Genomic DNA, 47,361 nt, shown 5'->3' with positions numbered 1-47,361 from the left:
CCACCCCTCTATGCTTTTCATGGACTAAAACACGCCCTATTGCACAAGTACGTATGCCCTTACGGTAGGTACGGGCATACGCGGTTATCACGTCATCCTGCTGAGCATAAATATGATACGTATCTAAATGGTGGTCAATGTCATCTAATTCAGGATAAGGGCATGCTTGTTCAACAACAAACACATCCACCCTTGCTTTCATTATCTGAAACAGCGTTATCGTATCAAGTTCACTAAATCGTTTAATATGCCACTGCATCGTTCATTCCCTAAGAAAAAAGCCCAGCATATTAGCTGGGCTCAAATTTATTTTATTAGCCCATATTATGCAAACAATCGCTCTAACTGATCGCAAATTGTGCTGAGATTAACTTGATCATGTTCGATAGTTAAATCCACATAACCATCTGAGCGAAACGCTCTATCTAATTCAATCAAAACATGTGTTTTATGTGCTTCTGGCACAAAAGAAAGCTCAATTTCTTGTATCCCAAATATAGATTGGTTGTTCGGTCTATACTCTAACTCTTGATAACAACCAGAAAGAGACTGAAAATCGGACGCTTTCAAGTAACCTTGTTCAACATCGGCTTTAATTAAAGAAAAACCCAGCTTCTCCATTGCTGCCATGCAAGTTTTAACGGCTTCGTTAGGGTAAATATGTAAAGTGTCTTTATCCGATGGATCCAATGCTAAATCAATGTCAAGCCCAGTTTCTAACCATACAAAACTATAGTTATAGCCAGCGTTGATTTCTGTGATTGGGGTTTCAGAGTGCAAACGTGCTTCAAATGGGATCACAACTTGCTCTTCTGGGCCTATAGTAAACCGTTCACCGATATGCCACTTTTCAATAACATGATTAGTAAAATACTCTCCATCATCACTTTCATGTTTTATCCGCGTCATTAAAGCTAATTCTAGCCCTGAGACTTCTTGTACAACATCACCGCCATTCACAATAATTTGAGCTTGGAATTTTTGTCCAGGATTCAAATGCTCAGTTTCTAAAACAGTATCGACTTTCGCGGCACCGATACCCACTGATGCAAGGATTTTTTTAAACATTAAGTCTCCTGTTCGAGATTGCTCCTTTATTGGCATCTTAACCATAAATATTCACTCTTGTCAGCGAAAATTTACCTCATTAGACAGAATATCTTATTCTTAACCCAGTTAACCGCAATTACGTTCTCCCTAGTTTTAAAAAAATTAATTTATAAATCAGTGAGTTTTGATACACTTTAATTACTCATTATCGACTGTTGGTTACCAAATGGAATTACTGTTTTTCGCCATAGCGTTTGTTTGTGGTTTTGCTGTATATCAGTTGAAATTGCCGCCACTTATTGGCTTTTTAATGGCTGGTTTCGTGCTCAATTTACTTGGCTACCATACTACAGCGTTATTAACCTCCCTTGCTGATTTAGGCGTAACATTATTATTATTTTCGATAGGCCTGAAACTTAAGCTCTCAAACTTAATCAAACCACAAGTATGGGCCCCAGCAACATTACATATCGTCGTTTGTACTGCATTTTTCACTAGCCTTTTACTTTTATTAGCCTATGCATCACTGCCGCTCTTTACAGAATTATCGTTGACAAGTGCTATGCTGGTCGGCTTCGCATTCAGCTTTTCAAGTACTGTTTTTGCTGTCAAAGTATTAGAAGAGCGTGGAGAAATGGCAACACTTCACGGCAAGATTTCTATCGGTATTCTCGTTATGCAAGATATTTTTGCTGTGGCCTTTTTGGCTATAAGTACCGGTAAAGTACCCAACATGTGGGCTTTGGTATTACTTGTCAGTCTATTCGTATTCAAACCTATTATGTTTTGGGTCTTAAATCGCTCTAAGCATGGTGAATTACTGCCCCTGTTTGGCTTTTTCTTTGCCCTCATCATTGGATATCATGCATTTGAATTTGCTGGTCTTAAGGGTGACCTAGGAGCGCTTATTATCGGCATGATGTTTGCTCCACATAAGAAAGCAGGTGAACTATCCAAATCATTACTTAATTTAAAAGATATCATGCTTGTTGGGTTCTTTTTAAACATCGGATTAAATGCGAACATATCAGCCTATGCGCTGTTCATAGCCTTGCTACTTGTCATTATTTTACCTTTAAAGGTTGGGTTGTACTACGCTTTTACTAATCTCTTTAGATTACGCGCAAGAACGTCTCTACTCAGTGCATTTACACTCTCTAATTACAGCGAATTTGGCTTAATTGTTTGTGCTGTCGCGGCGTCTAGCGGTGCAATTACCTCTGATTGGTTAGCCGTTGTCGCTATTGCGGTCTCACTCACATTTGTTCTCGCATCGCCGCTAAACAAAAGAGCAAATGAAATATATGTCAAACTCGAGCCTTTATTACTCAAGTTCGAAAGCGCCACACGCTTAGAAGAAGAGCTTCCGGTGAATTTAACCAATACACAAATCGTCATTTTTGGCATGGGCAGAATAGGAACGGGTGCATATGAAACCATCGAAACCTCCAACTCAGGTGTTATCGCTGGGATAGATATAAAACCTGAAGTCGTTGAACGACATGTTAAGCGTGGCCGAAGAGTATTGCTCGCCGATGCAACAGACCCTGACTTTTGGCAACGAGTTAATCATTCTAATGTCGAAATGGTGATGCTTGCTATGCCTAAACATATGCAAAATATATATGCACTAGAGCAGCTCAATGCATCTGGCTTCAGCGGACAAGTAACTGCAATAGCAAACTACCCAGATCAGCAAAAAGAACTCGAAGATATGGGCGTTGATTACACCTATAACTTCTATTTAGAAGCCGGTAGTGGTTTCGCAGAACACGTAAAGCAAAAATTGTTTTCTTAAATTCATTTAGTTTTCTCAGTACTATAAAAGGTACTGAGAACTATTTTTATTTTCGCATCAATATCTTACTTCTAGACGTCTAGATTATCGATACAAATTCTCCCCGATTATCCCCCCCTGCGATTTACAAAACTTTACATCTAAGTTAGTAATCTCAGCATAAAACAGAGTACACTGGCTTTATTCGAAAATACGTAAGTATCTATTTTTAACACAAAAATTATTTAATTCTTGGAGTATCTATGAATATCTCCCGCAGTGTTAAAGTATTCCTAAGAGGGTAAAAAAATGCTTAAAACCAAACCAGTAAATCAATTCTCTGCTGTTGTTGATGATATCAAAGCCGGCCCTTTTTCTGATTTGCAAAACCGTTTAGATGCGCTTCAAGACAACGGAATGACAGCGTTGACAATACGCAGTATTTTATTTCATAAAATGTTAGATCTACACTCAGTTCCCGCTGAACATTTCTTAAGGGAGCAAGCAACCCCACAGCGCCTTGACGATCCTGCCTTAATTGAGAAATTGAATGCGCTTGGGTTTTATCGGAAGCAGCGTTGCGTCATGCACTAGACAGAATTATGGGAGCCTACATACTCCCGTATAGGCTGGCAATGCCCGTCGCCAGCCTATTTTTTATTATCTAAAAAATGAAAACCATTAAAGGTTTTCTAAAAAGTCCTCATCAAAGTCAGTTGGTTCTTCATTAACAGGTGGGTTTCCATCATGCAGCTCGTATAATTGACGTTGAAAGTATATGTCTTTCATAAATACATATGGGTCTAAAGACTCCTTTAGTAAACTCTCTTGCGCCATAAGCGACGCTCTCGCCTCCACTGCGCGTAACGCAAAAATTAGGAGAGTTTGCGGTGTAGTTAATGCAATTTCAGGTAAAACGACTTTATCGACCACATCGCCAACGACATTTCGTACCGTTGAAGGCCCCATTGCAGGTAACATCACGTACGCACCATCACCAACTCCCCAAACCCCTAACGTTTGACCAAAGTCCTCATCTTTATGCTCTAATCCAAAGTTACTGGCAACATCAAATATACCTAGCACGCCAACTGTTGAATTAATTAAAAACCTCGCAACATTAATCCCCATATCACCGGGCTTACCTTGTAAACCCGCATTGACTGCATCGATAGGCGCTGCAATATTAGTCGTAAAATTAACAAGGCCCGCTCTTACGGGTGTGGGTGTTACTGCTAAATACCCTTGCGCTGCTGGGCGAAGAATATATGTGTCTAGTACATCCATGTTAAAGTCATAAATTGGACGGTTTATAGACTGCAATGGATCTCGTTCGTCTTTCTTCTCTTCAGGAACGCTCGTACAGCCTGAAAGAATCGTTAGTGCGATCAGTGCACTATAAATAGGTTTAAACATTTAGCTTCCTGTACTCGTAATTACACGACTAATCTCTACGGTATGTTTTTGATTGCCTTCTGTAAGCCTTATGACTGGGGATTCTCCCTCAAGTTCACCAGGGCTTATCATAACGGAACCATCTACGGACACACGTGCCGTAATGATCACATTTTCAAAACTCGAAAGTTTTAATTCTGGCATCATTGCCATACTATCATCTAGAGTGACAGTTAAAGGCAAGTTAAAATCTGTAAGTTTTTCTACCGCAAGCGGCATTTTTGGCCCATCAGCAGCCTTTACAAACACAAATAAAGTTGCATTATTTGGCAATGAAGAACGTAACTCTTCCGCCAACGTGACTGTCACCGAAAGTATAGGAGTCCCTAACATTGGCTGCGGTTCAATCTCAATCAGTCGCGCTGTGATCTCTTCAATACGTTGAGAAATCATGCTATACCGTGGGTCTGACTCGTTTATTGTAGAGAGCAACACTTCAAATGCACTTTTAGCTTCATGCCAGTCCTGACGTTCATAAGCTATCAATGCGAGTAATGAAATTGCATCAATATTTTTCGGATCCGACTGTAGCACTTGAGATAACATTTGAGCAGCACGGTTCATTCCTGTCTCGGAGCCTTCCACTAGCAATACTTGGCTATAATTGACCAAAATATTATTATTTTTTGGGTTCATGCTCAGTGCTTTTTCAAACGCTTGTTTTGCCATTTCATAGTCGTTAAGTGACATTGCAACACGGCCAAGTAGCATCCACGCAACAGCATCATCACCACTATTGGCTAACTTGGTACGAAGCCCTAATGCAAAAGCTTGCAATTCATTCTGAGTAAGAGGTTCACCTTGTTGCATGACGGCTCTCTCTCCGTACTCAGGCAGTTTTTCAATCGCATGATACCAGTTCTCTATTTGCGTCTGACTACCTGTAAAACTATAAAAAACACTGCTAACAGCTAATGTAAATGCCACCCCAGTCAGGGCGAAAATTCGATTATTACCTCGGCTATTGAGTTGTTTCTCTGGAGACAACTCATGATAGAGCCTTTGTTTCAATTCAAGCACAGATTCATCATGAATAATTTGCTCTATTCGTTGACTAGTTAAGTCTTGTTTTAATTCATCAAGACGTTGATGGTAAATCACTATCCGCTCAGCGTTCGCATCATGGTCTAACGTTAGTACATTCTCTTTTCGTAAAAAAGGCACTGCAACAAATAACAGCGCTAACACAGTGAGTAGCGCAAACATACCCCACATTTGCATCATTTCATTCATTATTGCTGCTCCTTACGCTGATACTGAGCAATCAATTTAGTCAACTTAGCTTCATCATTTGCATCCCACACTTGCTTCCTCGACGCCTTTTTTTGCCGAAATACGATAAAACCAAAACCAACTACCACTATAAAAATGGGCAATACCCACAAAATAATTGTCGCAGGCGTGACCGGTGGCTGATAATGTACAAAGTAACCATAACGATCGATCATATAATCAATCACTTCTTCCTTTGTTTTCCCTTCATGGACCAAAGTGACGACTTTATCTCGCAAATCTTTCGCTACAATTGCATCAGAATCAGCAATATTCTGGTTCTGACATTTCGGACAACGAAGTTCATGAGTCAACTCCTTAAAGGTTGCCGCACGCTCTTGCGATGAAAATTCATACTTATCTTCTACCGTATGTCCTGCGAAGCTCATTAGCATCGTCAATATCATCAATACATATTTCATTGTGACAGCTCCTGAATAGCTGGTGCAAACTTCGCTCTCCACACTCGAGGATTGATATCACCTGTATGATGTAGCAATATTTTCCCTTCTTTATTAACTAAAAATGTCTCTGGTGCGCCAGATACACCTAAATCTAGTGCCAATGTTCGTTCTAAATCTAAAATATTAAATTGATACGGATCTCCCGCTCTGTCTAACATTGACTTCACTTCTACTCTAAGCGCATTCATATCAAACTGGTCGCCAAAATCTGGGTCATAAGCTTGTTCATAATACAAACCAATAATACGAACACCTTGACTTCGAAGCTGCGCTAAGTAGCCTAACTCAGCAATACATGTTGGGCACCAAGTGCCCCACACATTCAGTAAATACACTTCACCGAGTAAGTCTGTATTTTGCCACTGTTTTTCATCGACCATTAAATCAGGCAACGTAAAGCTCGGCATTACCTGCCCTATACGGCCTGTTTGCAACTCACGAGGATTACCAAATAACCCTTGGTACAAAAACACACATAAAAACATGAATATCAAAAATGGTATGATTGCTATCAATTTCTTATTCATATTTTAGCCTCTGCCGTCTCTGTGTATTTAGGTCGTCTACGATAACGCTTATCTGCCACAACCAAGAAACCAGCTATAGAGATCAATAATCCGCCTAACCACATCCAACGTACATATGGCTTGTGATAAATCCGCAATGACCAGTTGCCATTACTTAATTGCTCACCCAGAGCTAGGTATAAATCGCGGAAAAAGCCATCATCGATTGCCGCCTCAGTCATAAATTGCATACCGACATCATACAAACGCTTTTCTGCATACAATTCAGTCACTATACTCCCTTCTTTTAGCACATTGACGACGCCTGCATGGCCACTGTAATTAGGGCCTCGAATTTCCTTCACGCCTTCAAACCGGTATGTGTATTCATTAAGGACCGCGGTATCACCAGCTTTCATACTCACTGAGCGCTCCACTGAATACGCAGATGTTAGTGCTACACCTGCAACCACAAACGCGATCCCTACATGACCTAAGATCATTGCCCAATAGCTCATGCTTTGTCGCTTAAAACCATTCAGGATATGTTTTTCTACCGTCACCTTCTCAAAAATATCTAACAGAGCACCCAATACAATCCAAACCCCTAGTGCCGTTGCCACAAAGGTAAGTATTGAGACGGTATCGTAACTACTATATAACCAAGAAGCTGTTAACAGTAATGCTGCCGCGACTAAACCTAGCGCTTTCTTCGCCAGTGGTGTCAATTTATTCTGCTTCCATCTTAATAAAGGTGCAATTCCAAGTAATAGTGCAAAAGGCACAATTAGCACTGAAAACATTTGATTGAAAAATGGCACACCAATAGAAATAGAACCAAGCCCCAGTTCTTTATGGATCATGGGTAACAATGTCCCCAACAACACAATTAGCGTCGCAACCACCAAAAATATATTATTGGCCCATAGTGAGACTTCCCTAGACAATAGTTTGTACCGCCCTTCACTTTTTACTTCAGACACTCGCATAGCATATAAAGCTAAACTGCCGCCGACAACCACGAGTAAAAAAGTCAAAATAAACAGTCCTCTATCTGGATCTGTTGCAAACGCATGAACTGATACAATAATGCCAGAACGAACTATAAAGGTACCAAGTAAACATAAACTAAACGCTGTAATGGCCAACAACACAGTCCAAGACTTGAAGATCCCGCGCTTTTCTGTGCTCGCTAAAGAGTGCAGTAATGCTGTTGCGACTAACCATGGCATCAGCGATGCGTTTTCCACTGGGTCCCAAAACCACCACCCTCCCCAGCCAAGCTCTGAGTAAGCCCACCAGCTACCGATAGTGATGCCTAACGTCAAAAAGCCCCATGCAACCATCGTCCAAGGTCGTGACCATTTAGCCCAAGTGTTATCCAACTTACCTGTTAATAGTGCCGCTATCGCAAACGCAAAAGACACAGATAAACCAACATACCCCATATAGAGTAAAGGTGGATGAATGATCATTCCAGGGTCTTGTAGTAATGGGTTTAAGTCGCGTCCCTCTACCGGAAAGTAGGGCAGTAAGCGCTCAAACGGACTCGACATCCAGAGGGTATACAGCATAAAACCTACACCAAGAAAGCCCAGTACCCCCAAGACCCTGGCTCTAAGCACCCAAGGAAGTGACTTAGACATCAGTGCCACAAGCGCCGTCCAACTTGACTGCATCACTAACCACAGTAAGATTGCGCCTTCATGGCCTCCCCATGTCGAAGTGACTTTATAGTACCAAGGCAAGCTTGTACTTGAATGGTGTGCAACGTACGCAACTGTGAAATCATCTATCAATGTTACATAAATCAAAATAGCAAACGACACTAACACAAACAAACACTGACCAACAGCCAATGATGGTGCAGCTCGCATCAGCCTTAAATTTCCAGTATAAGCCCCCCACATCGGAAATATGCACAACAACAGACTCAATGCCATCGCTAGCACAAGCGAAAAATAGCCAATCTCTGGGATCATATTAATTCTCGCTATTTAAATTGTAGGTAGGTTTAACGTGCTTAATTCCTTTAACCGCCTCCGCCACCTCTGGGGGCATATATTCCTCGTCATGCTTTGCCAGTACTTCAAATGCTTCAATAACATCTGGCTCAATTAACGTACCTTGCGCAACTATTCCCTGACCTTCTCTAAATAAGTCGGGCAAAATACCACGGTATTTAATGGTCACAAGAGGACCTTTATCAGCGAGTTTAAACGTCACATCCAAACTTGTTTCATCTCGTACTACGGAGCCTGGAACAACCATACCGCCAATTCGTAATTTTTGACCAACAAATGGTTTTTCTTTGTTTTCGCCTTTACCATCAATTAACTCACTTGGCGTATAAAATAAGTTTATATTTTCTTGCAGCGCATATAAGGTTAAGCCTATCGCGGAGCCGACACCAAACACAACCGCCAGTACTGCAAGCATGCGCTTTTTACGTCTAGGATTCATACTGCTTGCTCCTGCTGAGCTTTTTTAATTCGAGCTTCTCTTTCAATCTGCAACCTAACTTGCTGCTTAAGCCGCTTCCCATCAAATAAAGAACTTATCAAAACCGATGATAATACCAATGCACAACTACCAAACGACAACCAGACATAAAAACCATATCCACCCATCGAAATAAAATCACTAAATGACTCAAACTGCATACTTAACCTCGACTTACTAAATCTCGCACCCACGGGCGATGCTTTTCACATTGTAAGATCTCATTTTTCAAACGAATTAGCGTAATTACGCCAACAAAGCCTGCAAATGCCGCAATATTTATTAATAGCGGCCACAACATTGAGGCATCAATAGCAGATGTATCAAACTTAGTAATTGTTGCACCTTGATGTAACGTATTCCACCATTCAACTGAAAAGTGGATTATAGGTAAATTAATAACACCAACAATTGCTAAAATACAAGCCGCCCGTCCAGCTGATTTTTTATCCTCAAAGGCGTGATATAGAGACAGCACCCCAAAATATAAAAACAATAATATTAATTCAGATGTAAGCCGTGCATCCCATACCCACCAAGCTCCCCACATTGGCTTGCCCCAAGCGGCCCCTGTAATTAATGCAATTGCCGTCATTGCCGCCCCTACTGGAGCTATGGCAATAACCGCCAATTCGGCATTCCTTATTTGCCAAACCAGCGCTATGATGGCCGCAATGGCCATTGATGAATATGCTCCCATGGATAAAATAGCAGAAGGCACATGAATGAAGATAATACGATAACTGTCTTTTTGCTGATAATCGGCTGGAGCATAAGCGAGCCCCCAAACCCAACCAACAACTAAACACACGACGGTAATAACTGTAAAATAAGGCAGTAGCGTATTACATAATTGATATGCACGCTCTGCTTTTGCATAGGGATGTAACCATTTCCACATGTTAACTTACACTCACTTTTAAAGCTGACGATATTGCTAAAGGGGCCATAACAGCTGCTACTGCTAACATAGCCCCGAGGATCGCGAGTTGTCCACCATAAGCCAATGACATGCTACTTGTATCAATGGCGGACGTCGCAAAAATTAGTACTGGTATATACAAAGGTAACACCAAAAGGCTCATTAATATCCCGCCTTTTTGTAACCCAACAGTCAATGCCGCGCCGATAGCACCAATAAAACTCAAAAGTGGTGTCCCGATCAGTAATGTTAATAACATCGCGCTGAGTAATTGACTGTCTAAATTCATGAGTAATGCAAAAACAGGTGCCATCAATACCATTGGTAACCCAGTCGTTGTCCAATGGGCCAGTACTTTTGCTAACACTGATAATGGTAACGGGTATGCTGAAGCAATTAATTGTTCTAAGGAACCATCATTAAAATCATCGCGAAAGACTTTATCTAGCCCAAGCATGGTAGAAAGTAAAGCTGCGACCCAAATTATGCCTGGAGCCATTCTTGCTAACAGCGCAGGTTCCGGACCTATCGCCAGCGGGAATAATGTAATAACAATTAAAAAGAACAGCAATGGATTAACAATTTCTGCACGTTGACGAAATGCTAACGTAAGGTCTTTTTTATAGACTGCATAAAATAACTGCCAATATGAATGAGATATTTTCATTAATGACGGTACTCCAAAACAAGCGTTTTTAAATCGTCAAAATGTGTGGTTAAATCCTGATGGGTTGTCAATAATATCGACCCACCTAGGCTTAATTGCTGAGCGAATTGTTGTTGCAGTAATATCACGCCTTTTTTATCCAAGGCAGTGAAAGGTTCATCTAGTATCCATAGTTTAGCGTTATTCATCCATAGCCTCGCAAGCGCGACTCGTCGTTGCTGTCCTGCCGATAGTGTCCGTACAGGCACGTCCTCAAGGCCAACCAGACCAAGTTTGGCTAACACCTCATAAATATTGGTTGGACGTTCATAGCCATGTACATCAAGCCAATGACAGACATTTTCATAGGCTGTCAATTGCCCATTCACGCCCGTTTTATGACCTATGAATAACAATTGAGTAGCGAACTCATCATAATGGTCAGTAATTGATTGGCCGTTAAAAATTACATTACCTTCATCCGCATTTGCAAACCCTGCAACAATGCGCAATAAAGATGTTTTACCCGCACCATTTGGGCCCTCAACTTGCATGATTTTACCTGACTCTAAAGCAAAGCTTAAAGATTCGAACAAACAACGCTCTTGTTTGACACAAGTGACCGACTTTATCTCTAGCAAATTGGTGATTCTCGCTACTCAAAATTGGGCGTTAGTCTACCATAATGGTATGGTAATACGAATAATCCAACACCAACGATTACTGAAAATTTGATTTAAAATAATGAATAAACAACCAATTCACATTCAAACTTCGAGTACATCTGACACTCGCACAGTTTTAAGCGATGCTAGTACAAATAGCGTTCAGCATTCTCCACCAAAAACGTTTATGGCTAAGAATGTGGTGATTAAGTCTGATAGCCTGCAAATGGATGTAGAATTAAACGGCCGGTGGCAACCAATGCGACTGGCTATTAAAAACGGGAGCGCGGCGCCTTCACGAATTGAACTTGCACATGTTACTGTCGCAAACAATGGGCAAACATTAACACTTAACACGCCAGAACAAAGCATTCAGGTTAAAGCAGCAAATGAACTGATGGCGCTCGTTAACCTGCTCAAAGGACTTCACCCTTCAACGAGCCTTCAACAAAACGTCAGCGTCACCCACACCCCAAACCCACAACTTCAATTCAAAAAACTTGGTATTAACTTAGCAATTAATCCTGCTTTATCAGAAATACTCAAAAACGAGTCTAAGCTTGTAGCTAATATTCAAGCTGCACCACAAAAAGTTACTTTTACTTTACTCAATCAGTTTAAAGACCCGTTATTAACTGGTGCTATTAGCAAACAAAAGTTCACAGAGCTGTTAGCATCAAATAAAGTCACGCCTTTTATACTGGTGGATAAGCAGGATATTCAGGTGAAATTTTCGCAATCTCAGCAATCATTCACACTGACTAATACCAAAGTGGAAACAAGTAATATTACGAGCACCGCTAAATGGCAACAAGCATCGATTACAAAGCATAGTCAAGGTATCAACATCACAGCAATCCCTCAAAAACACGCTCTGACATTAGCGCAACCTATTAAAAGTCAATTCTCTGACATTCAACCTTTAGCAAACAACAGCTCAATATCAAACACCCACAAACCAATGTCTGATAATACGCTTGGCTACAATAAACCGCTTGTAAATATCACCTTCCAAGACATCAAAGATGCGGTTAAAAGCGCACTAAACAACTTGATTGCTAAGCCGTTTGAATCCCTTAACCAAAAGAATCAAACTACAACGACAATGAACACCGAGTCTACTATTGCAAAAAATAGTCAGCATCACCAAAAGCTACCAACGACACTCGATACAACCTTAGTATTACGTTCAGCAAGCCGAACTGAACAAGCCCCTCTTGTGCATTTACTTTCAAGGTTAAGCACGGTAATACAATCGCTATCAATGCAAAGTCCTTTGATGGCTACCGAAAAGCTATCAAGCCAAGTTTTGTCTACAAACAATGCATATGACTCACGCACTGATTGGAGTGCACTCAAGCGCAGCATAGTAAAACCCACGGCCGCACCGCTGTTAAACTTTCCAAATGAGTTGCCGCCTTCACGTATACACTATGAACAGCTTTCCTACACGCCTAAGTTGCCTATCGAACGCGCATTACTTAAAACAATACTTGGTCTAGAAAAACAGCCATCACCTGCATATAAAGACTTACCAACAACCCAAATCCTCACCCAAATCCTCACCCAAAAAATAGACGCAATTAGTCATTTTAAAAGTAGCGACTCTGTTGATCTAACTAGGCTAGTACACAATGCTTTCAACCGAATGATCGATGAAAAGAATATATCTGCACCTAAAATACTTCATGAGTTACAACCGCATTTTACGCAATTTTCAAGAACCCCTATCAGGGAAACACACGGCCAAAGTAGTAATAACTATACTCAGGCATTAGACAAACTACTGGTAACACTCCTTGCCGCCCCCAAAGCCACACAAGGGTTTAGTGAAGATATACAGCTTGAAAGACTGCATTCTTTGCTTAAAACACTCTCCCCGGAATTTAAAGGGGTGCAATCAAAACAGTTATTACAAAATTTGCCGCAACTAAACTCTCAATTATTAGATGATTTAATACAAATAAATAACGCACACCAAACAAATCTGGTACCCAGTCCAAATGCCACAAAATTTGATTCTGACGCCCAGTTACTATTGAGTTTATTTATGCCGATGAAACTCCCTCCAGAATGTAAACAAACCGAGCTACAAATTGGCCAATATAAGAAAAAAGCCAAAGAGAATATGCCAGAAAAAACGGTTTGGTTCATTCGCTTAAATTTTGACTACGCACAACAAGGTAAAATCAGTGCACATGCGGAACTTATGGATAAGGCATTAGAATGTGAGTTGTTAGGTACCACGGCACAAGTTTGTAACTTAGCTGCACCCCATATAGATGGTCTGCGAAGAAAACTTTCAGCACACGGGTTACAAGTAAGTGAGATAGTTTTAAATGAAAACGCAGAGCAAGTAGATGCTTTTTTTGACAGTCATGCTATTGTCAATATACAAGTATAGGGGAATTTAAAATGGGACAAAAAACAGCGATAGGCTTACTTTATGAAGCCGGCCAATCTCCACATGTCGCGTGTAAAGGCTTTGGTGAACTGGCTGACGAAATAATTACGCTCGCAAAGGATAAAGGAATAATGCTTCATCAAGATGCGAGTCTTGCCAGTACATTAAGCCAGCTCGATTTAAATCAAGAGATCCCTAAAGAGCTCTATTATGTTATCGCAGAGCTTATCGCATTTTCTTATGTACTAAGAGGGCAGTTCCCACCTGGGTGGAAAGGCTTTAATAGCAAGCTAGATATTAAAGCCTAATTATCATGATTTATTATGCAACGACATAAGAAGCTCAGCTTCGGCACGTGGCAATTCACATTCACGCATAACTTCTTCGATATCAGCGCCTAGCTCAACCATTTTTACGGCCCGAGAGTAAATTCTTGCATCTGGATCATCATACTTTTGTGCCGCCTGTTGCTGCGCCAAATCTTTGGCATAATTCTCACAAGCAATCAGACGTTGGCCTATGCTCAGCAAACCAGAACGAACTTCCGCAATTTCACTGCGCAAAATTGCGGTTTGATTTTCAGTATCTTGTATATGAGCGTGTAACTTATTATGTTTGATATGGCTCTGCTGTGCCTTTTTCAATAATACAAAAACAAACCCCAAGCACACCAATGAAAGTACACCTGAGGCCATTGCAACAAACAGTAAAACCAAATTATTATTTACTACATCCACTATTTATATATGACTCAGTTCATCCCACTCATCATCATTGAGCAGCTTATTAAGGTCAACTAAGATCAGCAACTCACCTTCTCTATTCGATACACCTTGAATGAACTTAGCACTCTCTTCAGTACCTATATTGGGTGCACTATCAATTTCAGAGCTTCGCAAGTATACAACCTCTGCAACACTGTCTACCAAAATCCCAATTACTTGTTTTTCGGCTTCAATAATTACAATACGAGAGTTATCTGTTACCTCTGCACTCATTAATCCAAAGCGAGCGCGAGTATCAATAACCGTAACAACATTACCACGAAGATTAATAATACCTAATACATAGCTTGGTGCACCAGGCACTGGTGCTATCTCTGTGTAACGCAATACCTCTTGCACTTGCATTACATTAATACCATACGTTTCGTCTTCGAGTTTATAAGTTACCCATTGAAGAACTTCATCGTTACTATCAGCATTCTTGTCTGCAGAAAGTAGTCTATCTTGGCTCATGGTTTTACTCCATAAAGATCTTAGTTACTGCTCTCGACTATCGAGGCCTTGCTCAAGCAAGCGGTTTAAATTATCGACATCAATTAAGGCACACATTTTCTTTTTTATAACACCTGCCAACCAAGGTCGTTTGCTGTCACTCGTGCGCCACTTTACATCATCTGGTTGTAACGTAATATTATTAACTAGGCTCTCAGCCAATAAGCCCCATGGGCTATCGCCCAGAGTTATCAAATACTGATAATCTAAACGCTCCTCAAGTCCAGGTGTAAACTTTTCCGGCATAACCCACCGAGCGGTGTCTACAACATTTAGCTTTTCTTCGCGGTTTAACATCACCCCTTTAAACCATTTAGGTTTTCCGAAAAGTTGATTTATTTCACCTAATTGGTGAATTCCACCTAAAGATTTCAACGGTACAGCGAGTGTTAATCCAGCAACTTCAAAAAATAGTGCCTGAAACTCATCTTCTCCATAAGCATCTCGAGCACTCACGGCGTGATTTACTGTGTCAGCTGCTTCTTTGATAATAGTATTATTTTCTGGTATCTCAAGATTTTTTGCTTGTAGCTCAACGATTTCTTGAGGTTCAACCTTTACTTCAACTGACCTTAACTCTTCAACTTCTGCCGTTGTCTGTGTTGCAACTTTCGTTGAGGTCGGTTCAATTTCAGTAACAACTTCATCTACACTTTGTACTTGCTCTAATAATTTAGCTACAGGCGCAAGCTCTTCTTCTTGAAGAGGTTCTTCCGTTAGTAAAGCCCCTAAATATTGCTTCATGACTTTTTCATTAGCAAATAAATGCTTACTCATTTATACCTCTATTTTGCCTGATGCAGATACTCTAGCAACGCTTGATATGCAAACACACCTCTGGATTTAGGACAGTACTCCACTGGTACTTGCTGCGCCAAACTAGCATCGCGAAACTTAGTATCTACGGGGATAACCCCTGGCCATACATATTCTTTGTAATTGGCTAATAGTGATTTATAAGCTTCTAATGATGCTTTAGTCCTTTTATCATACATTGTAGGCACAATAGTATATTGATAATCTTTGGATTGCGAACTTTGCATCAATTCCATGGTACGCATCATACGATCTAAGCCTTTTAATGCTAAAAACTCTGTTTGTACTGGGATAAGTATACGCTCACTTGCGGCAAGGGCATTAACCATTAAAACCCCCAATACAGGGGGGCAATCTAAAATAGCATAATCATAATGCTCGCTAATTTTTGCCAGCGTTTTTTTTAACACCAAGCCCATCCCCGTACGATTGCCCATACTTCTATCTAATGTCGCGATTGCCATTGTTGCAGGCAAAATATCCAGACTATCAATTGTAGAAGGGCACAACGCTTGCAAAATTTCCTCACTTTGCATCGCTGAGCCTCGCGCAAAAATATCATAAACGCTCACCTCTAACTCTTCTGAGTCGATCCCAAAATAATAAGTCAGTGACGCGTGCGGATCTGTGTCTATTAATAATACACGCTTTCCTTGCAATGCGAGTATACCACCTAAGCTCACTGCGGTAGTGGTTTTCCCTACCCCACCTTTTTGATTTGCGACTGTCCAGATCTTCACAATATATGTCTATTCCTAAACGCGATGCCTATTCACAATAAATTAATTGCCCATTACGTACGCTGTTTCTCGCACATTATTAGCACCCTACCTCTTTTGCAACTCTCATCGCAACATCTTGGAGTGCTAAACTCTCAGTTGATAAACCAGCATTAGTAACCGCTTGAGGCATACCGTAAACAACACATGTTTTTTCATCTTGTGCCCAAATAGTAGAACCTGCTTGTTTTAACATTCTTGCCCCATCCCGACCATCGGCCCCCATACCTGTTAAAACTACGGCCAATACATCCCCTTGGTATGCCTTAGCTGCACTAGCAAAAGTAATGTCTACACTCGGTTTATAAGTAATCCTAGGACTCTCATCCTCAAATACTTTCAATGTTTTAGAGCCGCCTCTGGCTTCCACCATCATCTGCTGTCCACCAGGCGCTAAATAAGCGACACCAGGAACGAGTCTATCGCCATTTTTAGCCTCTTGTACTTTTATCTTGCAAAGACTATCAAGACGCCCAGCAAAAGCTGGGGTAAACGCTGCAGGCATATGTTGAATCAGCAGAATTGGATGTGGGAAATTAGCAGGGAGTTGAGTTAAAATAGTTTGTAAAGCAACAGGTCCTCCTGTTGAAGTACCAATAGCAACTAACTGGTAGCGTTTTCCTGATGCTTTTACACTTGTCGAAGTCGTCGTTGGCGAAGAGCTTCGACTAAAGCTCCTATCTGGCTGTGCTATTACTGGTTTAGCTGATGTCGTAGGCCTCGAATTTAATCGACTACTCCCCTCAGTCGCAGGCGCTCTTGTTGTTGGTGCCACACGATGAACCCGCCTACGGCCAATCTCTTTAACTTTTGACTGTAAAGATTTAATCGCCTCTTCGCTATTACGTGCTATGTCTTCAAATTTTTTCGGTAAAAAATCTAGTGCACCTGCATCCAAAGCGTCTAACGTTGCACTAGCACCTTCTCTTGTTAAAGATGAAAACATCAATATTGGTGTCGGGCTCGCTTTCATAATCGCTTTAACTGCGGTTATCCCATCCATTACTGGCATTTCAACATCCATTGTGATGACGTCAGGTCGAAGCTTTGCAGCTTTTTCTACTGCTTCTTGTCCATTAACAGCAAAATCAATAACCTTGATATCACTGTCTTTTTCTAATATTTCACTGACACGACGACGAAAAAAGCTCGAATCGTCTACTACTAATACTTTAACTGCCATTGGCACGCTCATTCTTCTCTGCGGATCTGAAAAGTGGTGCACTAGCACCACTTCAATCAATTTAACTGTAATCTACAAACTCGGTTACTGACCAGCGTAATGTTTCAGCATATTTGGTACATCTAAGATCAACGCTATACCACCATCAGAGGTTATTGTCGCGCCAGCCATACCTGGAGTACCTTGCAGCAATTGGTCGAGAGGCTTAATTACCACCTCTTCTTGGCCAATCAAAGAGTCAACAACAAATCCAACTTGCTGCGTACCTATTTGCACTATAACGACATGACCTTCCGCTTTTCTGGTCGTTGTATCTGCGCCTTTTACTAACCAATGCTCCAAATAAAACAGTGGAATAGCTTTTTGTCTCACGATGATAGTCAGCTGTCCATCGACAATATTCGTTTTTGTTAAATCTAAATGGAAAATCTCGCTAACACCAGCAAGAGGTAATGCAAAAGTTTGCTCACCTACAACAACCATTAAGGTTGGTAGTATCGCTAGCGTCAGTGGTACTTTGATTTCTAAAATAGTGCCAACACGAAGCTCCGATTGAATATTCACGGAACCATTGAGCTGAGTAATTTTAGTTTTTACAACATCCATTCCAACGCCACGGCCAGATATATCAGATATTTCTTCTTTCGTTGAAAACCCTGGTGCAAAAATTAAATTATACGCTTCGGTATCAGATAAACGGCTAGCCTGATCAGAATCAATAACCCCTTTCCCAATCGCTATTTTCTTAAGCTTTTCTGGATCCATACCTGCACCATCATCTCTGATGGTTAACAATATATGATCTCCTTCTTGGGAGGCTGATAACGTAACCGTACCCGTTCTTGGCTTGTTTGCTGCTTCACGAACATCTGGCATTTCAATACCATGATCGACTGAGTTTCTCACTAAGTGAACGAGTGGGTCAGCTAACGCTTCAACCAAGTTTTTATCTAAGTCAGTCTCTTCACCTTCCAAAATCAAATTAATATCTTTTTTCAGGCTTCTCGCTAAATCCCTAACAACGCGAGGAAAACGGCCAAACACTTTTTTAATTGGCTGCATCCGAGTTTTCATTACCGCGCCTTGTAAATCAGCAGTAACAACATCTAAGTTAGAAATAGCTTTACCCATAGTTTCACTATTTGTATTGTTAGCTAAACTCACTAACCTATTTCTAACCAAAACTAATTCACCAACCATATTCATGATTTGATCTAAACGTTTTGTATCCACTCGTACCGTTGTTTCTGCTTGCGCAGCAGCTGGTTTTTTAGCCACTGGCGCTTTCGCTGGCGCAGCCTTAGCTTCAGGTTTAACAACTGGTTTCGGTGCTGGTTTTGGTTTTGCCGTTGGTGCTGGCGTAGCCGCTTTTGGAGGCTCAGGTTTTTGTATAGATTCATTCTGTTTAGAAGGTGCTTCTAACTCTGTTGAACGTGGAGCCCCCCCCTTGCCATGAAGTTCATCTAATAATGCTTCAAAATCATCATCATTGATTTCATCGTCAGCGTTATCACCTCCGACAGCCGCACTTGGCGGTGACGAATTTCCTGTAGTTGATGATTCCGCCTCTATATTACCAAAACTACCAACGCCATGTAATTCATCTAGTAGACTATCAAATTCATCATCACTTATATCACCATCACTGCTGCTCGCAGCTGGCGCTGGAGTAGGAGCTGGTCCTTGCCCTGATCCATGAAGTTCATCCAATAAATTTTCAAATTCATCTTCTGATATCTCATCAATACCACCATCATTTTCTGTAGCAGGCCCTAAGTCCGCCTCAAATAACACATCTTCGACAGGTGGTGTACTAACCGGCTCGGGCTCGGTTGCAACAATTGGCGCTTCATCTTCTGATTCTGGTCGACTTAATTGATGTAACGTCTCTAATAATTGAGGGTCTGCAGGCTCTGGTTTTTCACGATTTTGAATATGCCCAAACATCTCATTAATGGTATCTAATGACTGTAGAATCACATCCATCAATTCGGAGCTAACGCCTCTTTGCCCTTGCCTTAATACATCAAACACATTTTCAGCACCATGACATGCATCAACGAGTTCGGTCATACTTAAGAAGCCGGCTCCGCCTTTGACAGTATGGAAACCTCGGAATATGGCGTTCAATAACTCCTTATCTTCAGGATTGTTCTCCAGTTCTACCAGTTGTTCTGATAATAGCTCTAGAATTTCTCCTGCTTCAACAAGAAAGTCTTGTAAGATATCTTCATCGACTTCAAAGCTCATGTACCTACTCTCCTATTAGAAGCCTAAACTAGACAATAAATCATCTACTTCATCTTGCCCAGAAACCACATCATCGCGAGTATCCGCATCCAATATGGGGCCTTCGGGACCTGATATAGCATCTATGTCTACTTCAGTTGCTTGAACTACCGCTTGCTCAGCGATTACGTCACTTTCTTGGGCTGGTAGTTCATCAGTCGTACCAAAAACGGTAAGCATATGGATAAGGTTATCTTCAACTTCCCTGACAAGTTCAATAACACGGCGAATAACTTGACCGGTTAAATCTTGATAATCTTGTGCCATTAGCACGTTAGTCATCAGGCCCTGTAACTCGTCAGTACGAGTTTGAGAGCCCTGCATAAAACGATCTAGGTCATGACAAAGCGTTTTAAATTCACCGAGTTGGATATCTCGGCTCATTAAACGATCCCACGTAGGCTTTATCTCTGAGATCTCGTCACCTAACTGTTGCGCTAAAGGTAAGCTAGCCTCTATTGCATCCATTGTTTTGTTAGCTGCATTCTCAGTCATTTCCATGACATAATTTAAACGTTGTTTAGCGTCAGGAATGGCTTCAGTCGTCAAATCAGCAAGGCGAGTATCGAGTTCGAAACTTTTTAGAGACTCATGCAATTGACGGGTTAATTTACCCACCTCCGCAAACAACTCGGACTGTTCTTTATTCGCAGCATCCAGTATAAGTTGGTCTGCTTTATCTTGCTCACCTTGTTCCAAATAAACAACAAGTTGTTTAGCTTGCTCAAGGGTGATTTGAGGCACAGAAGGCGTTGACATAAGCCTCTCCTTCTTATTGTTAACCTAAACGTTCAAACACTTTTTCTAACTTAGTTTTTAGCGTTCCTGCAGTAAACGGTTTAACTATATATCCATTTACACCAGCTTGCGCAGCAGCTACTATCTGCTCTTTTTTCGCTTCTGCTGTTACCATCAGAACAGGTATGTGCTTTAAACTATCGTCAGCCCTAATTGCACGCAATAAATCTATTCCTTGCATACCTGGCATATTCCAGTCTGTTACAACAAAATCAAACTCTTGATTTTGAAGCATAGGAAGCGCCGTACTTCCATCATCAGCTTCTTGTACATTTGTAAAGCCTAAGTCTCTAAGTAAGTTTTTGATTATTCTCCTCATTGTAGAAAAATCATCAACCACGAGAATTTTCATGTTTTTATCCAAAACATCCTCCAGTGAGGTTTCAACCTATTATTTTTACTCTAATTGACCCAGTCATTGATTTTAGCTTTGAGCTTTATCATTGCCTGCCCATGGATTTGGCTAACACGAGATTCACTAACATCAAGTATCTGGCCTATTTCTTTTAAATTCATTTCGTCGTTATAGTAAAGAGAGAGTACTAAACTATCCCTTTCTGGTAGCGATTGTATCGCTGTCAGCAACGATTCATTAAAACGTTCATTTTTAACGTTATTAAAAGGTTTGTCTAGCGATAAATCACGGTTTGCAGGAGTAATCACGTCTTCATCAACGCCTAAATCCTCGATACCGATAATTTTACTCGCATTTACATCATGTAGAATATGATGGTACTCATCTAACGTAATATCAAGTTTTTCAGCAATTTCAGTATCTTTTGGTTCTCTTCCCAACGCAGATTCAAGGAAAGATATCGCTTCAGCCACCGTCCTGCTGTTTTTATGAACAGAACGTGGAGCCCAATCACCTCGGCGGATTTCATCCAACATCGCGCCCCGGATCCGAATACCCGCGAATGTTTCAAAACTTGCCCCTTTACTGGCGTCAAAGTTTTTTGACGCCTCGATGAGACCAATCATACCTGATTGAATTAAATCATCTAATTGAATATTTGCAGGTAGCCTTGCCAATAAATGGCATGCCACCTTTTTTACAAGTGATGCATGACGTTCAACCACCATGCTCAAGTGTTCTGTTGTTTGATACCCCATCGCTTTACTCACCGATGATGCCATAGTTACCCATTGACAAGTTGTTCAATAAAAAACTCTAAATGCCCTGATGGCTGATGTGGTATAGGCCATTTAGCGGCCTTGCTTGCCAGCCCACGAAATGCAACCGCGGCTGGAGACTTAGGAAATAGCTCAACAATTGTTTTTTGACGCCGCGAAGACTTTCGCATGTTTTCGTCATACGGAACTGTTGCAACAAGCTCAAGTGCCACATCTAAGAATCTATCCGTCACTTTAGACAGTTTAGCAAATAACTCTTGGCCTTCTCTTAAACTACGCACCATATTCGCAACTATTTTAAATTTGTAAACGCCATGCTCTCTGCTTAAAACTTTAATCAATGCATAAGCATCTGTAATGGACGTTGGCTCATCACATACAACGACCATTACGTCCTGTGCTGCTCTAGAGAAGCTTAGCACCATATCCGAGATACCGGCGGCAGTATCTACAATTAAAATGTCAAATTCAGTATTTAACTCACTAAATGCCCGGATCAACCCAGCATGCTCTGCCGGTGTAAGCTCAACCATATTCTGTGAGCCGGATGTCGCAGGCACTATTTTTATGCCTGCTGGCCCTTCAACTAAAATCTCATCTAGCTCACATTCGCCCGATAAAACATGAGATAAATTCTTTTCGACACGCAGACCCAACATGACATCACAATTTGCCAAACCTAAATCGGCGTCTAAAACTAATACTCTGTTACCTTGTTGACCTAACGCTATAGCCGTGTTCAAAGACACATTGGTTTTACCCACGCCACCCTTACCACCAGTAACGGCTATGACTTTAACACCATGGTTATTATTTTGATTCATCCTACGCAGGCCACTTGCTTGATCTAAAACTGTGTTAATCATACATTCCTACTGTCTGAGACGCCACTGCTTCGCGCCTCGAATGTTGTGCTTTTATTCTCTTTAAATACAATTGCTCAGCTTTTTTGACTAACTTTTGAGCATTTGCCACTCGAATGTCTTCTGGCACCCGTTGACCATTAGTAAGATACCCTATTGGCAAGCGATTTTGAATCGCAATACTGATAATCTCACCTAAACTTAGACATTCATCAAGTTTTGTGAAAATACAGCCACTTAAATTTACTTTTTGAAAGTGACGTACCGACTCTTGTAAAACATGCATCTGTGAAGTCGCACTTAATACTAAATAACTTCTAATATCAACTCTTGCGCTACGCATTAAAGTATTTAATTGTTCTGTTAATCGCAAATCTCTTTGACTCATTCCTGCTGTGTCTATTAATACTAGACGCTTATTGCGTAAATGATACAAAACTTCTGCTAATTCATTAGCATCTTTTACTTGCTTTACTGGACAACCTATAATTCGGCCATATGTCGCTAACTGCTCATAAGCACCTATTCTATACGTATCTGTCGTAATTAACGCTACTTTGTCAGCACCATATTTTTGTGCACCTAATGCAGCAAGTTTTGCCACAGTTGTTGTTTTACCCACACCAGTTGGGCCAACTAACGCATAAACACCACCTTGGCGTAAAATATCATTATTGGTTGTATGCATTTGGTTTACGACCATATTAAGTAATGCATTCCATGCTTCTTTGCGCGAAACATCATCTGGAATAAAACACGCCATTTGTTCAGCAACCTCTGAATCAATCCCCATGCCTTGCAGGCGATCAATTAAACAGGCTCTAGTAGGATCTCTGCGTGCCATATCTTGTTGCATCAACCCGGAAACTTGGTGCTCTAGCAACTGACGAATTGCATTCATTTCTTCGCGCATCGACGTCATTTCGTCTGGCTGGACTTCATCTGACTGTTTAGCTATATCATCACCAAACCCAGACTCTAATTCATCCTCAAACTGCCAATCAGCGTTGCTCCCTGTGTGACGAGCTGAAATATCTATAGGTTTTGATTTCGTTGGTCTAACATGACTTTGTTGAGTCGGTGTGCTTTGACGTTGTCTCGCTGAACCATATTGAGCTCCGGCTTCTGCATGCTTATTGAATACTTGGTCCGTATCTATACCAGATTGTGAAAACATCGATGCCAACTCAGGAGAACGGGGACGAGGTGCTTGACGCTCTAACAGAGCTTGTAAGCTATCTGCAACCTGGGCTTGTGGCTCAGGCCGTGCTCTTTGAGGCTCTGGACGTACAAATCTAGGCGGTTGTGATTGCGGCTGTGGTTTTGGTTGCGCAACCGTCTCTGTTATATTTTCTGAAACCTGAGGTTGTTTCACTAATTCTCGGTCATTATCTACCGCTGCAACGATCTCAACACCATCTGCCAACTTTTTATTTGACATGATTACAGCATCAACGCCAAGTTCTTCTTTGACTTCCTTTAATGCTGTTCGCATATCTTTAGCAAAAAAACGTTTAATTTTCATGTTACAACCCCTTGAGTCCTATTATTGTCCAACTGAGCTCACAATCTTGATTTGCCTTTCATCTGGTACTTCTTGGTATGACATCACCCGAAGTCCAGGTATTGTATATTTAACAAATCTTGAGAGCACACTTCTCAACATACCTGAGGTTAATAAAATAGACGGGTCACCTAACATTTCTTGCGTTTGATGCGCTTCTCGTAACGATTCTTGAAGCCGCTCCGCAAGACCTGGTTCGATACCTGCCCCTTCATCACCTGCGTTCTGAAGTGACTGATGCAACATCTGTTCCAACTCAGGCGCCAATGTTATGACAGGGATTTCTTCCGCAGCTCCTACTGCATCTTGGATAATCAATCGTCGTAACGAGATTCGCACAGCAGCGGTGAGTACATCTGGGTCTTGACTACGAGGACCATACTCTACAAGCGTTTGAATTATTGACCGCATATCTCTAATTGCGACTCCTTCATTGAGTAGGTTTTGCAATACTTTAACGATAGTAGTGAGAGGTAATACATCTGGCACCAAACCTTCAACAAGTCTCGGATGACTTTTCGCCAAAATATCTAGTAGGTTCTGAACTTCCTCATGACCTAATAGTAGTGATGCATTATTAGTCAACAGTTGGCTTATATGTGTTGCAACGACAGTCGCTGCATCAACGACTGTATAACCAAGGGAATGCGCTTCATCTTTTTGTTCAGGTTTAATCCATACAGCCTCTAATCCAAACGCTGGATCGGTTGTAGCAACACCATTTATTGGACCAAATACTTGGCCTGGGTTAATTGCAAGCTCATCACCATGCTTTAATTCTCCATCTCCGGACCCCACTCCCATTAAAGTAATATTGTATGCATTGGGGTCTAACTCTAAGTTATCTCTAATATGTACTGGTGGAACCAAAAACCCCAGTTCTTGGGAAAGCTTTTTACGAACACCTTTAATTCTACTTAATAATTCACCACCTTGTGCTTGATCTACCAACGGTATTAGTCGGTAACCAACTTCAAGCCCAATAACATCCACAGGCTGAACGTCGTCCCAACCAAGCTCTTTTTGATCTTGTTTTCGAGCTGCGATGTCACCACCTTTAGCTTCTTCCGCTTGCTTAACTTCCTCTGCTTTTGTTTTTTGGGACTGAGTGTAATACGCCAAATATCCGAGTAATGCACCTAAACTCAAAAATGCAACATGAGGCATCCCTGGTACAAGTCCCATAACAATCAAAATTGCGGCAGCTATTGATAATGACTTTTCATTACCAAGTTGGGCCTTAAATTGGTCTCCCATATTGTGAGATTCATTTTGTCTAGTAACAACAATTGCAGTGCCGATAGACAGAAGCAACGACGGTAATTGCGCCACAAGTCCGTCTCCAATGGTGAGTAGAGTATAAACTTCCATTGCTTTACCAAACCCGAGATTATGTTGGATCATACCAACAAATAAACCGCCAATAATATTAATAGCTAAAATAACAATACCCGCAATAGCGTCCCCTTTTACAAACTTACTGGCACCATCCATTGAGCCGTAAAAGTCAGCTTCACGGGTTACTTCTTCTCGCCTAGCCCGGGCATCGTCTGCACTAATAAACCCTGCATTTAAATCAGCATCTATCGCCATTTGTTTTCCTGGCATCGCATCTAATGTAAATCGTGCTGATACTTCGGAAATACGCCCTGCACCTTTCGTGATTACAACAAAGTTAATAATAATTAGAATTAAAAAGACCACTAAGCCAACTGCGTAATTTCCGCCGATTACCACCGAACCAAATGCTTCAATGACTTTACCAGCCGCATCACCACCATTGTGCCCTTCAAGCAAAACAACTCGTGTACTCGCAACATTTAATGCCAATCGCATAATTGTTGCAATAAGTAACACTGCTGGAAACATACCAAACTCTAACGGTTTCATGGTGTAAACTGTTACCAATAAAACGACTAGTGCTAGCGCGATATTAAAAGAAAATAAAATATCTAGTAAGAAAGGAGGTAGCGGTAAGATAACCATGCCTAGCGCAGCCAGAACCATTAGAGGGGTACCTACACCCTTTGCATATTCTTTCTTATCTCTATTGATTTGCTGTAAAACTGCTTTAAAATCCATAACTTACTAACTACAAAATATTGACACTGACTAGTACAAAGCAAGTTATGCGCCATAAAGTTACTAACCCTCAATTTATAAGGTCGCAATGAAAAATGCAGAACATATATAAATGTTACCCTTGTCTAAAAAAGCTGGGAAGTTTAGTGTTTCAACTCATTAGGAATAGGTAGATCCTCATTAAGCGCTGTCGGTCGCTTGCCTCTGCCCTTTTGAAAGCGCTTTAACTGAAATACAAAAGCGAGTACTTGTGCTACGGCTGTAAACAATTGATCTGGTATTTGATGACCAACTTCAGTGGTGTGGTATAAAGAACGTGTTAAAGCTGGTGATTCAACAATAGGCACTTCATTACCTATTGCCACCTTTCTTATTTGCATAGCTAATTCATCAACACCTTTCGCTAGTACAATGGGCGCACCAGCTTTTTCCGTATCGTATTTTAACGCAACTGAATAGTGCGTTGGGTTAGTAACAATCACATCTGCGTCAGGCACATCTTGTATCATGCGACGTTGGGACATCTCTCTTTGGGTGCGACGGATACGTGCCTTAATTTGCGGATCACCTTCCGAGTTTTTATATTCATCTTTGACTTCTTGCATCGTCATTTTAAGCTGTTTATGGTGATTATAGCTTTGATAAGGAGCATCAATGGCTGAAATAATAATTAAAGTACAACTTAACGCTAAAAACATCCATGCCAAAATTTCTAATGCGTGAATAATACTACTGGGAATTTGCTCGACACTTAAATGCAAAATTTCATAAAAAAAAGTGTTTATCAAGTAAATAGCAAAACCTGCTACCAATCCAAATTTAAGTACCGCTTTTACTAGTTCAACGCCTGCCTGTGGGCCTAGCATTCTTTTAATACCTTTTGCCGGAGACATTTTACTGGCTTTAGGTGCCGCAGCCTGCCAACTAAAGTTAAAACCTCCGAGTAAAGTATTACCAACAATAGCGGCTATAACAATGATAAAAACAAACATAGACATTGGGAAAATAAGCTCGGAAAACATCTCCCCCCATATAGAAAACATCTTGGTTGTATCGTATGTTTCATTACGGTTTAGGCTCAATGCTCGGCCCATTATATTATACAGCCCCTTTCCTATATCAGGTCCATATAATAGCAATGATATTGAGGAAAAAATGAGTACAAATGTGGTCCCTAACTCTTTCGAACGTGCAACTTGTCCTTTCTTACGAGACTCATCTATTTTTTTCCCCGTGGGTTCTTCCGTTTTTTCTTGACCCGAATCTTCTGCCATATGCTACACCGTACAACCAATTAAATTGCACATTAGTTCAATTGTCTTAAGCCATTGAAATTCATATTGCACTAAAAAATTTCCTAACGTAGCCCAAATAATAGTAAGACCTGCAACAAGGGTAAATGCAAAACCAACTGCAAATATATTCATTTGCGGCGCAGCACGGGTCATAATGCCAAATGAAATATTAATCACCAACATGGCTGTTAACGGTGCAAGGGATAACGCCATTGCCGTTGAAAACATCCACCCTCCCCAATTCACTATTTGCCAATAATTATCGACAATCCACCATTGCCCATTAATTGGAAAAGTTTGAAAACTAAACACTACCATTTGAATCATCATTAAATGACCATTCAAAACAAAAAACAATAATGTAGCTAAAATCAAGTAAAACTGACCAACCGCAGGGACACTCAAGCCATTAGCGGGGTCAACCACAGAAGCAAAACCAAGGCCCGTTTGCATAGCCAAAATCTGCCCTGCAATAATAAATGTATTAAGTAGCAATAAAGATGCAAATCCAATGGCTATGCCAATGATCATTTGTTGAATAACAACGAAAATCATAGAAAATGAGAAGAGGTCACTAAATTGCGAAGTAGGTAAAACAGGCATCACGGCAAAAGTAACCGTTACAGACAGTCCAAGTTTTATTCTCGTTGGTACACTCTGTGCCCCCAGCCCAGCCATCACCATAATCATCGAGCTAATACGTACTAAAGGAAGTAAAAAATCGCTTAACCACTGGACTATAATCGCAAAAGGAAACTCCACGACTAACCTGCAATTTCAGGAATTGATAAAACTAAACCAGTGAAAAAATCCATCAGCTCTTGTGTGAGCCAATGCCCCCCAGCAATCAATGCTAAAATTGTAACAATTAGGCGTGGTAAAAAACTCAACGTTTGTTCATTAATTGACGTAGCTGCCTGGAAAACAGCAACAACGAGTCCGATAGATAAGCCAGGAAGTACAATTGCTGCAACGAGTTTTATTACTAAAAACAATGCATTGCTTAATATATCAACAAATACTTCTGGATTCATACTATGCCCCTAGCCCAAAACTCCGAGCGAGTGTGCCCATAACAAGACCCCAACCATCAACTAAAACAAAAAGCATAATCTTAAATGGAAGAGAAACAATCATAGGCGATAGCATCATCATACCCATTGCCATCAAGACACTAGCAACCACTAAATCAACAATCAAAAAGGGAATAAAAAACATAAAGCCAATAATAAATGCCGTTTGCAATTCGCTTGTCACAAAGGCGGGGATTAGCACAATAAATGGTGTATCTTCAGGCTGCTCTAATTTGTCATAGCCTGCAATTTGCACAAAGGTTTCCAAATCTTTTAATCGGGTTTGTGACAACATAAACGCCTTAATCGGCTCCTTCGCTTCAGTTAATGCCTGAATCGATGTCATCTCTTCATTCAAATATGGCGTGACGGCTTTTTCATTTATATCCTGCAAAATTGGCGCCATTATAAAAAAAGTCAAAAACAATGACATGCCCAACAGTATTTGATTGGACGGCGACTGCTGAAGACCTATAGCCTGACGTAATATAGCCAGTACGATAATTATTCTCGTAAATGAAGTCATCATTATGACTGCCGCTGGAATAAAACTCAGTGCCGTCATAATTGCAAGTACTTGCAATGTCACTGAGTATTCTTGAGAACCATCGGGATTGGTTGTAATACTCAAAGCATCAATGCCCTCTGCGCTTACATAGGGTGTAAAAAACAGGAACAGTACTACAGCGAATAATCTAATCATTTGGTGTGTTCTTATTGTGCTTATTGTGCTTATTATCAGGCGTAAAGAAGCGGCTTAGCTCCTTTGCAAATACAGGCGAGTTTTGCACATCGAGAGGTGTATCTAGCTGATATAAAAAATTAATATTTTGTGGCGTTACACCTAGTAAAAGTTGCTTATCGTCAACCTCAATAACTAATAAACGCTCTTTAGTCCCTAAAGGAAGACTCCTGATCACTTTAAAATCATTGTTATTGCCAATATTAGGATTTAACTTTTTGAGAAAAAACCCTAACCCAATGATCAACAACAACACCATCAAAAGAGACAAACCAACTGACACTAGCTCTGAACTGAAGCCCGAGGGCTGTACAGCTGTGTAAGCTACACTTGGGTATAAACTAATTGCAAATAAAAAATGTTTCATCGTAATTTTTTTATGCGTTCAACTTGGCTGATAACATCCGTTAGACGAATACCAAACTTATCATTTACTACTACAACCTCTCCATGTGCAATAAGAGTACCATTAACAAGTACATCTAGAGGCTCACCAGCGACTCTGTCGAGCTCTACAACAGAGCCTTGGTTTAATTGTAATAAATTACGGATATTAATTTTAGACCGACCCACTTCCATAGAAATAGTCACTGGTATGTCTAAAATGGTATCTAGTTTTCGGGCTTCATCGGCTGACAAGTTACCTGATGCATCTGTTAACTCATCAAGCTCTGCTAACTCAGGCTCTCCACCTTGATCCGCATCATCAGCCTCTGCTAATGCCGCAGCCCACTCATCCATTGTATCTTGGTCATCACTCATACTATTAAAACCTTTATCAAATCAATTATCACCAATCTAAATCTACGCCATCAGATAAGTGCAAATCTTCTTCTAACTCAGCCAGCTCAGCATCAGAGTCAAGTTTCTTTCCACCTTTAGTAAAGACATGCAACTCTGATTTCACAGATTCTGGACGTTTAATTTTCTCGCTGATCTGCAGCGCTATGTTGTCTCTTGAACGACCCATTTTTGCTCGATATGTTGGTAACTCTTCAACAAATACCGTTATATGCTCTGGCATTTCAACCGGGATCACATCCCCCGTTTTCAGCCCCATAATTTGTTCAAGGGATAAATCAACCTCAAGAAGTTGTGTTGATAACTCAACCTCAACGTCCATAATCTCATCTCTGAGCGCTTTACTCCATCGTAAGTCGGTATCTTCAGTGTCTGATTGCACACCCGCATCAAGTAGTTCACGAATCGGCTCTAACATAGAGTAAGGTAGGGATATATGGAAATCGCCACCACCACCATCGAGCTCAATGTGAAAAGAGCTAATAACAACCACTTCCGTAGGGCTCACAATATTTGCCATTGCTGGGTTTACTTCTGAATCTAAATACTCAAACGAAACATCCATCACAGGTGCCCACGCTTCTTTATAATCTTCAAAAATAATCTTTAGCAGCATCTGAACGATACGTCTTTCGGTTGGGGTAAATTCTCGACCTTCAATTTTAGCGTGATAGCGACCATCACCACCAAAAAAATTATCCACTAAAATAAAAACAAGTCGTGCTTCCATGGTGATAAGACCAGTACCCTTCAAAGGTCGAAAACGCACCATATTCAAGCTGGTTGGTACAAATAAGGTATGTATATATTCACCAAATTTGAGCATTTGCACACCGTTTATCGATACTTCTGCTGTACGGCGCATCATATTAAACAAGCTAATACGCATATGGCGAGCAAAACGTTCGTTCACAATCTCAAGGGTTGGCATACGCCCACGAACAATACGATCTTGCGATGAGAAATCGTACTGTAGCGCATGAGAGGACTCACCTTCTTCACCTTCAACAACTTCTTCTTCTTCAACTTCATCGACACCGTGCAATAGTGCATCAATTTCGTCTTGAGATAATAAATCACTCACCGTAGGACTCCATTACTGCATCACAAAGCCAGTAAATAATACACGCTCAACAACTTTGCTACCCTCGACACCTTCCATTGCAGCCTGTACTTTATCTAAAGCAGTTAAGCGTAACGTTTCTTTTCCAGCACTAGTACTCAATTCATCTGCCGTCGTAGTTGAAAATACACTTAGCAGGGTCCCTTCTATCAAGGGGATATGCTTTTTAGCAATTTCTTCATTCCCATCACCACGAACCAATAACTGCACTTTTATCTGCACTATACGATCTCGGCTTGCGCCCGGTACATTAAAAACAAAAGGTCTCGGCATTGCAACGTATAACGCACTGCCGGTTTCAGCCGCTGCACTTGGCTCAGGCGCTTCAACAATTGCTGTTTCTTCCTCGAGTGTTTCCGCTGGTTCATCCGAGCCAGACATTAAGAAAAATCCAGCTACGCCACCTAAGATAACCACAACTGCGGCTATAATAATAATCAGCTTTTTTTTACCGCCACCAGCTTCTTCTATCTCTAAATCTGTTTCTTCTGCCATACCAATCCTTAAAAGTGATATAAAGTCACAAGGTTTCTTTATATATCATAGCAGTTGTTAGGCATAGTAATCTATTCCTGACCCTTCATCTGCTTTACTATTCATCAATTGAGCAGTATTTTGCGCCTCGTCATTGTTATTGGCAAGTCTAGAATTCCCTTCTTGTTGATTATTCTCGCTTTGTTCATCCCGTTGACCTTGATCCTCTTGCTGAATATTACTCTCACCCAATTCTATGCCTTGTTCAGCCAACATCTCTTTTAGTTTTGGCATTGACTGCTCAAGAGCTTCCTTAGCCTGCTGATTTTGAACGACAAAATTGACTTGAGCTTGTTCAGCATCACTTCTAATACGAATTTGCATACTGCCTAACTCTGGTGGATCTAATCGAACTTCAGCTTCTTTATTATTCAAGTTCAACATCATCGATACTTTCTCTTGAAGCACTTTTGCAGCATCATTTCGAGCAACATTTATCGCTTGCTGTATCTCTGGATCCATCACCACTCGGCCTGATAAGAGTGATGTTTGATTTTGATTTGACACTTGTTGCCCCTGTGTAGAATCTAATACTTGCACGGGGCTGTTATAATCAACAAAGTCTGTATTGTTCACGCTTTGTGGTACAACAGGTTGAACAATAGCTTTAAATAACTGCTCGACTTGAATATTAGATACGGGTTTTCTAAGTGCATTTATTTCTGCAGTGTCTACATTATCATCAGCGGCTGCTTGACCTTTAATTACAGCCTCTTTCACTGCTTCTTCTTGCAAGGCTTTCAATTCACCACTTCGGTATCCATCGCTTTCAGATTGAGGAACCCGAGAGGTGATGCTTTCAAGTACTGTGCTTAATTTAGGCTGATTCTCATACCTTACAGCATTAAGTGGGTTATCCGGATCCACCACGTCATCTTCACCTATTTGTATTTCTATCTGCGGTGCTTTTCCATTGCGCTCATTGTTCATAAATTGAAGAGCACGCTGTGCATTTTCTTTCGCATCAGGCGATAAAGTGTTGCTATTTATGGCCTGCTGTAAAGCAAGCTGAAGTGACTTTTTCTCATTGCTATTAAGTTGTTCAATATGTGTTTTGAGCTGCAAATCTTTTTCTATAAGCGGTGTTTTATCCTTCTGTTGAGTCACCGTAGGCTGCTCATTCACCTCCTCTTTCTTTATGAATCTACTGTCTATTGCGATTGCGTTGTACTTAGTATTGCTACTCGATTGTCTATCCATACGTACTTCAGCACTCTCTTGATTGGCGTTTTCCTCCGTAGGTTTGTTCTCTCCTGTTTGTGAAGCTTCATTAATCAATGTCGGGTCTTTTTTGGCTATGTCATTATTTGCCACAGATGACGATAAAACAGGTGTACTTTTGCCCAGATAATTATCCTTATAACCCGACTCTATATCCTTAAGCGCTTTATCAACATCAGACGCTTTTGTGGCCTGTGTATCACCACTTGTCACTGCATCATTTTTTGTACCTTTAGATATTAATTCCGCTTTATTAGTAAACAAAAGCTGATCATCTGATTCTTTTTCATTCTTTAAATTTCCCCCAATCTGTTGTTCTGGCTTGGCATTTTTTGAAGCATTCAATTGCTCCATTGCCTGTGCAACTTGAGACAGTTTTGAATACTCTGGGGTGGTCGGTTGTGTGTAACTTTTTACTGATGTACTTTGCTGTTGCGCAGCATTAATTTGCGCTAGGAAATCACCGTCACTATTGTTTGCTGTAGACTTAACAACCTCTTTTGCATCTGGCTCTACAATAGTAGCAGAATAGGCTTTAGTAGAAGAGCTGGCTTCATCAGTAGAGGGACGGACTTCGGCTTGATTATCACGCGTATTAATATCACCTGTTTTACCAGCCGTTGTAGGGGTTTCATGCTCTTTGCTTCCCGTCAACAACTCTTCTTTTGGCTCGTTACCATCTCTTAATTTAGATTTATTCTCTGGAGTCTCTTTTGAGTCATAAGACGAGGCGTACTCTTCATATCTACTCAATTCGTTTGCAAATTCTTCATTAGCTACCGCTGCACCTTTTCGCTCTTCGTATTTGACTTTCTCTAAATACTCAGAGTTGAGTATAGCTAAATCTTGTTTCACATTGAGCATATGATCACCTTTTACATAACGGCAAAACCACGCCGTTTACATTAATAACTTATAAGAACAAGCAAATAACAAGCCAATCTAACTTGCTTTACGTCGCACAAACTGATTTGTTGCAAACTCATCTAACATAGCCTGCTCAGCTTTATTTAATCGCTTCTGCTTTTCCAAAGCTCTTTTATCAATAAGCATTTCAATTGCTTTTGCTTTTACTTGTTGAGCTAGCCAAATTTTTTTCCGCTGCTCAACAACTTGTTGTGCCGTCATAACTGTCGAGGCTTGCTGTTTTATGGCATCTTCAATTTTTTTAATAAATGATTGATATTGATTAAAGCCACTGGTTTGCAGTCCCGCTAACGCTTTCAAATGAAGCTGCTGAGTATATTCAAGACGAAAATCATTCAAGCCTTTGAGCTTTTGCTGATTAATGCTCAGGTGCTGTTGAGCCTGACTATAATTAACTCGTAGTTTTTCTTCTTTTTCACTTTCAAGCTTATACAGGAGTGCCAATTTATCTGCCGCCATTAGCCTTGCCCCAATAATTGTGCAAGCCCTTGCAAACATTCATCATAATTGAGCACATCTTTCATGCCTTGTTGTAAGAATGTATTCACTGTCGGCATCATGGTAATTGCTTGATCTAACATTGGGTCACTGCCTTTTTGGTAAGCACCAAGTGTTATCATGTCTTTGTTTTGTTGATACATAGAGTAAACTTGTTTCAACACTCGTGCTTGTTGCATATGACTCTCAGACACCACTTGCGGCATAACTCGACTGATCGACTTTTCAATATCAATTGCAGGATAATGACCACTATCGGCGAGCTCTCGTGATAAAACAATATGACCATCTAGAATCGCACGCGCTGCATCTGCGATAGGGTCTTGCATGTCATCACCTTCACTTAAAACCGTAAAAAATGCCGTGATTGACCCTTGCCCTTCACCGCCATTACCCGCTCTTTCTACTAAAGCTGGCAACTTAGCAAATACTGAGGGCGGATAACCCTTAGTGGCTGGAGGTTCACCAACCGCTAATGCGATTTCACGTTGCGCCATCGCATACCGGGTCACTGAATCAAGTAACAGCAAAACACTTAACCCCTGATCTCGAAAATATTCCGCGATTGTGATTGCACTCTCACAGCCTTTCAACCTCATCAACGGAGATGCATCCGCTGGTGCTGCAACAACAACAGAACGCTTTCGTCCCTCAGCACCTAATATTTCGTCAATAAATTCTTTAACTTCTCGACCACGCTCGCCGACTAAACCAACCACGATAACATCGGCTTCACTGCCACGCGTCATCATGCCCAAAAGCACCGATTTACCCACCCCACTTCCTGCAAATAGGCCCATTCTTTGTCCTTGACCTACTGTAATAATTGAATTGATAGCCCTAACACCGACATCCATTGGCTCCTTGATTGGTCGCCTTGCTAATGGATTAATCGGCTCTTGAGCAAATTTTAACGTTTCTTGCGTATCGACCGAGCCTAAACCATCCAATGGACGACCAAGCCCATCAACCACTCTCCCTAGCAACCCCATCCCAACTGGCAACCCTGTTTCATTCAATTGCGGAATAACCCGTGCGCCAGGTAATACTCCCGAAATATGGTCATTTGGCATCAAGTACAACGTATCATCATTAAAACCAATTACTTCGGCATCGACAAAACCACGAATTGTTTCGATTTTACATTGACTTCCCACGGGTGCGATTAACCCTTTAGCTTCCAGTGTTAGCCCTACAACACGTGTTAGACTGCCTGCTACGGGCACGGAGAATTGCGGTATGTGATCTTGGTAGCGAGCGATCCGCTCTGCGAGAGTATTGGTTTGGCTCATCCGGTTACGTGATTCTGAATGTTAGATATCACTATCATGCAAGAATTTATCCAAAATTTCTCGCATACGTGTTTTTAATGTCATATCAATCGATGACTGTACCGTTTTAACCTCACACCCTCCTCTAGCCAAAGTCGGTTCGGGCGTTAATTGCCATTGTTGTTTAGATAACTCATCCTCTCCGTAGGCTTGCTTAACCAGCTCAAGGTCTTCAGGGTGTAAATGCACCTTCACATTTTGCTGCACGATAGGCAACGCATCCATCCCTTTTTTCAACGCCAATAAAACTACATCAGGGTTTAATTTTACTTCTTGAAAAATAACCGCTTCCGCCAATAAATTGGCAAGAAAAACCAGTTGCTTTTCACACGCTTCATCAACAAGTCTCAGGGGAGAATTTAAATCGCTTACTAACTGAGATAGCACCTGTAGCTTCTCATCTATCAATGGTTGTGCATCGTCCAGCCCTTGTTGTTTGCCAATTTCAATCCCCTCTTTATAACCAGCGTCTTTTCCTTCTGTCATTCCTTTATCGAAGCCATCGATATAACCTTGTTCATGACCTTGCTTTATCCCTTCTTCATAAGCGTCTTGACGAATTTGTTCAAGTTCTTCCATTGTTAATGTCGGAAATTCAGGCTCATGTGCTTGCGGCTCTGCATTCACTTTTTCTTCCGGCTTTTGGAACACTTCTTCCAAAGGTTGGCCAAACGCCGTTGAACGACCAGCATATTTCCTAGGGTCATCAGCAACATCAGGGATCGGCCAGTTTTTTAGCAACTCATCTAATGCCTCTCCCTCAACAGGGCGCCCTTTATAAAACTTTGGATCACTCATGGTTTACAAGAACTCCTCACCGCCACCACCGCCTAACATAATTTCACCGGAATCAGCTAATCTTCTGGCCGTTGAGAGTACTTCTTTTTGAGCGGCTTCCACTTCACTTATTCGCACAGGAGGCATTGCTTCCAAGTCATCAGCCATCATCTCAGCTGCACGCTTCGACATATTAGCCAAAATCTTATCTTTGAGTGCATCATCAGTGCCTTTGATAGCTTTCATCAACACATCTTGTTGAACTTCACGGAGAATCGCTTGAATACCTCTGTCTTCTACATCCAATAGGTTCTCAAATACAAACATTAAGTCTTGGATCTGCTGTGACATTTCTTCATCATGCTCACGTATAGAGTCCATTAATTGCCCTTCAACATTGGTATCTAGATAATTCATAATATCCGCAGCCGCTTTCAAGCCTCCCATTTTAGCTGCTTGTGCGCCCGCTTGACCGGCAAACTGTTTCTCCATAATTTCATTTAGTTCTTGTAAAGCGGCCGGCTGAACTTCTTCTAAGTTAGCAATACGCATAGTCAAATCTAAACGAACCTTCTCCGGGAATTGAGACAAAATCTCCGCCGATTGCTCTGGTTCTAAGTATGACAAAACAATGGTTTGGATCTGAGGGTGCTCATTTCGAATTATATTCGCAACTTGCTTTGAATCCATCCACTTGAGTGAATCCAAACCTTTAGCACCCGAACCCATGACAATTTGGTCAATCAAACTCGCCGCTTTATCTTCACCCAATGCAGCGGTTAATGCTTTACGAATAAAATCTTCTGATTGGAAGCCAATAGTACTGAAACTCTGTATTTGTTCAATAAACAGATTATGTACAGCACTAATCTTAGACTGAGATAAATCATCTAGTGCAGCCATCGACATACCGACTTTTTGTACTTGCTTTGGCTCAAGGTGCTTCAGTATCTGAGCTGCATCTTCTTCAGTAAGGCTCAATAATAAGATTGCAGCTTTATCAACACCATCAAGTTTTTCAACATCAAAGGTTGCCGGTAATTGTTTTTGTTCTTCATCAGTCATCTTCTGTTAACCACGCTTTCACTACTTGTGAGGAGAGTTCTGGCTCATTAGCTACTAAAGCTCGTACTGCTTTAAGTAAGTCTTCATCGCCATGTAAGTCTGGTAATTGTAATGTACCATCCGACGAGAAACCAACAGCTGCTGAATCAAAGTCGTTATTTAACATATCTAACGTGCTATCGCCTAAGTCAACACCTGAAGTTAATGAATCTTCATCAAACTCTTCTAATGTATCATCTGGGTAAATCAGGCGCTTCAACATCGGTCTTACAACCGCTAGAATTAGCACAATAATAACCAATGCTCCCATCACAAGACGCATTGTTTTCATAAACCACTCTTGTTCCCACAAAGGTAATTCCGCAGTTTCTAAAATGTCTTCTCGCACAAACGGCACTGTCACAACTTCAAGCGCATCACCACGCTGCATATCAAACCCGACACCACCTTGCAGTAACCGTCTTATATTATTTATTTCTTCTTGGCTTCTCGGCGCCATAGTTACGGTGCCCTCGGCATCTGCTTTAGCCAAATAATCAACCGCAACTGAAACACTGATCCTGCGTATAACACCACTTTGTTGGCGCTTATGGCTAATAGTGGTATCTAGTTCATAATTACGTGTTGCTTCTTTATGCGTTCTACTTGGATTTGCATTATTACGCCCATTGCCTTGCCCAGCAACTTCAGGAATATTTGAATTTACAGGAGGCTGATTCGTCAACGCACCAGGGATCCCTACTGCAAGCCCTCCTATATTATTTTCTTCGAAGGTTGTTTCACTTCTCACAGCCGGTAAATCAGGGTTAAAGCGCTTTTGTGTTTCTTCAATGGCGCTAAAGTCCATTGTTAAGTCAACCTGCGCTGTAAATTTCCCTAATCCAACTACCGGGATTAAAATACTATCAATTTTTTCTAAGTACTCTTGCTCTCTTTTACGTTCTAAATCATACTCTTTACGAGAACGAGCAGCCAATGAATCTTGTGACCCGGAATTAAGTAATCGGCCATTTTGGTTTGTCACAGTTACACGCGCCGGTTCAAGCCCTTGAACAGCTGAAGCGACGATATCAACAATAGCATCCACTTCTTCTCCATCCAAAGAACGACCCCGTTTAAGCGTGATTACAACTGTTGCAGAAGGCTTTTTTTCTCTTCTTGCGAATACATTTTCCTTTGGGATAGCCAGTAAGACTTTTGCTCTGGTAATCTCTTGAAGTTCTTCAATTGTACGCGCGAGTTGCTGCTCGCGACCGTGCTTTAAACGCTCTCTTTCTAATCGCTGGCTCACACCGAAACCCATATCTTGCATTAAAATATCGGTACCAGAGCTTGGCGACTGAGTAAAGCCATCTCGCGCCATTTTGAGTTTAATATTTTGGTAGTCATTTTCAGCAACCATGATGGTGTTGCCATCTAACTCATATTCGACCTTTTGCGCATCTAAAAAATCTAATGTTTGTACAAGCTCATCTGTTGGATACTGCCCTAAAGGACGCATGTCTGGTTGGCGGGCCCAAATGATGATAAAAATTGCGATCGCCAAACAAATCGCCAATGCTATTACCAAAGTAACTTGACGCAACATATCAACGCCACTTAACCCACTCAAATAGCCTGATTTCTGTTCTTGTTGGTCTTCAGATCCGCCATCGCCTACAGCGCCATCGGATAAAGCCAGTTCAGTTGATTGATTCGTTGCCACAGTTACTCTCCACTACCCAAAAATTATACTGGCATGCTCATGATTTCTTTGTACGACTCAACAAGCTTATTGCGAACTTGCACCGTTGCTTCAAAAGCAACGGAAGATTTTTGTGAGGCAATCATCACTTGAGAAAGAGAGACACTGCGATCTCCCATCTCCATGGCCGTTACTTTAGATTTTGCATCTTTTTGTAAGCCACTTACAGTATTAATTGCATCTGATAGCAAATCACCAAATTGTGCAGAAGATGTAGCGGCACTTTGTACTGGCATAGTTGCATCAGGTTTATTGCGTGTCGCCTCGATAGCGAGTGACTGCATTTCTTGATATAAAGTATTAGGTTGAATATTCATGTGCTGATCCTGTAAATTTGTTACACGCAGAATAAAGCATTAATCATGCCAACTAATTATCGATAAGAATCAATGAGTTAATTATCACTTTGATAGTGCCATATTATTGACAGGAGAAAAGCCAGACAGCGCTGGCTTCCATTCATTAATAAAAATTAGTCACGCCGGAAGAGCAATACCTAGATCTCGCATTTTAGCCAGCTTATAGCGTAACGTCCGCGGACTCATGCCCAGTACTTCAGCAACATCTTTACGCTTGCCTTGGTAACGTGATAGTGTCTCTAAAATAATCTGATGCTCTTTATCTTGTAGTTCACTTTTATAATCAGTACTTTCGCTTTGGACATCTACATTATTAGAACGCTCTAACTGGTAGTTCAACTCCACACTCACCGTATTATCTATCAGTGTAGGTTCTGGTAAATCCATAGTTTCAGTGTTTTCAATAAAAATGTCTTGTGCGAATATCGTATTGCCCTGTAATAAAATGAGGGCTCGTTGCACAACATTATCTAGTTCTCGTACATTACCAGGCCAATTGTGAGTTAGCAGTTTTTTCTTAGCACCATCATCAATCACAGGAGTTAATTTCCCCGACTTACTGCAATGTCTCGCGACCAAGTGCTCCGCCAATACAATAATGTCACCAGGACGTTGATGCAGCGGCTTCCACATAAGCGGAAATACATTAAGGCGATAATAAAGATCTTCTCTAAATGTGCCTTTCGCTACTGCTTCTTTTAAATCTCGGTTACTCGTAGCTAATACGCGCACATTTAACTCAATGGTTTTTCTTCCACCTAATCTTTCAACTTCTCTTTCCTGTAAAACTCGCAGTAACTTTGCTTGTAGGCCCAGTTCCATTTCCGTTATTTCATCTAACAAGATAGTGCCACACTGAGCTTGTTCAAACTTACCTGGGCATGCTTGAATTGCACCTGTGAACGCCCCTTTTTCGTACCCAAATAAGGTTGCTTCTAGCATATTTTCAGGTATGGCTGCGCAATTAATAGCAACAAATGGTGAATCTACTCGGTCAGACTTATCATGAATATAACGCGCAAGTACTTCTTTACCCGAACCGCTTGGTCCTAAAACCATAACACTTGCATCTGACTTTGCAACTTTAGCTGCTAACTCCAAAAGCTGTAAACTTTGCGCATCTGCTACAATCGGACCATCTGTTTCTTTCGTTTTCTCTGGCATATAACGACTAACCATATTAAGCAAGACTTCTGGTGCAAAAGGTTTTGCCATATAATCAATCGCGCCTAAACGCATTGCTTCAACCGCGTCATCAATCGTCGCATAAGCAGTCATCATTAGTACAGGCAAATCAGGGTAATTTAATTTGATGGTACGCAGTAAATCAATACCACTCATTGTCCCCATTTGAACATCACTCACAACCAGCGAGAAACGTTGCTGTTTTAACAAAATTACGGCTTCTTCAGCACTTGCAGCTTCTACACATTCAAGTCCAGCCAATTGTAATGTGTCTAACAATGCTTCACGCAAACCTGCATCGTCTTCAACGACTAATATAGAATGACTCATACAGCCTCCAATTGTTCCATATCAAATGAAATAGGTAACAACAAACTAAATTGTGCTCCCCCTTCCTCAATATTACTCACTTCGACCTTGCCTTTATGCGAGTTTGCAACAGAATTAACCACAGCTAAACCAAGCCCAGTACCTTGGCTCTTAGTAGTAAAAAATGGTTCAAATAGTTTACTTTTCAATGATTCATCAACGCCGGGACCATTGTCTGTTACAGAGATTCTAACTCTATCGGATCCGGGTTCTCGCTTAGCACTCACCACAACATGCGCATTAATCCCAATGATTTGAATACTGTTATGAATTAAATTTTGAATCGCACCGGCCAAGGCTGTCTTATTACCAACTATTGCAATATCTGGCTCTGGTAGCACCACATCTAATATACTTTCGTGCATCAATACCATCGCATCTGATCCAGCCTTAACTTCACTCAACAATTGCTGCATAGACACTGATTCAACAACTTGCTCCTCACCACTTTTAGCAAATAACAGCATATCATTTACTTGAGATTCTAAATCTTTAAGCCGTGACATAAGTTTCTCATGAAAACGTATTCGTGCAGTGCCTAACATTTTATTACTGCCCAAATTTGCGGCATAAAGCATAGCTGCTGAAAGCGGTGTGCGAACTTGATGCGCTAAAGAAGCCACCATCTTGCCTAAAGCGCTCAAACGTTGCATATGCGCCATTCTTGCTTGCAATTGTCGAGTTTCAGTGAGGTCGGTCATTAAGATAAGCTGCCCAGGCTCTGGGGTCAGCGCTGAGATATCTAGCTTAATCAAACGACCATCTTTAAGAGATACCTCATGACCATCATCTTGTTTCGGGCAAAAAGAGCGTTGAATAATGTTAAACCACTTCTCCCCCTCAAGTGGCTCACCTAACATATCTATGGCGATTTGATTGGCTTTAGCTACCATTCCTTGACCATCTAGCACGATCACACCAGCAGGCATTGTGTCAACTAAATGACTTAGCCAACTCGCCTGTTGGCGTAGGTCGCTCAACTCACCAACATAGGCCTCTTGTAACAAGCAAGGATTAAATTGCGACGGTGGAGTAAAGCTTGGATTTAAAATATGTGCTAAAGCCATAATAAAATTCTCAAATAAAAATTCTTATCATAGATAAAGCACAGTTCATGCCAGTTTTGTTTTCCTTTATTTTCAATGAATTACACAACAAAAACACTACCATTTTTTTGACGGTCACCATTAGCTTGGAAATACAAGTCATGTAGATGAAGCTCAGTATTAGGAAAAGGCCGTCGCTTTACAGATTCAAAGCATACCAATTCCTCTATATGTGGTACTTTATAATCAAAATGATAAAAACCAACGGACCGCAGTCAAAGCACTCTATCAATACCATGCCACTCAGAGAAGTGATATGAAAAATGATGCGCGGAACCAACCTGTTAGTAGCATTGTCTTGCTATTTCGGAGAGAAAATATGTGTACACGCTGTCTATGGGTAGACCAATCTAAGCCGGATTATATTGAATATCATGACGTGGAGTGGGGCGTACCCGTTATGGATGACCAAACGTTGTTTGAATTCATTACACTAGAGTCCGCACAAGCGGGGCTTAGCTGGTATACCATTTTAAAAAAGCGTCAAGGTTATAAAAATGCATTTCATCAATTTCGAGTTGAAGATGTTGCACTAATGACGGAAGCAGATGTAGAGCGTTTATTAAGTAACACCGATATTATTAGAAATAGGCTAAAAATACGCGCTACCATCAATAATGCGCAAGCATTTATTAAAGTTCAGCAAGAGTTTGGCAGCTTTGCACGTTATCAATGGCAATTTGTGAACTTCAAAGTTATTGTTAATGATATTGCAAGCAAAGAAGATTACCTTGCAACGAGCGATATCAGCATTATATTTGCTAAAGATCTAAAAATGCGTGGATTTAAATTCCTAGGTCCTACTACAATATATGCGCATATGCAGGCTTGTGGTATGGTAAATGATCATGATAATGGGTGTTTTAGAAAACAGGAAGTGATTGATACCTACCTAGATATGAATATAGAAGAACATCTAACCTAAATTTACTCTTTATTAAGGTTATACTTTTTCATCTTTTCAACCAGTGTCGTGCGGCGTACTCCTAAAACCTCAGCTGCGCGAGCTACGATATAGTCATATCGTTCTAGGGCTTGAGAAATTAAACTCACTTCTAATTCTGCCAAATACTCTTTTAATTCTATGCCTTCTGCAGGTAAAGAACCTAACGTTTGTTCACTTACTTGAAACTCAGGTTCTGGATCTTCGTCATAATCACTAAAACCGCCACTAAATAGTTCATTAAATGCGTCTTTTTCTCGCAGTTCTTCTGGGTACTCGGGCTCAAACGCATCAACTTCGATATGTCGATACTTATTCGGCAAATCCGTGACGTCTACCACTTTTTCAGGAAACATAATGACCATACGCTCAACCAAATTTGCCAACTCTCGTATATTACCAGGCCACGTATGTGCTTTTAAGCTCTCAATAGCACGTTCAGTAAATTTAGCACCAGTACCACTTTGTTCATTGACACGGCGCATTAGCTCCTTCAACAATAATGGAATATCATCCGCTCGTTCATGTAATGAAGGGTTTTCAATCGGGAAAACATTCAAGCGATAATATAAATCTTCTCTAAACTTACCACTTTCAATCATGTCTTCTAAGTTACGGTGAGTCGCGGCAATTACTCTAACATCTGCTTGAATCGCTTTCGTTCCCCCAACTCTTTCATAGCTGCGCTCTTGTAAAACACGTAATAACTTAACTTGCATTTGTAACGGCATATCACCGATTTCATCTAAAAAAAGGGTTCCACCTTGCGCTAATTCAAATCTCCCTTTTCTTGCAGAAATAGCGCCAGTAAATGCCCCTTTTTCATGACCAAATAACTCACTTTCAAGTAACTCACCCGGTATAGCACCACAATTAACCGGTACAAAGGGTCCATTATTTCTTTTTGACAATAAATGTACATTACGTGCAACAACTTCTTTACCCGTACCTGATTCACCTAAAATTAGAACGTTGGCATCAGTTTTTGCTACCTGAGAAATTAAAAAACGTACTTGTTTAACAGCGTCGGTCTCGCCAACCAATCCATCAAAAGATTTGCCATTCGTTTTATCCGATTGACCTGGAAGCATCCTGAGATACTGCTGACTGTCATGCAATAACTGCATAGTAACATCATGGCCAAATGGTTCAGTAATTAGGCCTATAACATTGGCTAAGCTCAATAACGGTTTAAGCGTTTCTCCAACAAGCAGAAACGGGGTCGCTGGGTATGATTTAACTACACTCTCATGTTGCAACTTAGTCAAAGCACCTAGTACGACGATCGCATCTGACCCTAACTTTTTCTCTTGAGATAAGAATTCGTCGTCAATAACTTGAGATGATTGCCCAACAAAGTTCAACGATGCACACAAGCTACTTGCTCGGTTATTATTATTATCGAGGATCAAAACCATCTTAACGAGTCCAACTTTCAAGGTGATAGTGTAAAGTTAAGATTGTAAGGCACTTACGGAGGGATGCAATACCTAAGTGGCAAATTTTTGACATCATCGCCAAAAAACTGCCACCAATTATACTTTGAATCAATATTTATTGATCAGATTGAGCTATTCGTCATTACAACAGTCCCAGTACTGATGATGCAGACTGATTTGCTTGGCCACGTAAAGCAATTGACGCCTGAGACAAAATATCATTTGCAGTTTGTTCCGAAATAGCTTGTGCATAGTCAGTATCTTGGATACGGCTTTGGCTTGCTGCGATATTTTCTTTTTGCGTCCCTAAACCCCGAATAGTACTATTGAGTGTATTCTCAAAAGCACCTAGTTGCGTGCGTTGCGTATTCAAATCTTTAGCGGCTGTATCAGCAATATCAATTGCTGCTTGAGCTCCAGCCTGAGTCGATACATCAACACTTGCAATTGCGCTTGCAAAGCTGCCATCTGTTGGGGTTATGTTTTGCGTTGAGTTTGCATCAGGGCCAACTTGGAAACTCGTTTGTTCTCCGCTAAACAACGACTTCCCTCCAAATGTAGTGTTCTCAAACGTTTCCGTAATTTGTGTTTGAAGTTGCGATACTTCATCTTGAAGAGCTTGTCTGTCTGAATCAGTTAACGCACCATTACCAGATTGAATTGATAACTCTCGGATCCGTGATACAGCATCATTCACCCCCGACAAAGCTGAGTCAGCTGTTTGCGAATATGAAATACCATCATAAGCATTACGAACGGATTGATTATACCCTTCTTGCTGAGAATTCAAGCGATTAATTATTTGTAGTGCTGCCGCATCATCCGCTGCAGAATTTACCTTTTTACCGGTCGCGAGCTGTTGATTTAATTTGTTACCAACTTGCTCTGTACGATTAAATGCATTAAAGCTTGTTGTTTGAAGTTTCATAACCCCTCCCCATCAGGTGTTATTAGTTCTACATTAATAGTACAAATACTAACCCGACTTGCTAAAAAAGTCACCTTGTACCATCTTTTTATTTCAATCGGTTTGGCATAATTACTGCAAAACCATTATAAGTATTATAAAGTACTGACAATTAAATTATTTCTGCTGTGCTGCAACGGTAACTACACAACTTGTTATGTGCATCTGTAAAGTATTTGATGCACTTAAATGCTAGGTGACTTTATGTTTGATAATAAAACTATTCTAATAACTGGCGGTACTGGATCATTTGGCAAGAAATATGTCAAAACTTTACTTGCTCGCTATAAACCAAAAAAAATCATCGTATTTTCACGCGACGAGCTTAAACAATTCGAAATGCAACAAGATTATAATCAGCCATGTATGCGATATTTTATTGGTGATGTCAGAGACCAAAACCGCTTAAAGCGAGCTATGCGAGAAGTCGATTATGTCATTCATGCTGCTGCGCTTAAGCAAGTGCCTGCCGCTGAATATAATCCCATGGAGTGCATCAAAACAAACATTAATGGCGCGGAGAATGTGATTGAAGCAGCTTTAGATTGTAATGTTGAAAAAGTGATAGCACTGTCTACCGATAAAGCAGCAAACCCGATCAATTTGTATGGCGCTACTAAATTAGCTTCTGACAAACTTTTTGTCGCAGCTAACAACATTGCAGGTGGTCATAAAACTATATTCTCTGTTGTCAGATACGGTAACGTTGTATGTTCCCGAGGTTCTGTTGTCCCTATATTTCAAAAGCTCGTTGATGAAGGCAAAGATCATATCCCTATTACACATGAAGAAATGACCCGATTTTGGATCAGTCTTCAACAAGGTGTCGACTTTGTATTAAAAAACTTTGAGAGAATGTTGGGCGGAGAGATTTTCGTTCCAAAGATTCCATCAATACGCATTACCGATTTGGCTACAGCAATGGCACCAAATATACAACAAAAAGTCATTGGCATTCGCCCTGGTGAAAAGTTGCACGAAGTAATGTGCCCTTCCGATTTATGTTTTGAAACTTATGAATTTGATGACCATTTTGTCATAGCTCCCGGTATAAAATTTAGCAGTCGTAGTAACCATTTTGATATAAATGCCATTAATGAAAAAGGGCGAAAGGTTGCTGTTGGGTTTGAATACAACTCTCGTGATAACAACGACTATATGAGCATTGAACAAATTAAATCCTTTAATTCTCAGGCGCTTATATGATTCCTTATGGTAAGCAGTCTATTGAACAAAGCGATATTGATGCGGTGGTCGAAGTACTAAATTCAAACTGGCTTACACAAGGTCCTAAAGTACCTGAGTTTGAGCAAGCCATATCTGATTATACAAATTGTAAATACGCCGTTGCGGTAAATAGTGCCACTTCTGCATTGCATGTTGCTTGTTTAGCATTGGGTGTGTCGCATAACGA

The 47,361-nt window shown here is 40.8% G+C and carries 49 protein-coding genes and 1 pseudogene (1 of these 50 running past the window's edge); 7 read left to right on the top strand and 43 right to left on the bottom strand.

Features of this window, described 5'->3' with window-relative positions; translation table 11 throughout:
* Together J8M01_RS12870 and J8M01_RS12865 are read right to left on the bottom strand one after the other, a co-directional pair.
* Positions 1-259, bottom strand: a pseudogene (locus tag J8M01_RS12870) (GNAT family N-acetyltransferase); the annotation flags it as partial.
* A 65-nt stretch (positions 260-324) separates the two neighbouring features.
* Positions 325-1,068, bottom strand: a complete 744-nt coding sequence (locus J8M01_RS12865; RefSeq protein WP_192506883.1) for a sporulation protein — start codon at positions 1,066-1,068, stop codon at positions 325-327.
* Between the two features lie 208 nt (positions 1,069-1,276).
* Here J8M01_RS12865 and J8M01_RS12860 point away from each other — a divergent pair, with 208 nt between their 5' ends.
* On the top strand, positions 1,277-2,848 hold the full coding sequence (locus J8M01_RS12860; RefSeq protein WP_211058227.1) for a cation:proton antiporter family protein: 1,572 nt from the start codon (positions 1,277-1,279) through the stop codon (positions 2,846-2,848).
* Between the two features lie 288 nt (positions 2,849-3,136).
* Entirely contained in the window at positions 3,137-3,421 is a 285-nt protein-coding gene (locus J8M01_RS12855) for a hypothetical protein (protein ID WP_192506881.1), read from the top strand.
* A gap of 87 nt (positions 3,422-3,508) precedes the next feature.
* On the opposite strand, the gene J8M01_RS12850 is transcribed toward J8M01_RS12855, so the two are convergent.
* The 10 genes from J8M01_RS12850 to ccmA are packed head-to-tail and all read right to left on the bottom strand — an operon-like array spanning position 3,509 to position 11,235.
* Positions 3,509-4,243 (bottom strand): VacJ family lipoprotein, encoded by a 735-nt coding sequence (locus J8M01_RS12850; RefSeq protein WP_211058226.1) that lies wholly within the window; start codon positions 4,241-4,243, stop codon positions 3,509-3,511.
* Positions 4,244-5,506: a c-type cytochrome biogenesis protein CcmI gene (gene ccmI, locus J8M01_RS12845; protein ID WP_211058231.1), complete on the bottom strand. Its 1,263-nt coding sequence runs from the start codon at positions 5,504-5,506 to the stop codon at positions 4,244-4,246. It lies immediately after the preceding gene.
* An 8-nt stretch (positions 5,507-5,514) separates the two neighbouring features.
* Positions 5,515-5,976: a cytochrome c-type biogenesis protein gene (locus tag J8M01_RS12840; RefSeq protein ID WP_192506879.1), complete on the bottom strand. Its 462-nt coding sequence runs from the start codon at positions 5,974-5,976 to the stop codon at positions 5,515-5,517.
* Positions 5,973-6,545, bottom strand: a complete 573-nt coding sequence (locus J8M01_RS12835; protein ID WP_192506878.1) for a redoxin family protein — start codon at positions 6,543-6,545, stop codon at positions 5,973-5,975. Before J8M01_RS12835 ends, J8M01_RS12840 begins: the two co-directional genes overlap by 4 nt.
* Positions 6,542-8,506: a heme lyase CcmF/NrfE family subunit gene (locus tag J8M01_RS12830; RefSeq protein ID WP_210996213.1), complete on the bottom strand. Its 1,965-nt coding sequence runs from the start codon at positions 8,504-8,506 to the stop codon at positions 6,542-6,544. The genes J8M01_RS12835 and J8M01_RS12830 overlap by 4 nt, the downstream gene beginning before the upstream one ends.
* A gap of 1 nt (position 8,507) precedes the next feature.
* Positions 8,508-8,987 carry a cytochrome c maturation protein CcmE gene (ccmE, locus tag J8M01_RS12825; protein ID WP_211058225.1) on the bottom strand — a complete coding sequence of 160 codons (480 nt, stop codon included), beginning with the start codon at positions 8,985-8,987 and terminating at the stop codon, positions 8,508-8,510.
* On the bottom strand, positions 8,984-9,187 hold the full coding sequence (ccmD, locus tag J8M01_RS12820; RefSeq protein ID WP_192506875.1) for a heme exporter protein CcmD: 204 nt from the start codon (positions 9,185-9,187) through the stop codon (positions 8,984-8,986). The genes ccmE and ccmD overlap by 4 nt, the downstream gene beginning before the upstream one ends.
* A gap of 2 nt (positions 9,188-9,189) precedes the next feature.
* Positions 9,190-9,927 carry a heme ABC transporter permease gene (locus J8M01_RS12815; protein ID WP_192506874.1) on the bottom strand — a complete coding sequence of 246 codons (738 nt, stop codon included), beginning with the start codon at positions 9,925-9,927 and terminating at the stop codon, positions 9,190-9,192.
* Between the two features lies 1 nt (position 9,928).
* On the bottom strand, positions 9,929-10,615 hold the full coding sequence (ccmB, locus tag J8M01_RS12810) for a heme exporter protein CcmB (protein WP_192506873.1): 687 nt from the start codon (positions 10,613-10,615) through the stop codon (positions 9,929-9,931).
* A complete protein-coding gene (gene ccmA / locus J8M01_RS12805; protein WP_192506872.1) occupies positions 10,615-11,235 on the bottom strand; it encodes a cytochrome c biogenesis heme-transporting ATPase CcmA in 621 nt (206 codons plus the stop codon). Before ccmA ends, ccmB begins: the two co-directional genes overlap by 1 nt.
* 103 nt (positions 11,236-11,338) lie before the next feature.
* Between ccmA and J8M01_RS12800 the strand changes: the two genes are divergently transcribed.
* Positions 11,339-13,663 carry a hypothetical protein gene (locus J8M01_RS12800; protein ID WP_211058224.1) on the top strand — a complete coding sequence of 775 codons (2,325 nt, stop codon included), beginning with the start codon at positions 11,339-11,341 and terminating at the stop codon, positions 13,661-13,663.
* 11 nt (positions 13,664-13,674) lie between these two features.
* A complete protein-coding gene (locus J8M01_RS12795) occupies positions 13,675-13,971 on the top strand; it encodes an EscU/YscU/HrcU family type III secretion system export apparatus switch protein (RefSeq protein WP_192506870.1) in 297 nt (98 codons plus the stop codon).
* A gap of 3 nt (positions 13,972-13,974) precedes the next feature.
* On the opposite strand, the gene J8M01_RS12790 is transcribed toward J8M01_RS12795, so the two are convergent.
* The 29 genes from J8M01_RS12790 to J8M01_RS12650 form a co-directional block, all read right to left on the bottom strand.
* On the bottom strand, positions 13,975-14,403 hold the full coding sequence (locus J8M01_RS12790) for a DUF2802 domain-containing protein (RefSeq protein WP_318782614.1): 429 nt from the start codon (positions 14,401-14,403) through the stop codon (positions 13,975-13,977).
* A complete protein-coding gene (locus J8M01_RS12785) occupies positions 14,404-14,901 on the bottom strand; it encodes a chemotaxis protein CheW (RefSeq protein WP_192506869.1) in 498 nt (165 codons plus the stop codon). It abuts the gene before it with no gap.
* A gap of 24 nt (positions 14,902-14,925) precedes the next feature.
* A complete protein-coding gene (locus J8M01_RS12780) occupies positions 14,926-15,717 on the bottom strand; it encodes a chemotaxis protein CheW (RefSeq protein WP_211058223.1) in 792 nt (263 codons plus the stop codon).
* A gap of 8 nt (positions 15,718-15,725) precedes the next feature.
* A complete protein-coding gene (locus J8M01_RS12775; protein WP_211058222.1) occupies positions 15,726-16,496 on the bottom strand; it encodes a ParA family protein in 771 nt (256 codons plus the stop codon).
* A 79-nt stretch (positions 16,497-16,575) separates the two neighbouring features.
* Positions 16,576-17,718, bottom strand: coding sequence for a chemotaxis response regulator protein-glutamate methylesterase (locus tag J8M01_RS12770; RefSeq protein WP_211058221.1), 1,143 nt, complete (start codon positions 17,716-17,718; stop codon positions 16,576-16,578).
* Positions 17,719-17,802: 84 nt separating this feature from the next.
* Entirely contained in the window at positions 17,803-19,968 is a 2,166-nt protein-coding gene (locus J8M01_RS12765) for a chemotaxis protein CheA (protein ID WP_211058220.1), read from the bottom strand.
* Between the two features lie 15 nt (positions 19,969-19,983).
* The gene (locus tag J8M01_RS12760) at positions 19,984-20,766 is read right to left on the bottom strand and encodes a protein phosphatase CheZ (protein ID WP_210996219.1); all 783 of its coding nucleotides are present in this window, start codon (positions 20,764-20,766) and stop codon (positions 19,984-19,986) included.
* Between the two features lie 19 nt (positions 20,767-20,785).
* On the bottom strand, positions 20,786-21,169 hold the full coding sequence (gene cheY, locus J8M01_RS12755; RefSeq protein WP_010364893.1) for a chemotaxis response regulator CheY: 384 nt from the start codon (positions 21,167-21,169) through the stop codon (positions 20,786-20,788).
* A 38-nt stretch (positions 21,170-21,207) separates the two neighbouring features.
* Complete coding sequence (locus tag J8M01_RS12750) at positions 21,208-21,942, bottom strand: RNA polymerase sigma factor FliA (protein WP_211058219.1); 735 nt, start codon at positions 21,940-21,942, stop codon at positions 21,208-21,210.
* A gap of 2 nt (positions 21,943-21,944) precedes the next feature.
* Entirely contained in the window at positions 21,945-22,805 is an 861-nt protein-coding gene (locus J8M01_RS12745) for a MinD/ParA family protein (protein WP_010364898.1), read from the bottom strand.
* Positions 22,798-24,327, bottom strand: coding sequence for a flagellar biosynthesis protein FlhF (gene flhF / locus J8M01_RS12740; protein ID WP_211058218.1), 1,530 nt, complete (start codon positions 24,325-24,327; stop codon positions 22,798-22,800). The genes J8M01_RS12745 and flhF overlap by 8 nt, the downstream gene beginning before the upstream one ends.
* Before the next feature lie 21 nt (positions 24,328-24,348).
* Positions 24,349-26,448, bottom strand: a complete 2,100-nt coding sequence (flhA, locus tag J8M01_RS12735; protein WP_211058217.1) for a flagellar biosynthesis protein FlhA — start codon at positions 26,446-26,448, stop codon at positions 24,349-24,351.
* 143 nt (positions 26,449-26,591) lie between these two features.
* On the bottom strand, positions 26,592-27,722 hold the full coding sequence (gene flhB / locus J8M01_RS12730; protein WP_211058216.1) for a flagellar biosynthesis protein FlhB: 1,131 nt from the start codon (positions 27,720-27,722) through the stop codon (positions 26,592-26,594).
* 3 nt (positions 27,723-27,725) lie between these two features.
* Positions 27,726-28,505, bottom strand: coding sequence for a flagellar biosynthetic protein FliR (fliR, locus tag J8M01_RS12725; protein WP_211058215.1), 780 nt, complete (start codon positions 28,503-28,505; stop codon positions 27,726-27,728).
* 2 nt (positions 28,506-28,507) lie between these two features.
* Positions 28,508-28,777, bottom strand: a complete 270-nt coding sequence (gene fliQ, locus J8M01_RS12720) for a flagellar biosynthesis protein FliQ (protein WP_211047789.1) — start codon at positions 28,775-28,777, stop codon at positions 28,508-28,510.
* Position 28,778: 1 nt separating this feature from the next.
* Positions 28,779-29,519: a flagellar type III secretion system pore protein FliP gene (fliP, locus tag J8M01_RS12715; protein WP_211058214.1), complete on the bottom strand. Its 741-nt coding sequence runs from the start codon at positions 29,517-29,519 to the stop codon at positions 28,779-28,781.
* Entirely contained in the window at positions 29,512-29,925 is a 414-nt protein-coding gene (fliO, locus tag J8M01_RS12710; RefSeq protein WP_211058213.1) for a flagellar biosynthetic protein FliO, read from the bottom strand. Before fliO ends, fliP begins: the two co-directional genes overlap by 8 nt.
* Complete coding sequence (fliN, locus tag J8M01_RS12705; protein ID WP_192506854.1) at positions 29,922-30,320, bottom strand: flagellar motor switch protein FliN; 399 nt, start codon at positions 30,318-30,320, stop codon at positions 29,922-29,924. Before fliN ends, fliO begins: the two co-directional genes overlap by 4 nt.
* A gap of 28 nt (positions 30,321-30,348) precedes the next feature.
* Positions 30,349-31,443: a flagellar motor switch protein FliM gene (fliM, locus tag J8M01_RS12700; protein ID WP_210996225.1), complete on the bottom strand. Its 1,095-nt coding sequence runs from the start codon at positions 31,441-31,443 to the stop codon at positions 30,349-30,351.
* A 12-nt stretch (positions 31,444-31,455) separates the two neighbouring features.
* Positions 31,456-31,977, bottom strand: a complete 522-nt coding sequence (gene fliL / locus J8M01_RS12695; protein WP_211047786.1) for a flagellar basal body-associated protein FliL — start codon at positions 31,975-31,977, stop codon at positions 31,456-31,458.
* A gap of 57 nt (positions 31,978-32,034) precedes the next feature.
* Entirely contained in the window at positions 32,035-34,101 is a 2,067-nt protein-coding gene (locus tag J8M01_RS12690; RefSeq protein ID WP_211058212.1) for a flagellar hook-length control protein FliK, read from the bottom strand.
* 78 nt (positions 34,102-34,179) lie between these two features.
* Positions 34,180-34,623 carry a flagellar export protein FliJ gene (gene fliJ / locus J8M01_RS12685; protein WP_211058211.1) on the bottom strand — a complete coding sequence of 148 codons (444 nt, stop codon included), beginning with the start codon at positions 34,621-34,623 and terminating at the stop codon, positions 34,180-34,182.
* Positions 34,623-35,954, bottom strand: coding sequence for a flagellar protein export ATPase FliI (fliI, locus tag J8M01_RS12680; protein ID WP_192506849.1), 1,332 nt, complete (start codon positions 35,952-35,954; stop codon positions 34,623-34,625). The genes fliJ and fliI overlap by 1 nt, the downstream gene beginning before the upstream one ends.
* Positions 35,955-35,975: 21 nt before the next feature.
* Positions 35,976-36,791, bottom strand: coding sequence for a flagellar assembly protein FliH (fliH, locus tag J8M01_RS12675; protein ID WP_211058210.1), 816 nt, complete (start codon positions 36,789-36,791; stop codon positions 35,976-35,978).
* A gap of 3 nt (positions 36,792-36,794) precedes the next feature.
* Positions 36,795-37,835 (bottom strand): flagellar motor switch protein FliG, encoded by a 1,041-nt coding sequence (gene fliG, locus J8M01_RS12670; RefSeq protein WP_010364930.1) that lies wholly within the window; start codon positions 37,833-37,835, stop codon positions 36,795-36,797.
* Positions 37,828-39,540, bottom strand: coding sequence for a flagellar basal-body MS-ring/collar protein FliF (fliF, locus tag J8M01_RS12665; protein ID WP_211058209.1), 1,713 nt, complete (start codon positions 39,538-39,540; stop codon positions 37,828-37,830). Before fliF ends, fliG begins: the two co-directional genes overlap by 8 nt.
* 23 nt (positions 39,541-39,563) lie before the next feature.
* Positions 39,564-39,896 (bottom strand): flagellar hook-basal body complex protein FliE, encoded by a 333-nt coding sequence (gene fliE / locus J8M01_RS12660; RefSeq protein WP_192506846.1) that lies wholly within the window; start codon positions 39,894-39,896, stop codon positions 39,564-39,566.
* A gap of 159 nt (positions 39,897-40,055) precedes the next feature.
* Complete coding sequence (locus tag J8M01_RS12655) at positions 40,056-41,453, bottom strand: sigma-54 dependent transcriptional regulator (protein ID WP_211058208.1); 1,398 nt, start codon at positions 41,451-41,453, stop codon at positions 40,056-40,058.
* On the bottom strand, positions 41,450-42,559 hold the full coding sequence (locus tag J8M01_RS12650; protein WP_211058207.1) for an ATP-binding protein: 1,110 nt from the start codon (positions 42,557-42,559) through the stop codon (positions 41,450-41,452). The genes J8M01_RS12655 and J8M01_RS12650 overlap by 4 nt, the downstream gene beginning before the upstream one ends.
* 358 nt (positions 42,560-42,917) lie before the next feature.
* Here J8M01_RS12650 and J8M01_RS12645 point away from each other — a divergent pair, with 358 nt between their 5' ends.
* Entirely contained in the window at positions 42,918-43,523 is a 606-nt protein-coding gene (locus J8M01_RS12645; protein ID WP_211058230.1) for a DNA-3-methyladenine glycosylase I, read from the top strand.
* A 2-nt stretch (positions 43,524-43,525) separates the two neighbouring features.
* Here J8M01_RS12645 and J8M01_RS12640 read toward each other — a convergent pair whose 3' ends face one another.
* A complete protein-coding gene (locus J8M01_RS12640) occupies positions 43,526-44,959 on the bottom strand; it encodes a sigma-54-dependent Fis family transcriptional regulator (protein ID WP_211058206.1) in 1,434 nt (477 codons plus the stop codon).
* 163 nt (positions 44,960-45,122) lie between these two features.
* Positions 45,123-45,908, bottom strand: coding sequence for a flagellin (locus tag J8M01_RS12635; protein ID WP_211047779.1), 786 nt, complete (start codon positions 45,906-45,908; stop codon positions 45,123-45,125).
* A gap of 243 nt (positions 45,909-46,151) precedes the next feature.
* On the opposite strand from J8M01_RS12635, the gene pseB reads away from it, so the two are divergent.
* Positions 46,152-47,153: a UDP-N-acetylglucosamine 4,6-dehydratase (inverting) gene (gene pseB, locus J8M01_RS12630; RefSeq protein ID WP_211058205.1), complete on the top strand. Its 1,002-nt coding sequence runs from the start codon at positions 46,152-46,154 to the stop codon at positions 47,151-47,153.
* Positions 47,150-47,361 carry the 5' end (the start) of a UDP-4-amino-4,6-dideoxy-N-acetyl-beta-L-altrosamine transaminase gene (gene pseC, locus J8M01_RS12625; protein WP_211058204.1) on the top strand. The gene runs 943 nt beyond the window's last position, so 212 of the gene's 1,155 nt are visible here — the first part of the coding sequence; it begins with the start codon at positions 47,150-47,152; its stop codon lies beyond the right edge, outside the window. The genes pseB and pseC overlap by 4 nt, the downstream gene beginning before the upstream one ends.

The organism is Pseudoalteromonas sp. MMG005 (genome assembly GCF_018101015.1).
GTDB lineage: Bacteria > Pseudomonadota > Gammaproteobacteria > Enterobacterales > Alteromonadaceae > Pseudoalteromonas > Pseudoalteromonas aurantia.
Note: the sequence above shows the minus strand (reverse complement) of the source record. Positions and strands in the feature narration are given on the sequence as shown.

Bases quoted from the DNA above. Each gene is read 5' to 3' on its own strand.
- J8M01_RS12865 (WP_192506883.1), bottom strand. From the start codon at position 1,068: ATGTTTAAAAAAATCCTTGCATCAGTGGGTATCGGTGCCGCGAAAGTC.
- J8M01_RS12860 (WP_211058227.1), top strand. From the start codon at position 1,277: ATGGAATTACTGTTTTTCGCCATAGCGTTTGTTTGTGGTTTTGCTGTA.
- J8M01_RS12855 (WP_192506881.1), top strand. From the start codon at position 3,137: ATGCTTAAAACCAAACCAGTAAATCAATTCTCTGCTGTTGTTGATGAT.
- J8M01_RS12850 (WP_211058226.1), bottom strand. From the start codon at position 4,243: ATGTTTAAACCTATTTATAGTGCACTGATCGCACTAACGATTCTTTCA.
- ccmI (WP_211058231.1), bottom strand. From the start codon at position 5,506: ATGATGCAAATGTGGGGTATGTTTGCGCTACTCACTGTGTTAGCGCTG.
- J8M01_RS12840 (WP_192506879.1), bottom strand. From the start codon at position 5,976: ATGAAATATGTATTGATGATATTGACGATGCTAATGAGCTTCGCAGGA.
- J8M01_RS12835 (WP_192506878.1), bottom strand. From the start codon at position 6,545: ATGAATAAGAAATTGATAGCAATCATACCATTTTTGATATTCATGTTT.
- J8M01_RS12830 (WP_210996213.1), bottom strand. From the start codon at position 8,506: ATGATCCCAGAGATTGGCTATTTTTCGCTTGTGCTAGCGATGGCATTG.
- ccmE (WP_211058225.1), bottom strand. From the start codon at position 8,987: ATGAATCCTAGACGTAAAAAGCGCATGCTTGCAGTACTGGCGGTTGTG.
- ccmD (WP_192506875.1), bottom strand. From the start codon at position 9,187: ATGCAGTTTGAGTCATTTAGTGATTTTATTTCGATGGGTGGATATGGT.
- J8M01_RS12815 (WP_192506874.1), bottom strand. From the start codon at position 9,927: ATGTGGAAATGGTTACATCCCTATGCAAAAGCAGAGCGTGCATATCAA.
- ccmB (WP_192506873.1), bottom strand. From the start codon at position 10,615: ATGAAAATATCTCATTCATATTGGCAGTTATTTTATGCAGTCTATAAA.
- J8M01_RS12800 (WP_211058224.1), top strand. From the start codon at position 11,339: ATGAATAAACAACCAATTCACATTCAAACTTCGAGTACATCTGACACT.
- J8M01_RS12795 (WP_192506870.1), top strand. From the start codon at position 13,675: ATGGGACAAAAAACAGCGATAGGCTTACTTTATGAAGCCGGCCAATCT.
- J8M01_RS12785 (WP_192506869.1), bottom strand. From the start codon at position 14,901: ATGAGCCAAGATAGACTACTTTCTGCAGACAAGAATGCTGATAGTAAC.
- J8M01_RS12780 (WP_211058223.1), bottom strand. From the start codon at position 15,717: ATGAGTAAGCATTTATTTGCTAATGAAAAAGTCATGAAGCAATATTTA.
- J8M01_RS12770 (WP_211058221.1), bottom strand. From the start codon at position 17,718: ATGGCAGTTAAAGTATTAGTAGTAGACGATTCGAGCTTTTTTCGTCGT.
- J8M01_RS12765 (WP_211058220.1), bottom strand. From the start codon at position 19,968: ATGAGCTTTGAAGTCGATGAAGATATCTTACAAGACTTTCTTGTTGAA.
- J8M01_RS12760 (WP_210996219.1), bottom strand. From the start codon at position 20,766: ATGTCAACGCCTTCTGTGCCTCAAATCACCCTTGAGCAAGCTAAACAA.
- J8M01_RS12750 (WP_211058219.1), bottom strand. From the start codon at position 21,942: ATGGCATCATCGGTGAGTAAAGCGATGGGGTATCAAACAACAGAACAC.
- J8M01_RS12745 (WP_010364898.1), bottom strand. From the start codon at position 22,805: ATGATTAACACAGTTTTAGATCAAGCAAGTGGCCTGCGTAGGATGAAT.
- flhF (WP_211058218.1), bottom strand. From the start codon at position 24,327: ATGAAAATTAAACGTTTTTTTGCTAAAGATATGCGAACAGCATTAAAG.
- flhA (WP_211058217.1), bottom strand. From the start codon at position 26,448: ATGGATTTTAAAGCAGTTTTACAGCAAATCAATAGAGATAAGAAAGAA.
- flhB (WP_211058216.1), bottom strand. From the start codon at position 27,722: ATGGCAGAAGATTCGGGTCAAGAAAAAACGGAAGAACCCACGGGGAAA.
- fliQ (WP_211047789.1), bottom strand. From the start codon at position 28,777: ATGAATCCAGAAGTATTTGTTGATATATTAAGCAATGCATTGTTTTTA.
- fliP (WP_211058214.1), bottom strand. From the start codon at position 29,519: ATGATTAGATTATTCGCTGTAGTACTGTTCCTGTTTTTTACACCCTAT.
- fliO (WP_211058213.1), bottom strand. From the start codon at position 29,925: ATGAAACATTTTTTATTTGCAATTAGTTTATACCCAAGTGTAGCTTAC.
- fliN (WP_192506854.1), bottom strand. From the start codon at position 30,320: ATGAGTGATGACCAAGATACAATGGATGAGTGGGCTGCGGCATTAGCA.
- fliL (WP_211047786.1), bottom strand. From the start codon at position 31,977: ATGGCAGAAGAAACAGATTTAGAGATAGAAGAAGCTGGTGGCGGTAAA.
- J8M01_RS12690 (WP_211058212.1), bottom strand. From the start codon at position 34,101: ATGCTCAATGTGAAACAAGATTTAGCTATACTCAACTCTGAGTATTTA.
- fliJ (WP_211058211.1), bottom strand. From the start codon at position 34,623: ATGGCGGCAGATAAATTGGCACTCCTGTATAAGCTTGAAAGTGAAAAA.
- fliI (WP_192506849.1), bottom strand. From the start codon at position 35,954: ATGAGCCAAACCAATACTCTCGCAGAGCGGATCGCTCGCTACCAAGAT.
- fliH (WP_211058210.1), bottom strand. From the start codon at position 36,791: ATGAGTGATCCAAAGTTTTATAAAGGGCGCCCTGTTGAGGGAGAGGCA.
- fliG (WP_010364930.1), bottom strand. From the start codon at position 37,835: ATGACTGATGAAGAACAAAAACAATTACCGGCAACCTTTGATGTTGAA.
- fliE (WP_192506846.1), bottom strand. From the start codon at position 39,896: ATGAATATTCAACCTAATACTTTATATCAAGAAATGCAGTCACTCGCT.
- J8M01_RS12655 (WP_211058208.1), bottom strand. From the start codon at position 41,453: ATGAGTCATTCTATATTAGTCGTTGAAGACGATGCAGGTTTGCGTGAA.
- J8M01_RS12650 (WP_211058207.1), bottom strand. From the start codon at position 42,559: ATGGCTTTAGCACATATTTTAAATCCAAGCTTTACTCCACCGTCGCAA.
- J8M01_RS12645 (WP_211058230.1), top strand. From the start codon at position 42,918: ATGTGTACACGCTGTCTATGGGTAGACCAATCTAAGCCGGATTATATT.
- J8M01_RS12640 (WP_211058206.1), bottom strand. From the start codon at position 44,959: ATGGTTTTGATCCTCGATAATAATAATAACCGAGCAAGTAGCTTGTGT.
- J8M01_RS12635 (WP_211047779.1), bottom strand. From the start codon at position 45,908: ATGAAACTTCAAACAACAAGCTTTAATGCATTTAATCGTACAGAGCAA.
- pseB (WP_211058205.1), top strand. From the start codon at position 46,152: ATGTTTGATAATAAAACTATTCTAATAACTGGCGGTACTGGATCATTT.